The 56,103-nt window shown below is 58.4% G+C and carries 57 protein-coding genes and 1 pseudogene (1 of these 58 only partly in view); 12 read left to right on the top strand and 46 right to left on the bottom strand.

Annotated elements, in window-relative coordinates:
• The 28 genes from PSV26_RS00290 to PSV26_RS00155 all read right to left on the bottom strand — a co-directional run.
• Positions 1-436, bottom strand: partial view of a DUF411 domain-containing protein gene (locus tag PSV26_RS00290; RefSeq protein ID WP_300566330.1) — the 5' portion only. The gene continues 53 nt to the left of window position 1, outside the view; only the first 436 of its 489 coding nucleotides appear in the window; it begins with the start codon at positions 434-436; the stop codon falls past the left edge of the window.
• A 24-nt stretch (positions 437-460) separates the two neighbouring features.
• A complete protein-coding gene (locus tag PSV26_RS00285; protein WP_293595782.1) occupies positions 461-958 on the bottom strand; it encodes a cupredoxin family protein in 498 nt (165 codons plus the stop codon).
• 53 nt (positions 959-1,011) lie between these two features.
• Positions 1,012-2,424: a copper oxidase gene (locus PSV26_RS00280; protein ID WP_293595783.1), complete on the bottom strand. Its 1,413-nt coding sequence runs from the start codon at positions 2,422-2,424 to the stop codon at positions 1,012-1,014.
• A 27-nt stretch (positions 2,425-2,451) separates the two neighbouring features.
• On the bottom strand, positions 2,452-3,870 hold the full coding sequence (locus PSV26_RS00275; RefSeq protein WP_300566326.1) for a TolC family protein: 1,419 nt from the start codon (positions 3,868-3,870) through the stop codon (positions 2,452-2,454).
• Positions 3,871-3,881: 11 nt separating this feature from the next.
• Entirely contained in the window at positions 3,882-4,205 is a 324-nt protein-coding gene (locus PSV26_RS00270) for a hypothetical protein (protein WP_293595785.1), read from the bottom strand.
• Positions 4,206-4,326: 121 nt separating this feature from the next.
• The gene (locus PSV26_RS00265; protein WP_300566323.1) at positions 4,327-4,737 is read right to left on the bottom strand and encodes a hypothetical protein; all 411 of its coding nucleotides are present in this window, start codon (positions 4,735-4,737) and stop codon (positions 4,327-4,329) included.
• A 217-nt stretch (positions 4,738-4,954) separates the two neighbouring features.
• Positions 4,955-5,398, bottom strand: a complete 444-nt coding sequence (locus PSV26_RS00260; protein WP_300566320.1) for a hypothetical protein — start codon at positions 5,396-5,398, stop codon at positions 4,955-4,957.
• Between the two features lie 18 nt (positions 5,399-5,416).
• Positions 5,417-6,712, bottom strand: coding sequence for an MFS transporter (locus PSV26_RS00255; RefSeq protein WP_300566318.1), 1,296 nt, complete (start codon positions 6,710-6,712; stop codon positions 5,417-5,419).
• Positions 6,713-6,786: 74 nt separating this feature from the next.
• Positions 6,787-7,821 carry a cytochrome D1 domain-containing protein gene (locus PSV26_RS00250; RefSeq protein WP_366945947.1) on the bottom strand — a complete coding sequence of 345 codons (1,035 nt, stop codon included), beginning with the start codon at positions 7,819-7,821 and terminating at the stop codon, positions 6,787-6,789.
• A gap of 35 nt (positions 7,822-7,856) precedes the next feature.
• Complete coding sequence (locus PSV26_RS00245; protein ID WP_300566315.1) at positions 7,857-8,354, bottom strand: TPM domain-containing protein; 498 nt, start codon at positions 8,352-8,354, stop codon at positions 7,857-7,859.
• Between the two features lie 2 nt (positions 8,355-8,356).
• Positions 8,357-9,208, bottom strand: a complete 852-nt coding sequence (locus tag PSV26_RS00240) for a TPM domain-containing protein (protein ID WP_300566312.1) — start codon at positions 9,206-9,208, stop codon at positions 8,357-8,359.
• The gene (locus PSV26_RS00235) at positions 9,205-9,837 is read right to left on the bottom strand and encodes a LemA family protein (RefSeq protein WP_300566309.1); all 633 of its coding nucleotides are present in this window, start codon (positions 9,835-9,837) and stop codon (positions 9,205-9,207) included. Before PSV26_RS00235 ends, PSV26_RS00240 begins: the two co-directional genes overlap by 4 nt.
• Before the next feature lie 174 nt (positions 9,838-10,011).
• Entirely contained in the window at positions 10,012-10,722 is a 711-nt protein-coding gene (locus PSV26_RS00230; protein WP_300566306.1) for a DUF6629 family protein, read from the bottom strand.
• Positions 10,723-11,994: a cyclopropane-fatty-acyl-phospholipid synthase family protein gene (locus PSV26_RS00225; RefSeq protein ID WP_293595816.1), complete on the bottom strand. Its 1,272-nt coding sequence runs from the start codon at positions 11,992-11,994 to the stop codon at positions 10,723-10,725.
• 123 nt (positions 11,995-12,117) lie between these two features.
• A complete protein-coding gene (locus PSV26_RS00220) occupies positions 12,118-12,621 on the bottom strand; it encodes a hypothetical protein (RefSeq protein WP_300566304.1) in 504 nt (167 codons plus the stop codon).
• A complete protein-coding gene (locus tag PSV26_RS00215) occupies positions 12,618-13,505 on the bottom strand; it encodes a ribose-phosphate pyrophosphokinase (protein ID WP_300566301.1) in 888 nt (295 codons plus the stop codon). Before PSV26_RS00215 ends, PSV26_RS00220 begins: the two co-directional genes overlap by 4 nt.
• Positions 13,502-15,010: a thymidine phosphorylase family protein gene (locus PSV26_RS00210; RefSeq protein ID WP_300566298.1), complete on the bottom strand. Its 1,509-nt coding sequence runs from the start codon at positions 15,008-15,010 to the stop codon at positions 13,502-13,504. The genes PSV26_RS00215 and PSV26_RS00210 overlap by 4 nt, the downstream gene beginning before the upstream one ends.
• Positions 15,007-16,368 (bottom strand): MBL fold metallo-hydrolase, encoded by a 1,362-nt coding sequence (locus PSV26_RS00205; RefSeq protein ID WP_293595796.1) that lies wholly within the window; start codon positions 16,366-16,368, stop codon positions 15,007-15,009. The genes PSV26_RS00210 and PSV26_RS00205 overlap by 4 nt, the downstream gene beginning before the upstream one ends.
• A 107-nt stretch (positions 16,369-16,475) precedes the next feature.
• Positions 16,476-17,531, bottom strand: a complete 1,056-nt coding sequence (locus PSV26_RS00200; RefSeq protein ID WP_293595797.1) for a type II glyceraldehyde-3-phosphate dehydrogenase — start codon at positions 17,529-17,531, stop codon at positions 16,476-16,478.
• Positions 17,532-17,679: 148 nt separating this feature from the next.
• Positions 17,680-18,426 carry a lycopene cyclase domain-containing protein gene (locus PSV26_RS00195; protein WP_293595798.1) on the bottom strand — a complete coding sequence of 249 codons (747 nt, stop codon included), beginning with the start codon at positions 18,424-18,426 and terminating at the stop codon, positions 17,680-17,682.
• Between the two features lie 45 nt (positions 18,427-18,471).
• Complete coding sequence (locus tag PSV26_RS00190; protein WP_293595799.1) at positions 18,472-19,134, bottom strand: isoprenylcysteine carboxylmethyltransferase family protein; 663 nt, start codon at positions 19,132-19,134, stop codon at positions 18,472-18,474.
• Between the two features lie 21 nt (positions 19,135-19,155).
• On the bottom strand, positions 19,156-19,458 hold the full coding sequence (locus PSV26_RS00185; protein ID WP_293595800.1) for a DUF2933 domain-containing protein: 303 nt from the start codon (positions 19,456-19,458) through the stop codon (positions 19,156-19,158).
• A 176-nt stretch (positions 19,459-19,634) separates the two neighbouring features.
• Positions 19,635-21,464: a DUF3141 domain-containing protein gene (locus PSV26_RS00180; RefSeq protein WP_300566293.1), complete on the bottom strand. Its 1,830-nt coding sequence runs from the start codon at positions 21,462-21,464 to the stop codon at positions 19,635-19,637.
• A gap of 62 nt (positions 21,465-21,526) precedes the next feature.
• Positions 21,527-23,983, bottom strand: coding sequence for a cation-translocating P-type ATPase (locus PSV26_RS00175; protein ID WP_300566290.1), 2,457 nt, complete (start codon positions 23,981-23,983; stop codon positions 21,527-21,529).
• 146 nt (positions 23,984-24,129) lie between these two features.
• Entirely contained in the window at positions 24,130-24,360 is a 231-nt protein-coding gene (locus PSV26_RS00170) for a heavy metal-associated domain-containing protein (protein ID WP_293595803.1), read from the bottom strand.
• 51 nt (positions 24,361-24,411) lie between these two features.
• A complete protein-coding gene (locus tag PSV26_RS00165) occupies positions 24,412-26,022 on the bottom strand; it encodes a multicopper oxidase family protein (RefSeq protein WP_300566288.1) in 1,611 nt (536 codons plus the stop codon).
• A 98-nt stretch (positions 26,023-26,120) separates the two neighbouring features.
• Entirely contained in the window at positions 26,121-26,381 is a 261-nt protein-coding gene (locus tag PSV26_RS00160) for a DUF5676 family membrane protein (RefSeq protein WP_293595805.1), read from the bottom strand.
• An 11-nt stretch (positions 26,382-26,392) separates the two neighbouring features.
• The gene (locus PSV26_RS00155; RefSeq protein ID WP_293595806.1) at positions 26,393-26,815 is read right to left on the bottom strand and encodes a hypothetical protein; all 423 of its coding nucleotides are present in this window, start codon (positions 26,813-26,815) and stop codon (positions 26,393-26,395) included.
• A gap of 673 nt (positions 26,816-27,488) precedes the next feature.
• On the opposite strand from PSV26_RS00155, the gene PSV26_RS00150 reads away from it, so the two are divergent.
• Positions 27,489-28,907, top strand: coding sequence for an MgtC/SapB family protein (locus tag PSV26_RS00150; RefSeq protein ID WP_366945946.1), 1,419 nt, complete (start codon positions 27,489-27,491; stop codon positions 28,905-28,907).
• A gap of 61 nt (positions 28,908-28,968) precedes the next feature.
• On the opposite strand, the gene PSV26_RS00145 is transcribed toward PSV26_RS00150, so the two are convergent.
• Positions 28,969-29,409: a hypothetical protein gene (locus PSV26_RS00145; protein ID WP_300566285.1), complete on the bottom strand. Its 441-nt coding sequence runs from the start codon at positions 29,407-29,409 to the stop codon at positions 28,969-28,971.
• 244 nt (positions 29,410-29,653) lie between these two features.
• Positions 29,654-30,154 carry a cupredoxin family protein gene (locus PSV26_RS00140; RefSeq protein WP_300566282.1) on the bottom strand — a complete coding sequence of 167 codons (501 nt, stop codon included), beginning with the start codon at positions 30,152-30,154 and terminating at the stop codon, positions 29,654-29,656.
• A gap of 269 nt (positions 30,155-30,423) precedes the next feature.
• Between PSV26_RS00140 and PSV26_RS00135 the strand changes: the two genes are divergently transcribed.
• A complete protein-coding gene (locus PSV26_RS00135) occupies positions 30,424-31,113 on the top strand; it encodes a heavy metal response regulator transcription factor (protein WP_300566279.1) in 690 nt (229 codons plus the stop codon).
• Positions 31,114-31,118: 5 nt separating this feature from the next.
• The gene (locus PSV26_RS00130; protein ID WP_300566276.1) at positions 31,119-32,477 is read left to right on the top strand and encodes a heavy metal sensor histidine kinase; all 1,359 of its coding nucleotides are present in this window, start codon (positions 31,119-31,121) and stop codon (positions 32,475-32,477) included.
• A 10-nt stretch (positions 32,478-32,487) separates the two neighbouring features.
• On the opposite strand, the gene PSV26_RS00125 is transcribed toward PSV26_RS00130, so the two are convergent.
• Positions 32,488-32,817, bottom strand: a complete 330-nt coding sequence (locus PSV26_RS00125; protein WP_300566273.1) for a DUF4148 domain-containing protein — start codon at positions 32,815-32,817, stop codon at positions 32,488-32,490.
• Positions 32,818-33,084: 267 nt separating this feature from the next.
• Positions 33,085-34,131 (bottom strand): porin, encoded by a 1,047-nt coding sequence (locus tag PSV26_RS00120; protein WP_300566271.1) that lies wholly within the window; start codon positions 34,129-34,131, stop codon positions 33,085-33,087.
• Between the two features lie 359 nt (positions 34,132-34,490).
• Between PSV26_RS00120 and PSV26_RS00115 the strand changes: the two genes are divergently transcribed.
• The gene (locus tag PSV26_RS00115) at positions 34,491-36,038 is read left to right on the top strand and encodes a hypothetical protein (protein WP_300566268.1); all 1,548 of its coding nucleotides are present in this window, start codon (positions 34,491-34,493) and stop codon (positions 36,036-36,038) included.
• Between the two features lie 127 nt (positions 36,039-36,165).
• Positions 36,166-36,849 carry a heavy metal response regulator transcription factor gene (locus PSV26_RS00110; protein ID WP_300566264.1) on the top strand — a complete coding sequence of 228 codons (684 nt, stop codon included), beginning with the start codon at positions 36,166-36,168 and terminating at the stop codon, positions 36,847-36,849.
• A gap of 242 nt (positions 36,850-37,091) precedes the next feature.
• On the opposite strand, the gene PSV26_RS00105 is transcribed toward PSV26_RS00110, so the two are convergent.
• Genes PSV26_RS00105 through PSV26_RS00095 form a run of 3 tightly spaced genes read right to left on the bottom strand, consistent with a single transcriptional unit; the run spans position 37,092 to position 40,020 of the window.
• On the bottom strand, positions 37,092-38,597 hold the full coding sequence (locus tag PSV26_RS00105; RefSeq protein ID WP_300566261.1) for a glycosyltransferase family 39 protein: 1,506 nt from the start codon (positions 38,595-38,597) through the stop codon (positions 37,092-37,094).
• Positions 38,594-39,559: a glycosyltransferase family 2 protein gene (locus PSV26_RS00100; protein ID WP_300566258.1), complete on the bottom strand. Its 966-nt coding sequence runs from the start codon at positions 39,557-39,559 to the stop codon at positions 38,594-38,596. The genes PSV26_RS00105 and PSV26_RS00100 overlap by 4 nt, the downstream gene beginning before the upstream one ends.
• Positions 39,560-39,606: 47 nt before the next feature.
• Positions 39,607-40,020, bottom strand: a complete 414-nt coding sequence (locus PSV26_RS00095) for a GtrA family protein (protein ID WP_293595808.1) — start codon at positions 40,018-40,020, stop codon at positions 39,607-39,609.
• 407 nt (positions 40,021-40,427) lie between these two features.
• Here PSV26_RS00095 and PSV26_RS00090 point away from each other — a divergent pair, with 407 nt between their 5' ends.
• Together PSV26_RS00090 and petA are read left to right on the top strand one after the other, a co-directional pair.
• Complete coding sequence (locus PSV26_RS00090; RefSeq protein WP_293595809.1) at positions 40,428-41,450, top strand: porin; 1,023 nt, start codon at positions 40,428-40,430, stop codon at positions 41,448-41,450.
• A gap of 283 nt (positions 41,451-41,733) precedes the next feature.
• Positions 41,734-42,351 carry a ubiquinol-cytochrome c reductase iron-sulfur subunit gene (petA, locus tag PSV26_RS00085; protein ID WP_293595810.1) on the top strand — a complete coding sequence of 206 codons (618 nt, stop codon included), beginning with the start codon at positions 41,734-41,736 and terminating at the stop codon, positions 42,349-42,351.
• A gap of 369 nt (positions 42,352-42,720) precedes the next feature.
• Here the strand turns inward: petA and PSV26_RS00080 are convergent, their stop codons facing one another.
• The 5 genes from PSV26_RS00080 to PSV26_RS00060 all read right to left on the bottom strand — a co-directional run bounded on the left by PSV26_RS00080 (position 42,721) and on the right by PSV26_RS00060 (position 46,849).
• Positions 42,721-43,422 (bottom strand): copper resistance protein B, encoded by a 702-nt coding sequence (locus PSV26_RS00080; protein WP_293595811.1) that lies wholly within the window; start codon positions 43,420-43,422, stop codon positions 42,721-42,723.
• A gap of 11 nt (positions 43,423-43,433) precedes the next feature.
• On the bottom strand, positions 43,434-45,284 hold the full coding sequence (locus tag PSV26_RS00075; RefSeq protein WP_300566253.1) for a copper resistance system multicopper oxidase: 1,851 nt from the start codon (positions 45,282-45,284) through the stop codon (positions 43,434-43,436).
• A 78-nt stretch (positions 45,285-45,362) separates the two neighbouring features.
• Positions 45,363-45,773, bottom strand: a complete 411-nt coding sequence (locus tag PSV26_RS00070) for a copper-binding protein (RefSeq protein ID WP_300566250.1) — start codon at positions 45,771-45,773, stop codon at positions 45,363-45,365.
• Positions 45,774-45,880: 107 nt separating this feature from the next.
• Positions 45,881-46,414, bottom strand: coding sequence for a cupredoxin family protein (locus PSV26_RS00065; protein WP_293595813.1), 534 nt, complete (start codon positions 46,412-46,414; stop codon positions 45,881-45,883).
• A 72-nt stretch (positions 46,415-46,486) separates the two neighbouring features.
• Complete coding sequence (locus PSV26_RS00060; protein WP_300566359.1) at positions 46,487-46,849, bottom strand: DUF4148 domain-containing protein; 363 nt, start codon at positions 46,847-46,849, stop codon at positions 46,487-46,489.
• 311 nt (positions 46,850-47,160) lie between these two features.
• On the opposite strand from PSV26_RS00060, the gene PSV26_RS00055 reads away from it, so the two are divergent.
• A complete protein-coding gene (locus tag PSV26_RS00055) occupies positions 47,161-48,423 on the top strand; it encodes a type II restriction endonuclease (protein ID WP_300566247.1) in 1,263 nt (420 codons plus the stop codon).
• A 3-nt stretch (positions 48,424-48,426) separates the two neighbouring features.
• Here the strand turns inward: PSV26_RS00055 and PSV26_RS00050 are convergent, their stop codons facing one another.
• Together PSV26_RS00050 and PSV26_RS00045 are read right to left on the bottom strand one after the other, a co-directional pair.
• Positions 48,427-49,863 (bottom strand): heavy metal sensor histidine kinase, encoded by a 1,437-nt coding sequence (locus PSV26_RS00050; RefSeq protein WP_300566244.1) that lies wholly within the window; start codon positions 49,861-49,863, stop codon positions 48,427-48,429.
• A complete protein-coding gene (locus PSV26_RS00045) occupies positions 49,860-50,540 on the bottom strand; it encodes a heavy metal response regulator transcription factor (RefSeq protein WP_300566240.1) in 681 nt (226 codons plus the stop codon). Before PSV26_RS00045 ends, PSV26_RS00050 begins: the two co-directional genes overlap by 4 nt.
• A gap of 156 nt (positions 50,541-50,696) precedes the next feature.
• On the opposite strand from PSV26_RS00045, the gene PSV26_RS00040 reads away from it, so the two are divergent.
• A complete protein-coding gene (locus PSV26_RS00040) occupies positions 50,697-51,059 on the top strand; it encodes a DUF4148 domain-containing protein (protein ID WP_300566356.1) in 363 nt (120 codons plus the stop codon).
• A 68-nt stretch (positions 51,060-51,127) separates the two neighbouring features.
• A complete protein-coding gene (locus PSV26_RS00035; protein WP_300566237.1) occupies positions 51,128-51,475 on the top strand; it encodes a copper-binding protein in 348 nt (115 codons plus the stop codon).
• A gap of 176 nt (positions 51,476-51,651) precedes the next feature.
• Here PSV26_RS00035 and merA read toward each other — a convergent pair whose 3' ends face one another.
• The 4 genes and pseudogenes from merA to merT form a co-directional block, all read right to left on the bottom strand.
• Entirely contained in the window at positions 51,652-53,334 is a 1,683-nt protein-coding gene (merA, locus tag PSV26_RS00030; RefSeq protein ID WP_300566353.1) for a mercury(II) reductase, read from the bottom strand.
• Positions 53,335-53,372: 38 nt separating this feature from the next.
• Positions 53,373-53,778 (bottom strand): annotated as a pseudogene (merC, locus tag PSV26_RS00025) (organomercurial transporter MerC).
• 28 nt (positions 53,779-53,806) lie between these two features.
• Entirely contained in the window at positions 53,807-54,082 is a 276-nt protein-coding gene (merP, locus tag PSV26_RS00020) for a mercury resistance system periplasmic binding protein MerP (protein ID WP_293595125.1), read from the bottom strand.
• A 15-nt stretch (positions 54,083-54,097) separates the two neighbouring features.
• Complete coding sequence (gene merT / locus PSV26_RS00015; protein ID WP_293595124.1) at positions 54,098-54,448, bottom strand: mercuric ion transporter MerT; 351 nt, start codon at positions 54,446-54,448, stop codon at positions 54,098-54,100.
• Between the two features lie 71 nt (positions 54,449-54,519).
• Between merT and merR the strand changes: the two genes are divergently transcribed.
• Together merR and PSV26_RS00005 are read left to right on the top strand one after the other, a co-directional pair.
• Positions 54,520-54,975, top strand: coding sequence for an Hg(II)-responsive transcriptional regulator (merR, locus tag PSV26_RS00010; protein WP_300566232.1), 456 nt, complete (start codon positions 54,520-54,522; stop codon positions 54,973-54,975).
• A gap of 290 nt (positions 54,976-55,265) precedes the next feature.
• Complete coding sequence (locus PSV26_RS00005; RefSeq protein ID WP_300566229.1) at positions 55,266-55,997, top strand: L-2-amino-thiazoline-4-carboxylic acid hydrolase; 732 nt, start codon at positions 55,266-55,268, stop codon at positions 55,995-55,997.
• The last annotated feature ends 106 nt before the right edge of the window (positions 55,998-56,103 follow it).

The raw sequence follows: 56,103 nt of genomic DNA, 5'->3' as shown, positions 1-56,103 counted from the left end.
CATCGGCTTTGACCAGCAGCACGTCGTAAGCGTCTTTGCGCTTTCCATAGATGGGGCCGTCCATGCCCGGGGAGCCCACAGGCATGCCGGGCACGCCCAATCCGATCGCTTTCGGACGTTTCGCCAACAGGCTCTGAATGTCACGCGCCGGTACATGGCCTTCAACGGCATAGCCGCCGACCTCTGCGGTGTGGCATGAGCCCAACTTGGCAGGAATACCGAGCCGGGCCCTTGCCGCCGTGTTGCCGCTGTCGTGGACCCGCACATCAAAGCCGCTGTCCTCCAAGTGTTTCACCCAGTCTTTGCAGCAGCCGCACTCCGGGTCTTTCCAGACGTCGACGAGGGGACGGGCATTGGCGAACGCGCCGCTACCAAGACTGAGCTGCGCGCCGGCTACAAATACCGGGAGAATTTTGAGGAACGAGCGTTTTTTCATGAGGCCTCCGCAGGGCTCAGGTGTTTACTTGGAGGCCATCACAGTGACTTTGCCCACCATCCCGGCCTGATAGTGGCCAGCGATCAGGCAGGCATAGTCAAAAGTGCCTGGCTTGTTAAAGGTCCAGATGATCTCGCCTGTCTTGCCGGGGCCGACATGGGCCATGTAGGGCTCCTCGTGCTCCATGCCGGGAAACTTCATCATCAGTGCAGCATGCTCGTCCAGGTCTGTCTTGGTGCCGATCACCATTTCGTGCATGACTTTCCCGCCGTTTTTTATGATGAATTTGATCGTTTCGCCTTGTTTGACTTCCAGCTTGTCAGGGTTGAAGCGCATGTTATCGGTCATGGTGAAAGTCACCGTGCGGATAACGCTTTTGGCATCGCCCGCGATGCCCCACGCTTTTTGTTCCTTTTTGACGGGACCGGCTTTTTTGACGTGAGTTTCGTCGCCATGCGCCAGCGCCAGAGCGCCTGTGGTGGCAATCAGGGTACCCAAAACAATGGAGGTCAGTTTTTTCATGAAAATTCCTACTAATGGAAGGTTGAGGGAAAGTCGATGGAGGAAAAAAAGGATCAGTGCTTCATGTTGCCCATGGGTTTGCGCACCTGGACTTCAACTTCTTTGGCAGGCATGTTTTGGACCGGCATCGATTTGCCACCTTCTGCGGCGAAGCGCGCAGGGTTGGGCAGTGAGCCCGTCCACTCATAGGCGATCTCGCCGGCGGGATGCTTGTACCAGCCCGGATCTTTGTAATCACCTGCCTTCTGGTCCTTCCGTACCTTCACCATTGAAAACATGCCGCCCATTTCGACCGAGCCGAACGGGCCGGTGCCCGTCATCATGGGCGCGGTGTTGTCCGGCAATGGCATTTCCATCTCGGCCATGTCGGCCATGCCGCGCTCGCCCATCACCATGTAGTCGGGAACCAGGTTGGTGATTTGCTTGGCAATGCCGCGGTGCTCGACGCCGATCATGGTTGGGACGTCATGGCCCATGGCGTTCATGGTGTGGTGGCTTTTATGGCAATGGAACGCCCAGTCGCCCTCTTCGTCGGCCAGGAACTCGATCTGCCGCATCTGGCCTACAGCGACGTCGGTCGTGACCTCGTACCAGCGGGTGGATTTTGGGGTCGGCCCGCCGTCGGTACCAGTCACAAGGAACTCGTGCCCATGCAAGTGCATGGGGTGATTGGTCATCGTCAAATTACCGATGCGGATCCGGACCTTGTCGTTCTTGCGAACCACCAGCGGATCGATGCCAGGGAAGATACGGCTGTTCCAACTCCACAGGTTGAAGTCCAGCATGGTCATGATTTTCGGCGTGTAGGCACCAGGGTCGATATCGTAGGCATTGAGCAAAAATACGAAGTCCCGGTCCACGTCATCAATCAGTGGGTGCTTGGCCTTGGGATGAGTGATCCAGAATCCCATCATTCCCATGGCCATTTGCGTCATCTCGTCGGCATGCGGGTGGTACATGAACGTGCCCGGCCGTCTTGCCACAAACTCGTACACAAACGTCTTGCCCACCGGAATGGCCGGCTGGTTCAATCCGGCAACGCCGTCCATACCGTTTGGAAGGCGTTGACCATGCCAATGGATGCTGGTGTGTTCGGGCAGCTTGTTGGTGACAAAAATGCGGACACGGTCGCCTTCGACCACCTCGATGGTTGGCCCGGGGGACTGGCCGTTGTATCCCCAGAGATGGGCCTTGAAGCCCGGTGCCATTTCACGCACCACAGGTTCGGCCACCAGATGGAACTCCTTGACGCCGGCATTCATACGCCAGGGCAGCGTCCAACCATTCAAGGTCACAACGGGGTTGTACGGGCGGCCAGTGCTGGGCATCAACGGCGCCATGGTGTCGGGCTTGGTTTGCAGGACCGGCTCAGGCAGCGCAGCCATGGCGACCCTGCTGACGGCCGCGGCAGCGACTGCCGTAGTTATTGCCCCAGCGCCTGTCAGAAAATTTCTTCGATTTGTCATGTCAATTCCGTAAATAGTTGATCAGGTCTAGTGGCCGGCATCGGCGCCGCCGCTGGTGGCACCCCCTGCGGCCATGGCCATGGAGGTCGGCTTGCCCGTCATCGACGCGGCAAGCGCGGCATCGGCGAGCCAGAACTGCTGGTAGGCGTTGATCGCCGCAGTCACGCTGGAGATCTGGTCTCGCGTGTCGGCCAGCAATTCGAAGACGCCGATCAGCATGCCGTTGTAGCGAAGGATGTTTTCTTCAGCCATTGTTTTGCGAAGCGGAACGATTTCGTCGCGGTAGTGCTTGGCAACGTCATAAGCAGTCCTGTAGGCGGAGTAGCTTTCGCGAAGCTGTGATGACGCGCCGCGCACCGTGCTTTCGTAGCGGCTGGCGGCGGCCAGGGACTGGGCGTTCATGACACCACGTTGTGCGCTACCCCAGTCAAAGATCGGCAGCCGGATCCCCAGCTCGAACCCCCGCCTGGGCGTGCTGGTGCCGGCCGAATTGTCAAAAACGGTGTCCCTGCGAATGCCCAACTCCACATCCACCAGGCTGTTGAGCAGGTTCAGGCCTTGTGACTTGCCAGCGATATCGAGCTGGCTACGCGCCATCTGCACATCCAGGCGCTGCTGCATGGCATTGGCATTGACCACCTCGGGTTGACGCGGCGCTTTGGGCAGATCGGGCAGGCGCTCGGGGAGCTTCAGCTCTTTGGCCTGGGCGTCGGTCAAACCCAATTGACGGATCAACTCCTCCCGCGCAGCAGTCGCGGCGTGCTGGCTGGATGCCAGCTGCGCCGTGGCATCCGCGTAAAAGGCCTGCTGGCGCGTCCGCTGCAGCTTGGTGAAATTGCCCACCTGCTGCATGCGTTTGGCCAGCTCGGCGCTCGCTTGCGCGGTGCGATTGACCTGTTCAGCGTATTGCAGCGTCTGCTGAGCGGTGACTGCCCTGATCCAGCCCTGACGCACCTGTGTGACCTGCTCGACCACATTGGCACTGAGCTGGACTTTGGCCTGGTCGGTTTGCCCGCGCGCAATGATCCGGCGCTGCGGCAGCGTCAACAGGTCCAGCAAGCCGAACGATAGCAAGCGGCCCAGTTCCAGCTCATCCGCAAAGCGGATCCGTTCAAACGTAAAAACAGGGTTGCTGATCCGCCCTGCCTGGTTGGCCTGAGCCAGTTCGGACCAGCTTTGCGCCAGCAAGGTCTGCACAGCCGGACTGTTCGCCAGCGCCAGCTGGACGGCGTCGTCCATCGACAAAGGTTTGCCCAGCAGCTCGTTGGTCAGCTTGGTCCTGGCTTGCTGCTGTTGTGCGGTACGGCTGAGCTCAAGCTTGCCGCCAGTAAATGTGGTAGTCGAGTCGTTGGCGTCCTGAACAGCCTGATCAATGTTGACGGAAGCGCAGCCTGCCAGCACAAGGACGGCGGCGGTCAGTGCGCCCAGTCGAAAAATTCTTTTCATGGGTCGTCCTGTCACTGTTTGGAATGCCCGGCATGCGGGTCGGGTTTAGCTGAGGCGCCTGGGGCCGAGGGCTCTTGTGCTTCTTTGGCGTACACGCGCCATCCGCCGATGCTGCCAACGCGATCATTTGCCTCCTTCCAGGAGAGCGTTTTTTCGTCGGTGTACGGCTGATAGCCTTCGAATGCTGAGCGGTACTCCGGGGGCGTGGGTGATGATGCCGCCGCCGGATTGGCTGGCGCGGCTGATGGAGCACTTGCGGGAGCGGCTTGTGCTAATGCAAGCGCCGGCAAGGCGGATAGCAGGACCAGCGAACTGGTTAACAAAGATTTAAACATGAATTCCTCGCGTTTTCAAAGGGCGGCGAACACGAAGTCATCCCGCAAGGGATTCTTCGAGGGCGAGCAGATGAAAAGTGCCTGTGACTGCGGCGCGAACGGCCGCAGCTCTACAGGCGCGTCAGGCGCGAGGTGGTTTCTCGGGCTGGCGCGAGGGAACGGTATCGATCAGCACGAAAGGCTCGGCCAGATCAGCATGGGGGGAAGGCGAGATTGCGACCGTACGGGGCAAATCAGCGATGGCCACGACGCTGCAGCAAGAAGCGCATACGCCGCACTTGTGAGTGGCGTCCGGTAATTGCGATTGGACGTCGGATGCTTTGTCGACCTGTTGCACCAGCAGTGCAGCCTGCAGGTGCTCATGCTGCAAGGCCATGCCATCCGCGTGATGAGGCTCCACGGCGATCATTTGACTTTGCGCTGTCTCATGGCTTGGGCTCCAGCTGCAATAAAGCATGGATGCCGCAGCAAAGCCCTGGAGGGGCAAGGCCAGCATCAGCAAGCAAAGCAACAAGTGGCGAAAGCGCAACATAGTGATCAGATTCTACCCGGTGTTTTTAGTCCTACTGTGCCACAAGGGTAAAGATCAGTTTTGCGCTGACCACTGCCGCCAAGGCTTGGAATTCACGAACCTTTTGGGGTTTGAAAATGTTCTATTGCTCTACGCCAGGCACGGTATCTCCCACCGCCACGGAATAGCGATGAACGCAAACCTGGAGGCCCATATGAATGTGAATCGCCTCAACGGCTTAGTCACGCTGCTTCCGGTCAAGCCACCACGTCGAAAACTTGAATATGACGGGTGGCAATACCAGCATTTGCAGCACTGGCGAAAGGCCGACACCCAAGCCTGGTAAGCGTGGCATGCGCGCCGTGTAACTCCAGCGGTCTAAGACATACACAGCGCCCCATTCAATAGCCAGGGCAATAGCGAATCCGGTAAAGATCATCAGAGCGTAACCGCCGAGTCCCGGCTGGCTAAACCAGTCCGTCCGGCCCAGCACAATGACGCCGACGCCAAAGATAATCAGTACGATTAGGCCGTCCCCTAGGCTGGGGACGACGCAATGTACTGCAAACTCCAACAAGTCACCTTCCTCCACATATAGCGGCATCTGCGCCACCTCCCACAGAAAATTGAGCGGTACGCTAACCACGAATAAGGTTGCAGCTATTAGTAATAGTTTTGCCATGGTGTGTCCCATGATTACTCAGTCACGCGGTTCTGGCAAAGCCGGATGAATGGTCGGCGACGCGTAGACGGCCGACAACCATCGCGGGCACATCAGCAAGAGCACGAGCATCACCGCCAAAGGAAGAGCTAGCCATGCGAAGCTGTCACGGGCGAAAGCACCGAAGATCCATCCGCCGGCGGACGATCCGAGCGTCTGCCCGAAACTAGCCGCCGCGGCAAGCCCACCCATCGTAACGCTGAGCATCTGTCGCGAAACACTCGCGCCCAAGTAGGCGATGACTGGGAGAACCAAACCGGTTCCAGCGGCTGTAAGACTGATGCCCACATACATCCAAATATCTGATCGATGGCGAGCGAGCACCAGCAGCCCTGCCATCGCCAAAAGCAACCCTACGCCGATCAACCATCTGCTTTGAACTCTTTCAAGCATATTCGTGAAAAACAGCAGGGCGTTGACACCAAGCATCACAAGGCTGCACTCGGCGAACATCAATCCGATCTCGCGCGAAGAGACGCCAGGGTGTTGCTGTCCTTGCAGGAGTATCCCCAACTCAAAACCCGCGAGCACGAGCATGACAACTCCATTCAGCCACCACAACGCGAGATGGCGTCCTTCAGTGGAAGCACCCGGACTTATCTGCGCCGCTGCGTTGGCAGGCTGCGTCGTAGGCAGTGTCACGGTGAGTCCCGCCATCATGGTCGCACCGAGCACAGCGGAAAGAACAATAACAAGACGTGCGGAGAGCGAGGGGGAAACCACCCCTGAAATCAACAATGCGCCGATCCCGTCTGCTACGACTCCCATCCCAGGTCCGAAGAGAAATCCGAGTAGCGACATGGCACTGAGCCAAGCGAAGCGCCGCGCGCGCTGCTGCCTAGGAGTGTGTTCAGCAACCAGTGCGGCAACAACCGGAACCACCGCCGCCACGAAGAAGCCAGTTGCACCGCGTAGCACATACATTCCCCACAGGCTGCTCAATGTAGGAACCAGCAAAAGAAGCAGGCTAGCAACGTAGCCAACGAGTCCAACAACCAGTATCCGGCTCCGCCCGGCGCGGTCCGACATCACACCCCACAGAGGGGCGCCGACCAGTACGCCGCCAGCGTACGTGCCGCTTAGAAAGCCGACGTGGCGTGCAATTTCAGCCTCAGTCGCACCTGGCGTCAACTCAGACAGCCATCCCGGCAAGAGAGGCATGAGCGCCCCATAACCGGCCGACACAACAAACACCGCCGCAGCCAGCCACCCCAACTGCACAGGCTGCAATCTGGGGAGATCAGCCGCTGCAGTTAACGGAGAGACAGAAGTCATTGCAGTAATAAAATTTCAATGCTGAAAACCTTAGCTCGCCATTGCTGCCCTGTTGCCGCATAGCCCTACCATGGTCAAGGGGTCACGCTGACACCATTGGGCAGACGGCCGACAGGGATGGTGGCGATCACCTTGCGCTGCAAGATATCGACAACGGAGACTGTGTCCTCGTAAAGGTTAGTCACAAAGGCATGGAGTCCCTTGCGATCAATTGCCACGCCGTGAGCACCCTTTCCGGTCTTGATCGTCGATACGACCTTGAAGCTACGAAGATCAATGATGCTGACAGTGCTACCTGGGTTTTGCCGTGTTCCCTGATTCGCCACCAACAATAGCTGGCTGTCAGGTGTCGCGTACAACTGAATCGGAACTGTACCCACAGCTATCCTGCTGATAACCTTTCGACTCACAGGGTCAATCACGGCGACCCGGTTTTCCCCAGACAGCGACACGAACCCCAGCCGACCATCGGGCGTAAAACCCACCTGCGCGGGACCCCTGCCGACAGCGATTTGCAAAGTTTCCTTTCGTACCGCCGTGTCAATGACCGAGATGGTTCCGCCCTTGAGGTTGGCGACCCAGGCTTGTTTGCCGTCCGAACTGATCCGCATGCCGTGTGGGGATGCGCCGACCGGAATTGTGTCAACAACCCGTTTCGCAGAAATATCCACCACACTAACGGTGTTCTCGCCGCCGTTTGCGACGTAAGCAAAACGGCCATCGGGCGTCACGACCACGTGTGCGGGATGCATGCCGACTGGCACCTTAGCCGCCACCGCATCGGTGGTGGTGTCAATGGCCCAAATTTCTCCGCTGCCAGCCATTGCGCCACGCTCGGACTTGGGCATGTTGTGGACCGCCTTTGCCGGTTCACCGTTGTTGGTCACCCAGACCTGCCTGCCATCAGGCGCGACCTGGACGTTGTGCGGGCCTTGACCGACCGGGATGCTGCCGATCCTCTTGAAGGATGTCGCGTCGATGACGCTGACAGTGTTCCCCTCTTCATCCGCGACATAGACCTTCTCCGCCGCGGCGTAGGACGCCCCGGCAGCCAACAGCGCACTGATCTGCACAACTGAGACCAACCATTTCATTGAGCTTTTTCGCATAGTAATGACACTCCTAAGTTTGAAATCGACCAGCCTTAAAGGATTACCGGCTTGTCCGGCAGTTCATCAACACTGCGACCATTGGCGGGAAAATTCTCCACCAGATGCTGCGTCACAGCCTGCACGCCTTTGAGCGCACCGCTCTCATAGTTCGATTGTTTGAAGGCCGTTTCCATCTGGCGGCAAACCTTGCTCCATTCTTGTGATCCCACTTTTGCGTGAATCCCGCGGTCGGCAACAATTTCTACCGCCCGATCAGCGAGCAGCAAGTAAATCAGCAAACCACTGTTGTCTTCGGTATCCCAAACGCGGAGTTGCGAGAAAACTTCAACGGCCCGTTCTTTGGCCGTCTGCCCCTTAAACAGCGGCATGCCGTCTAGCCCGCCCTCCACGACAAATCGGATTTCTCCGACATGCGCGGTCTCGCTTGCTTTGATAGCTTTTTCGATAGCGCTCAAAGTACTGCGCGGAAAGGCTCGCCTGACCCGCCCTTCGGTGAGCAGTAAATGCGTCAAGATGCGTTTGATATTCATGATTACCATTTCCCCGACGCGCCGCCGCCACCGAAGCCACCGCCTCCTCCTCTGAAGCCACCGCCACCAAAGCCGCCTCGCCCGAATCCTCCGTAGTGCCCGCCGTGTCCATGCCCGCCCATGCCTCCACCTAACAACGTGATGAACAGCGCGATCACTCCAGCGAGCAACGCCACGGATAAGGCGCCAGCGATAAGCCAGGCAACTACTGCAACTGCCCCACCTGTGACCAGCGAGCCGGGTACTTTGCCCAACGTTGCCCGCAACACGCCGCCCACTGCGAGAGCGACAATGAAAAGGATAGGGGCGTACTGCCGGACGTCTCCGGTACTGGTGGCAGGTTGCCCGATGGGTGCCGGCAAGGGCTCACCGTCAACGACGCGGATGATCTGCTCGACCCCGGCCGTGATGCCACCGTAGAAGTCTTGCTGCCTGAAGCGAGGCAGAATGGTTTCGCTGATGATGCGTTTGCTGGTGGCGTCATTGAGCGGCCCTTCCAGGCCATATCCCACCTCAATACGTAGCGTGCGATCGTTTTTGGCAACAACCAGGATAGCACCGTCATCAACTTTCTTGCGTCCGAGCTTCCATTGCTCTGCAACCCGCAAGGAAAATTGCTCGATTTCTTCCGGCGCTGATGACGGGACTATCAGGACAGCAAGCTGACTGCCCTTCCTTGTCTCAAACGCTGTCAACGTTTTCTCCAGTGAGGCCTTCTGCTCTGCGGCAAGCGTGCCGGTTAGATCAATGACATGCCCAGACAAAGGCGGGACCGGTGCTTGCGCTATAGAGAATGCAGCCCAGCCAAGTGCGAATGCAAGGAATAAGGCCCTGCCTGCGCTTCTCGCAATCATTTGGCCACACCTGAAGCACCGACTTTGGGATTGGCAGGTGCGGAGTCAAAACCGACACTGGGCGGCTTGGAAATCTCCTTTTCGTTCTCGACGGTGAAGTTGGACTTTTGCTTGTAGCCGAGCACCATCGCCGTCAGATTGGTGGGAAAGGTCCGCACCGTCACGTTGTAGTCCTGCACCGACTTGATATAGCGATTGCGTGCAACCGTAATGCGATTCTCGGTCCCTTCCAGCTGCGCTTGCAGGTCCCGGAAACCCTGGTTGGCCCGTAAGTTCGGGTAGTTCTCTGAAACAGCCAACAGCCTCGACAATGCACCAGTCAGTTCACCTTGAGCCTGCTGAAATTTTTGAAATGCCACGGGGTCATTGACAAGCTCCGGGGTAGCCTGGATTGATGTAGCCTTTGAACGCGCATCAATCACCCTCGCCAGGGTGTCCTGCTCGAACTTTGCTTCGCCCTTCACGGTATTGACGAGATTGGGAACCAGATCCGCACGGCGCTGGTATTGGTTGACGACCTCCGACCAACTCGCCTTGACTTGCTCGTCATTTGTCTGAAATGTGTTGTACCCACAGCCCGTTAGGCTCAGCGCCAATGCTGCGGTCAGGACAGCCAATAGTTTTCGCATACTCTTTTCTCCAAAATGTTTAATTCAACTGTTGTCTCAAAGAGAAGGCCAGTCAGATTGACTACAACCCTCACAACCACGCAGCAGCAGTTCAAGCAGATTTCCCCAACCGCTTGACAGTGCAACGGTGCCCGACGACGATGCGGGTCTTCACCATGTCTAGTGTTTGTACTCCTATGAATAGTGATCAGGCGGGCTGCGTTCGGATAGTCGATCCAACGCCGGATGCCCGCACATACGCTTCGGCTTGTGATGTCCGTCTCTAAGCAAAAGAAAGTGAAGAGAAACGACAACGCTCAACAGCGCGGCAAAGAAGCACCATACCGAGATAAACCAGGTTGTATAGAACCAATAGGCCAAGCCAAAGGACAACAGCGCAAGGACTCCGTAGGCTTTCACCGTTCTATGCGTTGACAGCAAAAGACTGACGGTGGTTGACATCAGGTAAAGCGTCATGGCCACCGCAGCATAGAAATGCGGTGAAACGTACTCGATGTGCTGGCCGATGGGTCGCGAGACGATGGGGAATGCGACCAGGAAGTACAGCAGGTACGCTCCCACCGCGATGCCAGCGGCGGAAAAAACGACAAGCGCTTGCCGTCGGCGTCCGGGTGGTTCAATCAGCAACACGGCGACCGGCACGTAGACTGGCCACAACACATGTGAAAAGAAGGAATACACATGTGTCATCACCGTATTGAGCAAGGGCGCCTCGTGGCTAAACGTCAGCCAAATCACACCCTCGCTCAGCTGCTGGATTGCGAACAACAGCGGTATTGCGGCGAACGGTAATTCGCGTCGACACCGCGCCGATCGCAGCGTCAGCGTACCCAGGCCAAGCAGAAAAGCACCCGCGGTGAAACTGGCCGTGGCGGAAAAGCACATTCAATTCACTCCTGAATTTAGGCCACTGCAGTCTGCGTAGAGGTCGCGCCGCGATAGTGGAACCGGCCATTCGCCAAGGTTGCGCCTGGAGGCGAGAATTTGGTAAATCCCTGTTCCACCAGACTCGAACTCTAGCGCGCAGGCTGCCATGTACAAGCGCCACACACGATAGGTCGCCTCGCCAACTTCGCGCAGCGCAGCGTCGCGGTTGGCCTCCAGTCGTTGCACCCAATGGCGCAACGTCAGCGCGTAGTGCGGCCGCAGACCCTCAACATCGTGGATTTCGAATCCCGCGCGCTCCATCCCGAGTTGAATGTTGCTGACACAATCGAGTTCGCCATCCGGGAAGACATAGCGGTTGATGAACTCAGTGGCCACCGTCTTGTTCCAGCCCTCTTCGTCGTGCGTGATGCCGTGATTGAGGAACAGTCCGCCAGGACGCAGCAGGCGCATGACGGTCGACAGATAGGTCGGCAGGTTGCTCAAGCCGACATGCTCGAACATGCCGACGCTCGACACCTTGTCGTAGACGCGTTCGCCGGCCATGTCCCGATAGTCGCGCAGCTCCACAGTTACCAGTTCCTGCAACCCGTCTGCCTTGATACGCTGCTGGGCGTACTCGAACTGCTGCTGGCTAAGCGTGATGCCGTGGGCCCGCACGCCATGATGCCTGGCAGCCCAGCACACCAGGGCCCCCCAGCCGCAGCCGATGTCAAGCAGCCGCTCGCCGGGCTGAAGTCGAAGCTTGCGGCAGATATGCTCCAGCTTGTTGCGCTGCGCCTGATCCAGCGATTCGTCAAGGCTAGTGAAATAGGCGCATGAGTACACGCGCTCCGTGTCTAGCCACAAGCGATAAAACTCGTTGGAGACGTCGTAGTGAAACTGGATCGCGGCACGGTCACTGTCTTTCGAGTGGCGATGGGAGAAACGCCGGGCGATCCGGGAAGCCAAGGTATCACCCGGCTTGAGATTGGGATCCGTCATGGCGGGCAGGCGCCAGGCATCGCGCAGCAGGGCAAGCTTGTCGTGCCAAGTAAGGGATAGGCGCTCGAAATGCGTCTTTAGTGAGAGTGCGCTGTACAGGTCACCCTCGAAATCAATCACACCCCGGAAGTAGGCATCCGCCAATAACAGCGGACTACGCTCAAGAATCAGACGACGCAGGATGGCGGGATCGCGCAGCACCAGCGTGAAGGATGGCAACTGATCACCGGGCGCATGCAGGATGTTGTTCCACAGCCGCAGGGAAGCTGATCCAGCGTAGCCTCGCATCAAACGATCGAAGATTCTGACAGCCGTTAAGTCTGCAGTGGCTGCATCTGACGCGCTGGCTGGAGTGTTACTTGTCACTGTGGGCCTTTGAAGGTTGACCAACGGGTTCTTGGGCGGGATAGCTTATCGGACTTCGCGATGAGGCGACCAGGCCGACACAGCGAACTCGATCTCGGTGGCTCGGCTGGCCAGCTTGACCATGACGCGGAAGCGGTACGGCCCGCTCCTGGCGGTCGAGAACAACTGGCCGTAGGTCATTTGGCCGTTGACACTCATCGGCGTCAGGTACTTTGGCGGCGTATCGACAATCCCGGTTTCGCTGAGCTGGGCGCGCACCACGGCGTCCCCGATACGCGCGCCGCTACTTGTGAACAGGGCAACGACGAGGTGGTGGACTTGGCCACCGTCCTGCGGCACGACACCATGCATGTCTTCTAAAGCGTGTTTCTCTGACACGACTGCGGCGGGCACGAGACCCCAGTAGAGAACCACACCGTCGCGTTCGAGGCGCGCCTGTGCCAGAACGGCGGACGACCCAAGTGCGAGGATGAGCAGCACAAAATGTGCAGCCAGTTTTGACAACACGAACGACATGGCGGTCTCCCGGATAGTCTGGTTCAGATTCATGGAAGAAACTCGCGCATGCTGGCTGCAATGGCGGAGGCCAGTGCGATGCGATTGGACGGGTGAGAAATCGTGTCGCAGCTCACTATGTCAGCCGCGCCGGCCGCATGCAGATCCTCAAAAGCCGTTTGTGCGAACACAGCATGCACGGCCACGCACACGGGTGCGGCCAGACCGATACGGCGTAGATGGCCAACGGTTTCGATCATGGTCCGTGCGGTCGAAACGATGTCGTCCACCAGCACTGGCGTGTGCGAGCGCCAGCGATCAACCTCAGGGACGGACACTTCGACATCACGATCGCCTCGCCGGGTCTTTGCCAATATGATGAAAGGCACTTCCGCGCGCTGCGCCACATCCCTTACCCACTGGGCGCTTTCCTCGTCAGGCCCAATCAAAAGCGGTTGGCTTACATTCAGCCGTACCCAGCTTGCGACGCCGTCTGCCGCATGGGCCACCCGCGAAGGAATACTGTAAACCTGCGATAGCTCCGCAATCCGGTGCAAATGAGGATCTACAGTGACCAACCAGTCCACATGGCGTGAGATCCACGCCGCTATATGCTGAGCGCTGATCGTCTCACCCGCGTGAAACTGCCGATCCTGACGCATGTAGGCCAGGTATGGAGCCACCAAGCCGACCGATACCGCACCAGCTTCGCGGATGGCGCATGCCAGAAGCAGGAGCGGCACCAGTTTGTCATCCGGTCGGTCAAGCGTGCACACGATGAACACATGTCGCCCTTCGACCGAGGTTTCAGCCCTCACATGGGATTCTCCGTCGGGGAAACGGCGAACCGTTGCAAGTCCGCGATCGAAATCAAAACGAGCAGCCAGATCGTCGGTAAGACGTTCATTGCCAGGCATGGCGATCCCCACGGGCTTCATGATTTTGCCTCCTCGCCCAGTGTCAAAATCGGGTGCGTCGCGAGATAGCGCTTAGCGTAGGCCAGTTCTCCCGGTGCCTCCGCGTGCAATGTGAACAAGGGCTGACCAAGCTGCACAGGATCGCCCAACTTCACATGTAAAGAGAGCCCGGCAGTGGGAGCGCCAGGCGCACCGGCGAGTTTCGCAACCCGCGCGAGCCGTCGACTGTCGATGCCGGAGACATAGCCGGTACGTTCGGCTGTCACCGCTTCAAGCAAAGGGGCGACACCGGGCTCGCGCAACCCACCTTGCGCCTCGCAGATAGCCTGAAACTTGTCCCAGGCCGCGCCGCTGTCAAGTAGTCGCCAAGCCTCCGATTTGCCGGCGCCTGGAATGCTATGCCCGCAGAACTCCAAAAGATCTCCAGCCAGCACCAGCGACCGCATGCGAAGATCCACAGGGGCCGCAGCCGCACCGCGCAACACCGCCAGGACGTCATGCGCTTCCAGTGCGGGGCCAACGCCACGCCCAACGGGCTGTGCACCGTTCGTGCGGACAACCCGCAAGTGGATTCCATGTGCAGCAGCTACCTGTTCAAGCAGGACCTGAAGGCGATGCGCATCTTCATTGGTCCGAATCTTGGCGGTGGGACCAACGGGAATGTCGATCACCGCGTGCGTCGCCCCGGCGGCAATCTTCTTGGACAACACGGACGCGACCAGCTGGGCGTCGCTATCAAGGTCCAGTGGACGCTCAACACGGATCAGCAAGTCATCCGCCGGACTCAGGGTCAGCGCCCCTCCCCATACAAAACAACCGCCCTCGCGTTCGACGACACGGCGCATTGCAGGTAGATCCAGATCAACACGGGTCAACGTCTCCATCACATCGGCGGTCCCAGCCGGTGAAGTGATCGCGCGGGATGAAGTCTTTGGCATTGTCAGCCCAGCTGCAGCGACTATGGAAACTATGATGGGGGTTGTCCGGTTGCCAGGCAAACCTCCTATGCAGTGCTTGTCCGCAATGGGGGTTCGCCCCCAATCAATACGCTCCCCCACGTCAACCATTGCTCGCGTCAGATCGATTGTTTCCTGGAGGTCCATACGCCCACCCGCGCAGGCACTCAGGAAGGCGGCGATGTGCAAATCCGAATATCGGCCCGCAGCGACGTCCGTCACGATGGCCTTGAGCGCAGGGGCATCAAGCCGATGACCGTAGATCTTGGCACGCATGGCACTCAGAGAGTCGAGTGTCGGCGCATGCGCCACGCCGACGATGTCTCCCAAAATGGCATTCAACGCTTTCCAGGCGCTGGTTGAAAGACTGACCTCCCCCTCCGCCAGCAGATCTGAATCGACGACGTTGATTGTCGCTATGATGCGACGGTCGTGCAGGTCTACCTCGACGCGTGTTTGCGCTTCGAACCCTTCAGCGCGGCAGACGTGGCAATCACGCCGCATGTAGATCACGAATTCCTGGTGTGTGTCTATCCCCAGGGGACGCAGCCGCAATCCAACTCCGTTCATCGTGCAATCTCCAAGGTCTGGCCCAGCCGCGGGACGGTCACAGACCAGCCGAGTTCACGCTCTATGCGTTGCCGGAGCGCATCTGCCGGAGCCGGTTCGCCATGATTGAGGAAAACACCCCGAGGTGCCTTCGGAGAAGTTTTGAGCCAATCGACGATCTGGCGCGCGTCGGCGTGGGCGGACATGCCTGGCAAAGACACCACTTCGGCATTGACGGCGACATCCTCCCCGTGAATGCGAATGCTTTTCTCGCCGGCAACTATCCTGCCGCCGCGTGTGCCCCCAGCCTGGAATCCGGCGAACAAGATGGTGTTGCGTCTATCCGGCGCCAGCGCCTTCAGGTGATGCAGCACCCGCCCACCAGTGGCCATGCCACTAGCCGATACGATAACGGCCGGGTAATGTTGGGCGACCAGCGCACGCGACTCCTCTACTGTACGAACCATTTTCGCGACCTGACACATCCCGATGCACTCCTCCGGCGACAGCCGGTGCTCGGCGCGATAGCGGTGATAGATATCGGTCATGTCGATTGCCATCGGGCTGTTCAGGTATACGGGCATGTCAGGGATTTCCGAACGCTCTTTTAAGCGGTAAATCGAATACAAAAGCGATTGGGCTCGCCCGACTGCAAACGCGGGAATTACTACGACACCTCCCCGTGCGGCCGTGCGCCTGATCACCTCGCCCAGCAGAGTTTCGGCATCTGCCCCGTCATGAAGGCGGTCACCGTACGTCGATTCGGCGACGATATAGTCAGCCCGCTCGATAGGCGCAGGCGCCCGCATGACGAGATCGTCCGGGCGGCCCAGGTCGCCTGAGAACAAGATGGTGGTCTCGCCCGCCGTCACCTCGACCGAACCGGCGCCCAGAATATGCCCCGCTGGCCGTAGGCGGAGATGCATACCGGCGACGCCTCTGGCGGGGGCATCAAAAGGCAACGGCTCCAGACGACGCAAGGCCCGGAAAGCATCCTCTTCGGTGTACAGCGGCAGGGCTGGTGTGTGTTTAGACCGCTGGCGGCGGTTGGCATACTCCGCGTCTTCTTCCTGCAACCTTCCGCTGTCGGGCAGCAGAACTCCGCAGACTTCAATCGTGGATGGCGTGGCAAATACCGGACCACGAAAACCCTGCTTGACGAGCAATGGCAAGGCCCCGGAATGATCGAGGTGCGCATGCGTCAGGATGACGGCATCGAGTTGCTTCGGATCGAATGGGAATTCCTCCCAGTTCATCGAGCGTAAATTTTTGTAGCCTTGAAACAGACCACAATCGACGAGCAGCTGTTTCCCTTCATGGGTGACGAGTGTCTTGGAACCGGTGACAGTGCCCGCGGCACCGAGAAATGCGAGTTTCATGTGGGAACTTTCAGGAAAGTGATTGAAAATACGGTTTCGGATGACACAAACACTGGTTTAGCCATTGCAGTACGGCAACCACCGGTCGTATACGAAGAACCTCTCTCTCATGACGAAGGCCATTTTTTTGATGCGAACGGTGCGCCCACGCCTAAAGAGGCGTCTGTCATGGCAATGGATTCGCTTGCCGGCACACCCCTTATCCCCAGCGCACGGATGGCGTCTATCGTCTCTGGAATAACGATGGCCTGGTTGTCTACCATGTAGGCATAGAACAACTCCGCGCCTTCCACGTGCAGCATGTCGGACCAAAGTCCTACTTCGTACAGGCTGTCGTGCGGCCGGCCGCTGTCGGCCATCAACTCCTTGACCACGTTTGGGGCAGTGAGGCCGGTACTGCCTTTGATTAGGGCGATCCGGCTGGAGCGGGAAAAGGTCTCCAGAACTTCCTCTTTGCTCGCTGAACGGGTCATATCAACCGCCCAATAATGGACGTGCGCAATCGTCGTCGGAACAGCGACCGCCATCGTCACCACGTCGAGATCGGGGTCAACGCTGCGCGCATCGGGCCCCTGGTGGCTCGGAATCGAAGGTTCGGGAAGCACCGTGTTCATGATGCCGCCCAGATGACTTTCCCATGGGTCGGTGGCGCGCCGCAGCAGTGTGCCGCGCGCGCGTTTGAGCAAGCCGGCGCGTTTGAGGGCACCCAGGGTGCGAACGATCGATGTGGTATTGCAAGACACCACACGGGTCGCTCGGCGACCGACCGCCGAGGCGTAGTTCGCCTCAGCCACGAAGGAATGCCCAGTTACTTCATGTTTTTCGCCGCCGTGAAGAATAAATGCCTTTCCGGCGGCGCGATAGCGCTCCGCATTGCTGGCACCAACGCGCTTGGGCGTACAGTCCACGACGATGTCGCTGATGCCCAAGAGATCATCAAGCGACCCGCTGAGATGAAAACCCGCCTCTCGCATGCGCTGGCTTGCCGACGCGTCCGCGGCATAGAGGGGTATTTGTTGCGTCACGGCGCCCAGAATGCGCCAGTCTGCGGCAACATCGGCTACGCCCGCTAATGCCATATCCGGCTGATTTTTGATGGCTTCGGCAACACGCTTGCCGATCACCCCGTAGCCGACGATGCCTACCTGGATCATGTTGTTCATTCGTTCTCCTTTATCAATCGATACTGGGCTACCGCGAGATCTGGGGTGTCACGCCTCTGGACGCCTGTGAGGTCGGGCTCAGCGAGCCATATCGCTGCCGACGCGCCCTTCGCTTTCGTCCTTCCGGCACGGCCGCACGAGTCTCTTTTCACGTAACACCTCTTCCGGCACTTACGACTCGGCGAATCCGCGCCATGTCCCGCTGCCGCCAGGTGAGATGCTCATAAACACTGCTCCAGTACATGCCGAAAGCGAAGCCAAACAAGAGCTCCTCTATAGGCAAACCACCCGGACGCCAGGCAAGCAAAGCGCCCAGGTTCCAGACGGCCTCAACGTAACCGGGCCAAAACCACTTCAACCCGAGCAGAAAGACCGCATACAGCGCCAGAAAAACGCCTCCGCCGAAGAGTGTGTTTCGCCAGAGGTCCGGCCGGCAAAAGAGTGTTGCCATTGCCCCTGAAAACATCGCCAGAATTCCGGGATAAATTGGATTCCAACGCATCACCATCAGGCCACCGAAGACGAAAATTGGACTGGCTAGCGCCAACAGGTGCCAGCGATGCTGTGGCATCGATCTCGCTCGGTGATCCATGCTTCTGAGTGGTAATGAAGTTAGAGCGCGATAGCCGGCCACGCCTAGGCCACCGATCGCGAAACAGAAGATCAGGCTTTCAATATCAAAGCCTGTTCGTTGGGCCAGATCAAACAGACTGGGTGGATTCCAGTAGGCGGGCACGAAAAGCGGCTCTGTCAGACCGAAGGGTGTGGTCAGCGTGCTGGCCCAAAGCATGGGACGGCGCTGTTCGGGGCGGAAGTAGAACAGCAGTGCCCACGGCACCATAAATGCCGAGGCCCAGATTAACCATGCATAGCGGAAAGATGGATCGTCGGTCATGTCGTAGCGCCCCAAGTGAGATGATTTCCAATGCCCAGCGACGTGTTAAGTGGGGTGTTGCGTCGAAGGTGATCCGCCAAAGTTCGGAATAAATCGAGGTGTTCGGCTCGCGTAGCGATCCCATTCATCCCCAAAACGCTGTGCCGATTCGCGCTCCTCCGTATAGGAAAGCCGCACGTACATCACACACAAGACTGGGAACATCACCAGCGTCAGTACCGTTGGCCACTGCAGCAGGAAGCCGAACATGATCATCACAAACGCCACGTACTGGGGATGCCGAACCCTTGCATATGCGCCACTTTGAGCAAGTGTTCCTGCACGCTGGTTCGCGTACAACACCGACCAAGCTGCGGACAGCAGCCAAAAGCCGCCGCCGATGAATAAGGCGCTAAGCAGATGAAACGGACCGAAGTGGGGATTAGCACGCCAGCCGAACATCACTTCCAACAAATGACCGGCATCGTGCGAGAGGAAGTCCACACCCGGGAACTTGGTGCTCAACCATCCCGACATCAGGTAGATGGTTAGCGGGAAGCCATACATCTCGGCAAAAAGCGCCACCAGAAACCCGGAGAAGGCACTGAACGAGCGCCAGTCCCTTGGGCTCTGCGGCTTGGCGAAACTAAAAGCGAAAATAATGAACACCAGTGAATTGATGACTACCAGCGTCCACAGCCCATAGGCTGGTGCAGAAGATTGGTCCATGTCCTTGACTCCGAAATAGGTTCAGTGGTGGTGGGTGCCAGATGACGCTGATGCGCCCGGCTTCGGGGTAACCTCTCCGGGTGCTGCGTCTTGGTCGCGGCGGCCGGGCGTATCGTCAGATCGATGTTGACCGTGGCCCCCATGACCACCGTGGAACATATGCATCAACACGCAGCCCCCCAAGAGCAGGAAGGGCAGCCAGCCGAAAAGATGAGCGCGATGTTCTGTCAAAAGGAAGAACAGCGCGACCGCCGCAAAACCAGCGAATATCCAGGTCGAGACCTTGCCGCGTTGGCGGCGGCGTAAGGAAAGTAAGCGTTTCATGTGAAAGTCCTTTCGAGGATCGTGGTTGGAGAAAATACAGGGCTCAAGGGCCGTGTACGGAATGTCAAAATGCGCGGTTCTTCATTCATGGCTAAGTTCCTCAGAGACCGGTGCTATGGACACGGATGCGGTATGAGCTGTCATCATCGAATGGCGTCGATCGCGATAGGAGTACTTCATGATCTTCCGTATAAGGTTGTGAACAGATGCTCCTCTGCAGCATCGCGCTGTACACGCCACTGTTCCAGCGTGGCGGAAATAAATTTCCCCGCCTCCTCTTCCCGTAACCGCCACGGGTTATCTTTGGATGCAGCCTGTCGGTTCCGCCGGACCCACTCCGCGGCGAAGGTCACCCAAGCCATCGCTGGCGTCACCTGCGGCGAGAACAGGTAGCGCCGCAGACGCATCGGGTGGCCCCACTTTTGCGTGAATGCAGACACCGGGTTGGCACTCCACTTGATCCAGGGGCTGGCCCAGGTGCGATATGCCAACTCGTTCCACTGCGACACTACTGCCACTTTCTCGAAGGCCTTTCGTGGATAGTTGAACTGCAAGTCCTCGATACGCCGCTCCTCGAACCAGACTTTGTGCCTTGGCAATGACGTATCACCGCCAGCTGGTTTTTCAGCTCCGCGCACTGCCCGGCTTTTGACCGGCTCTCCGAGCTTCATCTCATACAGCCCGGGTGCCAGATTCTTGAAGGTTTCGATGTTTTCCAGAATGGCCCGGTGTTCATGTTGTGCAACGCTGGCTGACACGAAAATTCCCAGGTGCCCGACATGCGGATTGAGAAGGTACACGATGCGCTGTCCCGCGGCTTTGAGCGTGGCTGTGTCAGGGTAGATCGCGGGAAGCCAGGCCAGCGCCTGATGCGGTGGTGTGATGTTGTCGCCGCTGGAGGCGAAGATCACCATCGGATTGCGGATGCGCTTCAGGTCTACGACACAGGGATCGGCCATATCGCACGAGTCGAGTTGGACCTGGCCTTGCTCTAACCGGTTTCCGATGAACAGGTTCTCAACGGTGGCGAGGATTTCTTCGCGGCTGAGGAAAAAGTAGCTTGACCACCAGCGTTCGAATTCAAGGAAACGTTCGCGTTCGGTATCCACATGGGCGTAAAGGTTGTAGTTCTTCTCCCACCAGGTATTGGCCGGATTTAGACCCTCGAAGTTTTGCACCAGCCAGGCGCCATCGAGCCGCCCACCGCCAAGATCGGCCATCAGGTGCGTGAGCCACTCGCCGCCCAGCAGGCCGCCAGCAAGGCGCATCGGGTTCACTTTTTCGGCACCGGCCCAGTACGACAGCGGCGAACCATTGAGCACTGCCGGACCGTCGAGACCCTCACATTCGGCGGCCAGCAGCGCCACAGCCCAACCGCCCTGACAGTTGCCGTAAAGAGCCGGTGCCACGCCGTGGCGACGTACGATCTCTTCTACGAACGCGCGCAGTGCATGGATCACGTTACTGAGCGTCTGGCCCGGGCAAGGCTCGGAGAAGAAGCTGGCGAAATAGGTCGGGTGCCCCTCGTGCAGTGCCACGCCAACCTCGGAGTCGTGCTTGAAACCGCCGATACCTGGACCGTGACCGGCACGCGGATCAATCACCAGAACCGGCCTCAGGTCTTGCCGCTCGAAATCGCTGGCATGTGTGGGGCCACAGCGTGTGATGCGCAGCAGCGCGTAGTTGGCGGGTTTTGCGAAAGTGCGGGCATCCAGCACCAGTTCATGCTCAAAGTCGAGCAAAGGCGGCTGGCCAGCGCGCTCGTGGGCAAGCATGTTGTCGCCGCGTTCGCGTAGCACGTCGAAGAACAGCACGCCGCGCTGCACGGAATCGATGTAATAGCGCCACGCGGCATCCAACGCCCCCAAACTGTCTGTCGCGGCTTGCACCTTTGGCGCGGCAGACTCGCCGGGTGAGGCGTCTGAAACCGGCTTGGCTGAAGACCTGGCCTGTGTTGCGGTAACTCGCCCAGGTCTTCCCTTAGGACGATGTGTGCTCGTGCTCATGGTCTACCTTCTATGTTTCGAACAATCTGAGTCCATGTCGCTTGGAACCGAGTACCGCTTTATCATGATGAAACCCCTGCGGCCGTTGTCGTTGAAGCTTGCGGCTTCTGGTGTCTAATACCAGCGAGCTTGGTGCGTTTGAGTAGCAATGCATTGATTGCTACCAGGGCCGAGCTGCCGGACATCGACAGTGCTGCGACCTCGGGCGACAGGGTGAATGGGTAAAAGACGCCGGCCGCCAGAGGAAAGGCAATTACGTTGTAGCCGACAGCCCACCACAGGTTCTGGTGCATCTTGCGCAGCGTGGCGCGTGACAGCTCGATGGCACCGACCACGTCATAGGGATCGCTCTTCATCAAAATGACTTGGGCGCTCTCCATCGCCACGTCAGTGCCCGCGCCAATTGCGAAGCCCACATCAGCCTGTGTCAGGGCCGGAGCGTCGTTAATGCCGTCGCCGACCATGCCGACCTTATGGCCCTGGGCCTGCAGTTCTTTGATCTTGGAGGCCTTCTGGCCAGGCAACACATCGGCTAGAACGATGTCGATGCCGAGTTCTTTCCCAATCCGATCCGCTGTGGACTGATTGTCCCCGGTGATCATCGCGACCTTCACGCCACGCTCCTGCAGCTTGGCGATCGTCGCCATGGAGGTTGGCCGGACGGCATCGGCGATGGCAATCAGGCCTATCAGCTTGCCAGCCCGAGCGACATACACCACGGTGCGGCCGCCGCCCTGAAGACGGGAGGCTTGCGACGAGAGCTCCTCCAAGGCGACGTTTTCAGATTCCATCAGCTGACGATTGCCGAGCAAGACGTTTTCACCGTTGATAGCTGCGCGAGCGCCCTGCCCATCAATATTGGTAAAACCCGTCGCGACCTCAGTCGGCGTGGTGCCGGCTCGCTTGAGTATTGCAAGCGCCAAAGGATGCTCGGAGAACTTCTCCACAGCCGCTGCCGTGGCCAGCAGCTGCGCGTCGTTGACACCTGGCGCGGTGACCATTTCCACGACGTCTGGCTGCCCGAGCGTGAGCGTGCCCGTCTTGTCGAAGACGATGACTGTCAACTTGGTGGCGTTTTCCAGCGCGGCAGCGTTCTTGAAGAGGATGCCGTTCATGGCCCCAAGTCCGGTCCCGACCATGATGGCCATCGGGGTGGCCAGCCCCAGGGCGTCGGGGCAGGCAATCACGAATACCGTGATCGTTAAAGTCAGGGCGAACAGCAAAGGCTGGCCCAAGACCCAGAACCAGACGCTGAAGGTGAGCAGCCCGATAACAATGGCAGCCAGCACCAGCCACTGCGAGGCCCTATCCGCCAGCAACTGGCCCGGGGCCTTTGAGTTCTGCGCTTCCTGGACTAACTTGACAATCTGCGCGAGCGCGGTGTCTGCGCCGACTTTGGTAGCCTTGTAGCGGAAGCTGCCGCTTTTGTTGATCGTAGCGCCGATGACCGCATCGCCAACGACCTTTTTTACTGGCATGGACTCGCCGGTCAGCATGGATTCATCGACCTGCGAACCGCCCTCAAAAATTTCGCCATCCACCGGAATCTTGTCTCCCGGTTTGATGACAACTGTCTCCCCGACCAATACCTCGGCAGTAGGGACCTTGACCTCGACGCCACCACGCAGCACTGTGGCCATGGGTGGGGCCAGATCCATCAAGGAGCGGATCGCGTCCGAAGCTCCGGCGCGCGCGCGCATCTCCAACCAATGCCCCAACAAGATGAAGACCAGCAACACGGCTGCCGCTTCGTAAAACACCTCACCTTCATAAAGGAAAGTGGCGCCGACACTGAAGACGTACCCCGTGCCTACCGACAGGACGACCAGGGTCGCCATGTTCGCAACCTTGTTGCGCGCAGCACGCCAAGCAGCGATGAAGAAGGGCCAGCCCGGATAGGCAATGGCACCTGTCGCGACGACGAACAGAAACAGCTTGCGGTCGATGCCAAACGGAGTAGCAAAGTCGCCAAACATCTGCCCCATCGGTGAATACAGAAACACTGGAATTGCGAACAACAGTGCTACAAGGAAGCGGTTGCGCATGTCCTTGGCCATGTCCTCCATCGACATACCCGGTGCGTGCCCCATGTCATGCATCATGTCGGCCTTCCCGTTAGCGGAAGGGTCGCCGTGACCACCGTGAGAACCATGGTCGCCACGCGCCGCTGGCGCAGCTTTCACCGCGGCTCGCAGCTCAGTCCCCGAATCGCCGCCAGGCATGGTGTGCCCGGCATGTCCGGCATGTCCGGCATGTGCATCTCCTGCCGTCTTATGCTGCTCCGGAGCGCAAACATGGGCTGGGAGGAGTTGGCCGCGGCAGTGATAGCCGCAGTCGATCACGCGTTGCCGGATAGTTTCAAGCTCGATCCGCGATTCATCATAGTGCACGGTCGCGCTGCCGGCGACGTAGTTCACGTCTACGTGATGGACACCCGGAAGCGTAGAGAGCTGCTTCTCAACGCCTGTGGCGCTCAGTGTGGAGACCAGATCGCCAACCTCGATGGTTTTTGTTTTCATGCATTTACCAATACAAATAATTCAGCGGGCCCGCAGCCTGGCGTCGCTTGGAGTAGAGACATCCGAGTCGCGACCATGGTCACGGGGAGTGCCGTGTGGCCATCTCTGCTGGGCTTGTTTGCGGCTCTTCCTGCTCATGGCCGGGCCTATTGACCTTGATCTGCCGGGCGCGCCTTAGCCGGGTAGCCAAGGCTGGTGATCGCCAATTCAATTTGCGCGGGCGACACCCGGGCGGGATCAGTCACAACGGTAGCGACGCCCGGATTCAAAGTCACTTCGGCGTGACTGACTCCGTCAATTTTTTTCAGAGTTCGCTGCACGCTACCCGTGCAACCGCCGCAAGTCATTCCGCTGATATCAAATTTAAGTGTGTTCATGGTAAGTTTTCCTGTGAGTTGAATTGCCTAAGCCCGTGTATAGATTCGCCTTCACGCCTTGACGCGAAAATTGATCATCATCCCGCCGTCTTCGTGTTCCAGGTTGTGGCAATGGAATACATAGGTCTGGTCGCCGGGGTAATCGTGGGCGAAGTCGATTGCCACCCGCACCGTTTCACCGGGCCAAACCAGCACGGTGTCTTTCCAGCCGAGGTCGCTTACGGTGCGGCCCTGACCGAACCGCGCCATGGCCGCTATCTGAGGCGGGCTGCCAATGCGTTCGAGCACCTGGAACGAAAAGCCGTGGATGTGCATCGGATGCGGCATGCCCAGCGCCGGGTTGCTGATGCTCCAGATCTCCACTGCACCGCGTTTAACGTCGAATGCGATTTCGTCCATCCGAAAGGTGTATCCGTTGATCAGGAAGCGCATTTGCCCCATCGACAGTTCGATCTTGCGCTGCGTCGCGCCCTCGGTGGGAATCGGCTTGACCTGAGACAGCGTGGCCGGCAGTTTGGCGACGACGCGCTCGCCGGCCGTGACAGACAGTTTCAAGATATTGAACTCCAGGCCCAGCGGCAATCGTGACGAGGACATGCTGGCCATCATCTGGCCCATGCCCATGCCGCTCATGCCCGGCATGCCGCCCGGGCCGGCAGCAGGTCCTTCGTTTTCCATCGCGTCGAAGGTCAGACTTCTGAGGAAGATGTCCTCACCGGGCCGCGCCTGGCCTGCGTCGAACAGCACGTCAAGGCGTTCGCCCGGCGCGAGAAAGGCTTCGCTCACCGTTTCCGGCCGTTCGATCAGGCCGCCGTCGGTGCCGATGACGGTGAAGTCAAGCGCCTTGTTTCCCCTGACGAAGGCGAGCCGGTAAATGCGCGCGTTCGACCCGTTGAGCAGCCGCAGGCGGTAGGTGCGCGGTGTGACGGCCTGCACCGCATTGGGTGTCAGGTTGGCGAGCATGATGTCGCCCAGCCAGCCCATCATGGCTTCATGGGCACCAGGCTTGTACAACAGCTTGCCCTGCGCGTCGAACTGCTTGTCCTGAATGACCAGGGGCAAATCGGTGACGCCGAGCTGCAGATCAAGTGCCTTGCTGACTCTGCGCTGGTCATCGTCGTCCACCAGGAAGAAACTCGCCAGGCCGTGATAGGCCTGTTCGGCGGTCAATTCATGCGCGTGCGTGTGGTACCAATAGGTGCCGCCGCGGTTGTTCACCTTGAAGTCATACGCATAGCGCCCGCCCGGACCGATGGTGCTGGCCGGGTGGCCGTCCATGGCGGCGGGTGTGTGCAGCCCGTGCCAGTGGATGATCGTCGGCTCCTGGAGCGCGTTGTCCAGGCTGGCCGTGAAACGCGCGCCGCTCTCAATGCGCAAAATAGGGTTCTGGTAGGCCTTGCCCGCCTGCTCGGTCTGGTACAGCAAGAAGGGGGATTCGCGGCCGGGCAGCAACGGGAAGCTCGCCGCCGTAGCGCGGATTTTGAGCGGCCCGGCGACATCGAGTACCCCGAACGGCCCGCTGCCGACAGGAATGAACAGCTTCTGCTGGAAATTATCTGCGGCCACCGGATCGAAGGGATAGTGGCGAAACGGCCCGCCCGCCAACGCCTCGGAACGAGGCGATCCGTAATACATCCAGGCGGCGCCCCCGGCGGCGGCCACGGCCGCCACACCGGCAAACTGAAACAGCTGTCTTCTCTTCAACATATAACTTACCTTTACAAGCTTTAACTACCCCGCCAGCGCGCTAGAGCCGGCAATCAACGCGTCATTCGATTGAGCAGCCAGGCGAAAAAAGCCCCTGCCAATAGCGCCCAGGTGCTCAGTACGAGCAGCGCCGTCAAGAAACCTTGCCACCCGAATGGCCGAGGCTGAACCATGCTGTTGAAGTTCATGCCATGGAAGAGGTTATTCATGAAACCCAAAAAAGGCCCTGGGGCAAGAGCCCAGACCAGCGCGCACAGGGCATAAAACACCCCGACGGTGACAGCCAGAGCAATACCTGTACGAAACGGTGTCATGACCACACCCCTTACTTCGCCGGCGTGGCAGGCATCCGGTCCATCATCATTTTCATCATGGTCTGCATCATTTCCATGCGCTTTTCCATCATCTGATGGCGCGCGCCCATATCGCCCGTCATGCCTTGCATGCCTTTCATATCACCCATACCGGCGCCGGACATGCCGCCCATCATGGCCATGCCGTCCTGCATGGTTTTCATGTGCTCGGCCATCAGCTTGCTGCGCTCTTCCGGGGTTTTGGCGCTCATCATCTTTTCGTGCATGCCCTGCATGGTCTTCATCTGCGCGTCCATCTTGGCCATATGGTCGGGTGGGGCCATGCTGCCCGCAGTTGCCGAGCCCATGGGCATCGTTGGAGCGGTAGTGCAAGCAGCTAACGTGAGAGTGGCAGCAAGAGCAATGACAAGGGAAATTGAACGGAGATGGGTCATGACAGACTCCTGGTTAGTTGACGGAAGGGAAATACAGTGTGTATGCGCGCACGCGCAGGTACCGGCGTGATGTCCGACTTTGCCCGCTATACCAAGAGGACCAAGAGCCAAAATCGGCGGAAAAATGTGGAAGCGGCGAAGATCACAGAGCGCGAGGCTCTGGAACACGCGGCAGCAGACGGCTAGAGTGCTAGTCGCGAGTAGCGAACCCGAAGGGGTCGCTCAGATGTCGTGGGCCGCATTTCGTCGATTCGACTAAACGGGAAAACGACAGGAACAGTTGCGGTCCAGAGAACCGCGACCAAGGGCGCCGCAGCAAGATCGATCTGGACAGACCGCAATTTCTGCGGGGACACAGAGGACTCGCCATCGGCGCAAGCCTTAAGGCACGGTGCCTTGGAAGCACGGGAGTCATCGCCGTGGTCGGCAATGACCCCAGCATGACCAGTTGATATGGCGGGTGCATGCGTTGCATCGGCCAATCCGGCTGCTACGTGGAGATGGGTTCCGCGAGCCTCCAGAAGACAAGCATTAGCGACGCCTGAAGCCAAGGCAAACACCCAAAACAGCAGCGCTACGAATGCGATGCTGCGTTTTGAGCGGATGTTGGAAAAGAGCTTCATGCTGGTACAGATTTATGCTTTTAATGTTATCTCGCCAACGCGATAGCTGATTGACATACATCAAGTGGAAGTTAAGCCAGATCACAAAACCGGTCAGTCTGCCGCCTGCATTGACAAAGAAGACGAGGCATTTGCTCGATCTCCTTGAAGATAATATGGGCTCTGATTTGAAAATTGGAGATCTTTTCCTGAACCTCTTATCCGCCTCCATCACGTCCACGGTGTCTGCTCTTGCCGCAGCACTTGCCGTCGGCATTTTGATCGGCCTCGAACGCGGGTGGCGTGAACGCGAGGGCGCTGATGGGAGCCGGGTCGCGGGATTGCGGACGTTTGCATTGTTCGGCTTGTTGGGCGGCGTGCTCGGCGTCCTAAGCCAGACACTGGGGCCTTGGCCACTGGCTGCAGGGCTTGCCGGCTTGTCCTTGCTCGCCACAGTGTCTTATCGGGAAAGTGTGCGTGCCCATGGCAGCCTGAGTGCAACTACCGCTGTCGCTGCACTGCTGACGTACGCCCTGGGCGCACTGGCGGGCATCGGCCATGCTGCCGTTGCTATCGGCGCATCTGTCGTCGTCGCAATGTTGCTGGACCTCAAACCCACCCTGCACCGCTGGCTACGGCTGGTGGAGCACCGCGAACTCAGCGCTGCGCTGCAGCTGCTAGTCTTGTCGCTGGTCATCCTGCCCTTGCTGCCGGATGCCGGCTACGGCCCCTACAAGGCATTGAATCCTTATCGTCTTTGGTGGGCGGTCGTCCTGATCGCCGGCCTGTCTCTGTGCGGCCATATCGCAATACGCTTCACCGGACCCCAGCGGGGCATTTTCTGGACCGGTCTGCTGGGAGGGCTCGCCTCTTCGACCGCCGCCACATTGACGCTCGCCAGACGTGCTCGAGCTGAACCGGGGCTGGCCAATGCCGCGGCAGCCGGTACTTTGGCCGCCTGCGGAATGATGTTCCTGCGCATGGCGGTGATCGTCGTCTCACTTCAGCCTGCGCTAGGCAGGCCGCTAGGAGTTCCAATGGTCGCTGCGGGTATCGCGCTACTCGGCCTGGGCGCATTGCAGTGGAAGCGACACTCATCAGTCGACATCGCACCCGAGGGAGATCCCGTCGCGCCGTTCGATCTGAGTACTGCGCTGGGCTTCGGCGCGTTTCTCGCCGTGATGATGGTACTGACTCAGGCCGGCAGAGAGTGGCTGGGTAATCCGGGCCTGTATGTGGTGGCGACACTCTCCGGGCTGGCAGATGTCGATGCAATCATGGTCACCGTGCTTCAAATGCAGGCTGCAGGCAGCTTGACGGTGACCCCCACCGCGACGGCTGTTGGCATCGCAGTAGCGGCCAACATGGTAATGAAGGCGTTGATAGCCGCGGTGATCGGCGGTCGATCCCTAGGCCGCCGTGTCGCAGCCGGCTACGGTGTTTCAATCGCTGTCGGTACGGCGGCTGCAACCATCATGATGCTTGTCTAAAAGTTCCGTCAGCGCATTTCAAGGCATCCAGGTCGCTGCACGCTGTCAGGCGTCAAATTTGTCAAAACTTCCAGCGAAAGACGCGTGATTCTGCCTCGCCCGGACGCTCCAGCCTGAGCTCAACGGCACTGGGCGGAGGTGCGGTCATGACAAACTCAAGCACGCCTTCGCGATGGTGCCCGCCCGGCGCGGCACCCGTCCACGCAACCGGTTTGATCTCGCGACCATCGGCAGTCATCAGCGTTGCGGTCTTGAGCAGATCATCGCTGAGGTCGCTGCTGTGGGTGTCAAACACGACGGCAAATTGCCAGCGCAAAATGCTGGCACCGACCGCCTTGGGTGTCACCTTCACCGTGACCCCTTGCTGGACCGATACTTGGGGTGAAGCCTGCGCGCCATCCTGCGCCTGCACGCCGAAAGTCGCGACCGTCAAAGGCAGAAAAAGCGATAGGGCAACCAGAACCTTCTTGGGTGCGCCGCGAAACGCCATGGAAATTGGCATACTGAACTCCTTGTTTGTAAAGGATCTGATCCTAGAAAATTTGAGCACCGATGCGATTGAGATGCATCAACTGTAGCCCATGCCAAAGAAAGCTTAGGTGCCGCGGTTACTACTCGGCCAATTGCAGACCTCAAGAGCAAACCGAACGCTCAAAAATCGCTGTTTTCGCGGATTTCCATTCCGGCCTAATCCATGGACATACCGAACTCGCCAACCTGACTATCGCCAGTTGCATCCGTAAATGTCAGTGTTTGTGATCGTTATGGCCGTCACTCTTTGGCGGTAGTTTGTCGGCTGCCACATTCACTAGCCCTATCATACCGGCGTCAAAGTGGCCCGGCTGCAGGCAGGCGAAGTCAACCCTGCCCGCCCTCGTGAACTGCCAGATGATCTCGCCGCTTTTACCCGGTGCTACGGTGACCATATTGTCGTCGGCGTGTTCCATCTCCGGGTTTTTCTTCATCACCTCATAGTGGTCCTTGAGATCCTTTTCGGTACCCAATACCATTTCGTGCTTGACCTTACCGGAATTCTTGGCGACGAAGCGAATGGTTTCACCTTGTTTGACGTTGAAATTTGAAGAGTGGAAGCGCATATCGTCTTTCATGTCGACGGTGACTGTGCGCGTCACTTTGGAAGCGACGCCAGGCTTGCCGATCGCGCTATCGTCGTGATTCCCTGCCGCCATCGCGGACAAAGAAAGCAAGGCGAAAGGCAGCGCGAGCAGGATGTTTCGTGATTTCATGGAATACCTTTCAAGAGTGGGGGTTGGAAGAAATAATCAGTCCTGCATATTGCCCATGGGCATGTACTAAATGGAATCGAGTTTGCTGACCACCTCGACGAAGGTGCGTCATCCGTTTCGAATGCTGAAAAATCGCATCCATAAAGTTGAAAGACCATCACATTACGAACAGAAGTTTAAATATCCATCCCCGACGCCAGACCCACTGGAAGATTACAAATCTGTAATCTCCCCGAGCGCACAATCGGCTGGCAAAAAAAGGAAATTTCATGCGCCTTCTGGTGGTCGAAGACGAACTCAAGCTGGCCGAATACCTGCGCCAGGGTCTCAGCGAAAACGGTTATGTTGTAGACGTCGCGCACAACGGCATCGATGGGAGGCATCTCGCACTCAGCGGCGACTACGACCTGATTCTTCTGGACGTGATGCTTCCTGGCATGGATGGCTTTGGGGTGCTTGAAGCGATCCGAAAAAACAAGGCGGTACCCGTGTTGATACTCACCGCTCGAGACCAGGTGGAAGACCGAGTTCGCGGCTTGCATGACGGTGCCGATGATTACTTGGTTAAACCCTTCGCGTTTTCAGAGCTGCTGGCCCGCGTCCTGGCGCTACTGCGTCGCGGCATGGGCCATGCCTTGGCAGAGGCTGCAGTTTTGACGTTGGCGGATCTGCAACTCGACCTGGTCAAGCGCAAGGCGATGCGCGCCGGCGAACGACTTAACCTGACCGCTAAGGAATTCAATCTGCTGACGCTCTTGCTTCGCCGGCAGGGGCAAGTTCTTTCCCGGACCACCCTGGCGGAGCAGGTCTGGGACATGAACTTCGACAGCGACACCAACGTGGTGGAGGTCGCCGTTCGACGCCTTCGAGCCAAGCTCGACGATCCCTTCCCTGCCAAGCTGTTGCATACGGTCCGCGGCATGGGCTATGTGTTGGAAACGCGCGATCTGATCGCCTGAATCTGATGAGGCCCCAGTTATCTTCGATCACGGCAAGTCTGGCGCTGTCGCTTGCAGGAGTTACAGCCGTGACGTTTCTTGCAGCCGGGATCGCCATTTATTGGGGAGTGGCATACACCCTGGAGCAAACCGCTCGCGAAGAGATGACCGGTAAATTACGCATCGTGCAGCATTTTGTTGATGAAGTAGTTCAGGACGGCAATCTAGAAACCTTGCGTCATCACATCGACGATGTGATGACGGGGCACGGCGAATTGACGGTTTGGCTTCTGAATGACAGGGATGAGGTCGTTCACGGAGGTTTCGGATTACCGGTAAGGCATCTGCGCGAAAGTGACTTTGCAGTGCAGACGGTTTCAGGAAAAAAAATGGCCTTCACGCGTACATCCCTGGAGAATACGGGTTCCCTGCAGCTTCGCACGGTTGTTATCGCACTGGACATGGCCCCGCGCGACAGACTCCTGCGTGCGCTGCTTTACCTGATGTTAACGGCCGGCTCACTCGCCATGCTGCTTACGTTTACGCTGAGTTTGCAAGCAACCCGGTACGGGTTGCGACCCATAGGCCGCCTGTCCCGGCAGGCTGCGACGATCGCACCGAGCTCACTCGCACTGCGCTTGAATATCAGTGGAACCGCTCGTGAGCTGGAGGAATTGGCTCAAGCATTCAACGGTGTCCTCGACCGGCTGGAGTCGGCCTACCAGCAAATGAGATCATTTAACGCAGATGTCGCGCATGAGTTGCGCACGCCGTTAGCTACCCTGATCAGCGGAACCCAGTTGGCGTTATCGGCCAATCGGCCGCTGACGCATTTGCGAGCAACTCTTGAATCCAATCTGGAGGAACTGGAAGGCCTCAAATCGCTAGTGAACGACATGATGTTTTTGGCGCACGCCGATCATGGCACTGTTGTTCAGGACCTGGTCGATACCAACCTGAGGCCCGAGGTTCAGAAGGTGTGTGAGTTCTATGATGCACTCCTTGAAGATTCCGGGCTGAAGGCTGTCATTGAAGGTCGAGCTACCGCACGCTGCTCACCCGCACTGATGCGCCGGGCGATTTCGAACCTTTTATCGAATGCTATCAAGTTTACGGCACCGGGTGAATCCATCAAGCTGTCATTGACCGAGCACGACCGCATCGCCGAGATAGCGGTTGCCAATCCGGGGCCACCCATTCCGACCGAGACGCAGGAAAGGATGTTTTCCCGTTTCTACCAAGCCGATCCGGCGCGCGTTCGCTCTGGCGACAGTCATGGCCTGGGTCTTGCCATAGTCAGCGCTATTGCCATGATGCACGGAGGTCGAGCATTCTGTGAAAGCGCTGACGGCATGACACGCGTAGGCATTCGCATCCCGCAGTAGTCTGGAAGGTTCAGAAGGAGAACTCGCCGCGCGGAATCAGGCCTGTCCGATTGGCCGCTATCGCTTCATTGCGCACTTGGTCGCGAGACTTGCCCGGTCCGGTCGAGGGTGCCGGCATCGGCGCTCCCAGGCGTGCCCAAAAATCCCATCGGGGGGATTTCATGGCGGCTTCCAGCTCTGTCCGAACCTCTGCGCGGGACTTCTTTGGCTTGGCATGATCGGGGTGAGAGATGTAACCCATCTCCGTGTCCGCAGGGTGAATGATTTCTGCGGATACGGCTAATGGTGCGCCAGACAAGACCGCAAAAGCGGCGATAAGCGCAAGTTTTTTAGTAGACATGATGATTTCCTTTCGAGGCACAGGCACCGCGCGGGGGACCATCCTTTGCGTCGGCGTGCTGGCATATCCGCCAGCATGTAGACAACTCTAGGGACAGCATCCCTACAAAACTCTGGCCTCCAAATTACATGTTTGTCATTTCGGAATCAGGGCAAAAAAAAATGCCCCGCACAGGCGAGGCATTTCAGATCTAGTCGTGTAGTGGGTCCCCGCGCAACCGGGACCTTGCGGCGGATGCCACCCCTGAGGGGTGAGCGCTAGCCACCATCAAAAGCTGTGGCGCAAGCCCAACTCGTAGCCAGAAGACTTACCGCCTGCCGTGATTCCCGGATTGCCGCCCGAGATGGCAAAGGTTGCTCCACCCTTGTTCGAGATACGTGAGGCGGTGCCGTACATCGCGGTGCGCTTGGACAGGTTGTGCACGTAGCCCAAAGCCAGCTGGTTTGCATCGCTTGCGTTGTACGCAGCGGTGCCACCAGTCGCGTCCGAGCGAACGTAGGACGCACGGATCTCATGAGCACCGAGTGGAACGGACACACCGAGCAGGAAGCGATTTTCCTTCAGCGCCAGCAACCTGTCGCTGTAGTAGTGGCTCATCAGCTTGGCTACGCCAAAGTTGTATGAACCGCCGATGCCCGTTGTTTTGAACTTTCCACCGGTGGCATCTACCTCTGTAGAGCCGTAGGAGACGGCGACATCAATGGGGCCGTTCGCGTAGCCAAGGCGTCCACCAGCGTACTTGCGAGCAAACCGATCCACTCCCGTCCCCGGTAGAGAAGGATTCACACCTTCACCGAGCGCGACCATCGCTTGGCCGTAAACACCACCCATGTTGGGCAGGAAGTAGCTGATCGCGTTGTCAGCGCGAAAAAATGTGGCTTGACCGCTGTAGCGTGCAATGTTCGCGGAGCCGCCGACACCAATCACACCGAAAGGATCAAATGTATAGGTGAACGCGCCCGACGGTGTGAGGTCGCGGCCGAGTCGGAACTCGCCAAAGTTTCCCATCAAACTCACCGTTGAACGGCGGGCGAAGAGTTTCCCGTTGCCGTTTGTGGTGCCGTTGTCTGGATTGATATCCGACTCAAGCCAGAAACCAGCCTTCAGGCCGCCGCCCAGGTCTTCCACACCGCGGAAGCCAAAGCGGCTGCTGGAAAGGCCATTATTGTTCAGCGTGGAGTTGCTGCCAACACCACTGTTGCTCACGTTGCGTAGGTTGACATCGACGATGCCAAAGAGCGTCACTGAAGATTGTGCGCTGGCCGTACCCGCCGCTAGGGCAAGCAATGCCGCCGCTGTTGCGATGTGCTTCATAGTGTTCCTGATCCTTTGATTGGTTGAAGTTAGTAGTGCCTCAATGTGAGCGCACCACGAAAGTCACTTTATGAAATACGGTGCTGATGGGCACTCTCGGTTTCGCAAAGGAATGACCAACGCATGCACACCCCCCAATAAATGGATCACGTCTGTTTCGCGATTGCAACAAGGGAGTGAAAGACGGCAGAACGGACGGCAACAGCGGCTGAAACATTGCAGCTCTGCAATGTTTCAGCAATCTTCTTGTTGGTGTTGAATTTTTATTCTTCATGCAGCAAGTGCGGCCCCGGCGCGCAAGGAAAACGGGGGAAACGGCCCGCTACTCGTTTCATCCGCAATACAACAAGGAGACAGGCATGCGAAGGCAAGATATTCAATTGAGAGCTCTCGCCAGAAACGGCGACATTGGTGCGCGTCTGGAGGTCGGCCGTCGCTATTTGCTGGGCATCGAGGGTTTTTCTCAGCATTCATCAACGGGCATTGACTATCTCACCCACCCTAGTGTTTGCGACTTGCCTGGCGCACGCATTCTTATTGCGGAGTGCCTGCCCCTGGATGAGTTGCTGCTTTTGGGTCAGCAAGAGTCCCTTCGCAAGGCGGCACTTTCGGGCAGTGCGTTGGCACAGCTGAAGTTCGGCACCTACCTGTTAACCCACACCGGGAGGGAGACGGAAGCTGCAGCGTATTACGCGCACGCGGCGGCAGGCGAGGCGTGTGCGGCCCGCGCGCTCGCCATCTGCGAGTCCGTCAGCGACAGTGAGCGTCTACCGAAAATCCTGCGCTTGCTGACGGACGACAAGAAGGAGAACGGCTGTGCCATTGCAGAGTTCGCAGCACGGGAAGCACAGACGGAGGGGGACCTGCCTCGCATGCGGCTGTGTGTACATGCTGCGATTGGGCTGCTGCCAAAACCTACAAGTGCGATATCCAAACTCGTCGTTGCGATGGTTCGAATGGCAGAACGCACCGGTGAATCACTGCAAGACATGCCGGTTGAATTCGTTCAGGCAAGCCTGGAGATGCAAAACGGACAGGGAAACCCGGATGCGACCTACACGCTTGGGCGCGCGCTGTCCGGGATCGCCTGTGGGTGTCTTCAGCCTTCGAGCCTCGCCGAGAGTCCGAACCTTCGCAAGGGAACGGCATTGCTGCTACGGGCAGCCGACGCCGGCCGGGACGAAGCATGGCTGCATTTGTACAAGCTGAACTCAGACCACCGGTGCTCTGTCGCCAATCCCCAAATGGCCAGGTTCTTCCTTGAAAAGGCCGCAGAACGCGGGCAAGCGGAGGCGCAACGCAAACTTGGCGCCTTGATGCTGCGCGAAGCCGGATCGATCACGGAGTCCGAACAAGCAATTTGTTGGCTCTACCGCGCGGCACGCGAGGGTGACTTGCACGCAAAGCAGCTGTTGAACTCCCTAGTGTTGCCTGTATCAGGCAGCGATCAGGAGGCCAAGGTCGCTGTGGAGGAGCTGGATCGTTCCGATCCCTGGTTGGCCACGCGGCTGCGGTTGGCCAGGCATTTCGGTCTAACCAAGCTCGAGGCCTTGGCGGTAGACCCTGCAGAGGGGAAAAGGCCATGGGGCCTGGTCGTGGGACCCAATCCCTTCATCGTGCAAATTCGTTTGGCTGCTCCACGCGCCATTCCGGCACTGAGCGACGAAGCCCTGGCCGACCTCGAACGCGCTGTCACGCTCTTCGGGCGATCGCAGCGAAGTGGCGGCGACTCAGAAGGTGACTTGCGACGCCGATCGCTTAACCAGCGAAGAGCGTTTGAACGTCATAACTTGCAGGAGTCCATGTTCTTCGCGACGGCCAAGTCGACCGTGCTCGATTCCTTTCGGGTGGGTCCAAAGTGGGCCTTCCGCGCGAGGCATACCCTTCATCTTGCACTCGCCGCATGAAATCCGCGCCGACGGTCAATAGGTTGCGTAGGCAAACGTCAGTCATCGCTCCCGGTTTCTGCTCAGTGCTTCATGTGGATGAACGACCGGCCTGCAGCACAAGTTGCAAACCAGAATATTGCAAGAAATGAGAATTCTGACGGTTGAAGATGAACCAAAATTTGCGGAACATGTTATGCAAGCTCTGGTCGAAATTGGGTTTGTCGTTGACCTTGCGCGCGACGGAATCGTTGGGAAACATATGGCACTAGAGGGTAGCTATGACCTCATGTTGCTGGATGTCATGCTGCCGGGCATTGATGGCTTCGGTGTTCTGCAAGCGGTGCGTGAAAAGAAAGATTTTCCGATTATTTTGTTAACGGCACGCGATACGGTGGAGGACCGGGTCAAAGGGCTCCAGATGGGCGCAGACGACTACGTGGTCAAACCGTTCGCTCTGCCGGAACTGCTGGCGCGCGTTCAGGCCTTGCTGCGAAGGGGGCACGTTCAAGACCTGACCGTCATGCAGTTGGGCGACCTGCAGCTGGACCTGGTCCGGCACAGAGCCACCCGTTCAGGGAGACGATTGGATTTGTCCGCGCAAGACTTCAAGCTTCTTGCCCTTTTTCTTCATCGGCAAGGACAAGTTCTTTCTCGCACCATTTTGGCGGAGCAGGTATGGGATATCAATTTCGACTGTGACTCCAATGTGGTTGATGTCGCAGTCAGGCGGTTGCGGCAAAAGATTGACGACCCGTTTCCAGTGAAGCTGCTGCACACGGTTCGAGGCGCGGGCTATGTCATGGAGACGCGGATAATAGACTCCGGGTGAGCGAGGAGACTTACTCTACGCGATCCGACGCCGCACCCCAGAGGGCACCCTCACGTGGGTGTGCGCTGCTCGGTGTTGTCCAACCGCAGGACTCAGCGAACAACGCGCAAGCGCCACAAATTGCACGCAAACCGGGATTGCCCCAAAGTCAACTCCGCTTCCGAGGTCGAGCTGTTAGGCATCGGGAAGCCCATGGAGTACCAGCTGGAGCTGCGCGGATTACCATCCGCGTCAATATGGGGTCAACGAACCTTCTCGACTTCATGGCCCGACCGCTTGGTTTCCATGCTGCTTCCTACCGGGTCGATTTTTACGAGCCAATACCGATCATACCGAGCTAGAGTAGGCAGATCCTGCTTGAGGTTCTGGCGAAGCCGAGCGAGAACCTCTTCTTCCGCCACAAGAAAGACGGGCTTGGAGCCGAAGTATTGCGTCAGCTGGAACAGCTCTTTAACTTCTTGTGCAGCGCCCCCGCTGTAGAACGTCAGCGAGTAAGACTTAAATCCGTATGTGAGCAGGGGACTACGGTCGCCCCGAATTGCTTGGTATTCTTGAACGAGCGCTTTGGCGGAATTCAGCTGAAAGCGCTCTCCGATCTGACCATAAGCGACATATGCTGCGAATGTGATCGGCGCTGCCGTAGCCATTGCCAGTGTCCACGTGTGCATTCTCAGGCGTTTTGGCAGACGAGGCACGACATACCTAGCGGCCCAAATTGCAAGGGCTGGCAATCCGGGTAGAACGTAGGTCCAGAGAATATTGCCGGCCAGCGTGAAAAAGAGGCAAGGCGTCACAGCCCACCATAGAAGATACCGTCGCCAACGCCGCTCTCGCACGTTCTCGTGATCGCTACTGCGCCGCGCAATCCACGACTGGTAGGCAACTACCGGGGCCAGTAAGGACCACGGCAGACTTGCCACAACAGCGTACCACCAGATGGTGCCCCACGGGCTGATGTGTGCGGTGCCATATCGGTCGCCCTGCCAACCGGGGGTGACAAACCGCTGCCAATGCTCGCCGAGCAGGAAATAGCGCAGAAAGCCGGGTGTGGCTGTTTCAGCGAGGTAATACCAGGGTGCAGCGATCCCGAGGGCCAACAACATTCCGCCGGCCCAAGGCAGGGTCGTCCAAACATGCCGGACATGGCCGGTATGCAGTGTCCAGAGCAGCACTGGCGCGAAGATCAGTACCGCCGCGATCGGGCCCTTGGCCAAGAGCCCAATGCCGACAGCCAAAAAGAACAACCAGCGTTGCCACTGCTTTTCCGCGTCGTTGCCCGAAACGCAGATCCAAAAGGAGCGCATGGCAAGGGTCGTGGCGACTGCCAAGGTCATATCGGTCATGACGGCTCCAGCAGCAACGAAAAACAGGGTGGAACTCGCCAGCAGCACCGCACTGACCAAGGCTTCGTATTCGCTGCGTCGCCGGGCCAGTCTCCATGTCAACCATCCTACCGTCAAGGCGGCCAATAGGTGGGGAAGACGCGCGGCCCATTCGTTGATGCCGAATATGTGGAAGCTGACTGCGGTAAGCCAGAATGACAGCGGCGGCTTGCCCCAAAACGGCTTATTGGGCTCATACCAAGGCGTGATCCAATCGCCCTTTTCGACCATCTTGCGCGCAATTTCGGCATAACGTGCCTCTGTCGTGTCCATCAAGGGATAAAGGCCCAGGCTCGCGAGGCGCCAAAGAACAATTCCCAGCAGCAACGCCCACAAGACCCGACTGTGCGGTTCGAGCCATTTCATCGGGCCACGCTCGCTGGCGATGGCAAAGTTGTGGAAGCAATGGCTGGGGCAGGCGTGTACACGTCAATCAGATACAGTGGGCGGGCCTTGGCCTCGACGAAGAGTCGCCCGAGGTATTCTCCGAGCACGCCGATAGCCATTAACTGCAATCCACCCAAAAGCAGGATGCAAACAATCAAGGTTGGAAAGCCTTGGGCAGAATCACCCAAGAGGAGAGTCTTGACGAGGAAGTAGACAGCGTAAGCAAATGACAAGGCTGCGCTTAGCAGCCCCACATAGGTCGCTACCTTCAGTGGAGCGGTAGAAAATGAGGTGATTCCTTCAATCGCAAAATTAAAAAGGCGCCAGTACCGCCATTTGCTAGATCCCGCTGCGCGCGGCGCCCGATCGTAGTCGAGCGTCACTTGCCGAAAGCCCACCCAAGCAAACAAGCCCTTCATGAATCGCCCTCTTTCCGACAACAGGTTCAGTGCGGCAACCACTCGCCTGTCCAAAAGTCTGAAGTCGCCCACATCGGGAGGCACGGGTACTTCGCTCAACATGTTCATTACGCGATAGAAGGCGTAGGCTGTTGCCATCTTGAACCAGGATTCACCAGCGCGTGAGCGACGCCTCATATTGACAATGTCAGCACCGTCGCGCCACGCCACGACCATTGAAGCAATCAGCTCGGGCGGGTCCTGCAGATCGACATCGATCAAAATGACAGCATCGCCTTGAGCCAAACGCAGACCGGCGCTCATGGCCTGCTCTTTCCCGAAATTGCGGCTCAGTCGAACAACACTGACTTGTTTTTCCAGCGCCTGCAGGTTCTGTAGTATCAGGAATGTTCCGTCAGAGCTTCCGTCGTCGACGTAGAGCACCTCTACTTTTTCGTCCAATTTTGCGAGGACCTCTTTAAGACGTTGATGGAAGGCCGCAAGCACCGCTTCTTCGTTAAAGACTGGAACAACCACACTCATGGAGCAAAGTGAAGCGGTGGGGGTATCAAACCCCAGTGGATATCGAATCATTTGAAAGACCAATTGCGATTGATGGGATATGCGATGCACAGAAAAAAAACTGTCGCGACCAGTTGAGCGACAAGGTAGTGCGTGGCGAGCAGGTGCACGCCGACCCACACGATGCCCCCATTGCCAATGGCCGAAAGCATCGCGATCATTGCGTATCGCGGCAGCACGACGCAGTGCAGGTTCGGGGTCTGAAAGGTAAACATCCGGTTGCCCACGTACGCGATCATGAATCCGGTAACTGCACCGATGAAAGCTGAGAATGCTGGGGGAACACCGGCCACCTTTGAAAAAAAAATCAATACCAGGTAATGGACTGCGGTAGCACATCCGCCAACAAAGCCATACCGGGCAATTCGTCGCGCTTGGGGCCTGTGACTGGGTATTTGCGGCTGGATCTCGAGCACAGGCATAGGTGAGCCTGTACGTGTTTTGTTGGTGAGGGAATTTGGTAATGCCACATGCAAGGAGTGTTAGTTGCGACCGATCAACGACCGGCACCGAAGACGACTTTATGGCTGAGAAGTGTATGCAGCAGTGGCACGTCGGGCAATGACTACCAGATTACTTTTTAGTAATCTTGGTCAACGGAGCTGCGCGCGTAATTATTGATAGCAAGCTCGCAGAAGACCATATCGTATTTGCCATCGCAGTCCAGCCAGTTGTTGGTTTGTAAGCACATTTTTAGCAAAACAAGTAGGACTTGCGCGCCAGGGTTCGCTGGTTTTCGCTTTCCGCGCGGCCTCTTGGTGCTTCCTTGTTAAACCGATATTTCAGCCCGTCGGGTTGATGAAATATCTGGCAACACAAAAGAGGACCTATGAGAAACATTCTTATCGCAGCGGCATTGGCTGCCTGCACCATAAGTGGTGCGTATGCTCAGAGCACGGCGCAACTCGCCGGTGCTGTGGACGTCTACGCGGGAAGGATGCAGATGGCCGGCGATGCCCAGCGCACCAGTGTTGTCAACAGTGGCGGCTTGACCACCTCATGGTTCGGTGTCAAGGGTTCGGAAGACCTGGGCGGCGGCCTGAAGGCGAATTTCGCGTTGTCTTCATTTTTTCGAGCTGATACGGGTGTGCAGGGGCGCTTTACCGGTGATACCTTCTTCTCGCGCGAGGCCTCTGTTGGCTTGTTTGGCGGTTTCGGCAGCTTGACACTCGGGCGCGGGCTGGCGCCCAACTTCCTGCCGACGGTCGTCCTGAATCCCTTTGGCGACTCCTTCACGTTCTCGCCGCTCATGCTTCACAAGAATGTGCCCCTGTTCAATGGGACCGGATGGGCCGCTACCACGCCTTCCGACACGGGGTGGAGCAACCAGGCGACCTACAGCACGCCGGACATCGGCGGCTTGCGTGCTAACCTGCACTATCAGTTCGGGGAGATCGCTGGGCAATCCGGCAAGAAGAATGTTGGCGTTAACGCGCTGTATTTCAGCGGCCCCATGGCACTGGGCGCCTACTACGAGAGAAATCAGGTGACCAATCCCGTGCCGGTCGCCTTCGCGTTGGGTGACACAAGGACGGACTGGATGCTGGGCGGCTCATACGACTTCACGGCCGTCAAAACGTTCGCAACGTACGGACAGAGCAAGGCGGCTATTTCCACGACGCGAGCCAAGTCCTATTCGCTGGGCTTGTCCAGCCCGCTTGGCAGCGGCAAGATTCTGGCTGGCTTGGCCGGGACACGAGTGGTCGCAGGCAATACGCGCAACACCCTTTCGTTGGGCTACGACTACAACCTGTCCAAGAGAACCGATGTCTACGTGATTGCCATGCTTGATCGCATCACGACATTTAATAGCGGCTCCAGCTTGGCCACGGGCATTCGACACAGGTTCTGATTCTGATTTTTCGAGCTCGCGGGGCCGGACAGCCACAGAGCTTGCGATCGGTGCTCACCTTGCCCATGGCTGCATGACAGCGCGGGTTGAGAAGTTCGCGATCCCGGAAACTATCGATGCGATTCAGGCTCTAACCGCTTGGTCGGTGTCCGCAGGGGATCCGATCAAACCTGCCGACCTTGCTCTGGGTATCAGTTTGCCACTCACATGGTCTGGCCTATTGGGACCCTCATGACCTGAGGCCGCGGCGTCGAGATCAGAAGCCCTGCTGAAAGGATTTCCCATGACTGACGCCTTGAAAGCCTGCACGTGTGCGCCCGATGCGTATCGCCGTCAACTCACCTTCGCCACAGTGGGTGTCGGCGGCGCCGGCATCGTCGCCGCTGCGGTTCCCTTCGTGTCGTCCTTTGCCCCCAGCGAGCGCGCCAAGGCGCTTGGCGCGGCGGTGACGGTGTCGATCGAGGATTTGCCGGAAGAGCGGCTCATGACCGTCGAATGGCGTGGCAAACCCGTCTGGATTTTGCGGCGCAGCGCGGCTCAGCAGCAGCGCTTGCAGTCGCCCGATCTGCTAAGCGCCTTGGCGGATCCGGCTTCGCTGCGACGCGAGCAGCAACCCGACTACGCCAAAAATTCGCAGCGCTCGATCCGACCCGAGATCGGCGTGTTTGTCGCGTTGTGCACGCACCTCGGTTGTATACCGGCGTATCGCCCCGATGCCGGTGCGACCGACTTGCGTGCCGGGTGGCCGGGTGGCTTTTTTTGTCCCTGCCATGGGTCGGCTTTCGACCTGGCAGGTCGTGTGTTCCGCAACGTTCCGGCGCCCAGCAACCTTGAAGTGCCGCCGCATCGCTATGTCTCTGACTCCCTCATAGAGGTTGGCACTGACAAAAACGCCAACTGAAGTCCTGCCTGTGAACTAGATTTTCAGGTGTCGCGGGCACTGCCACAGGCTCCAAGCCGCACGTCATGCAGGACTTCAGCGCAGTTTTGACCGATCAGCATCAGCTATCCCGCCGCGCTCCAGCATCTTCGCCTCTACGGCGTCCGGCATCGGTTGATTGCGCTCGTCAAGCGCTGCGCACTGCTTGCCCTCGTGGTCCAGTCAGTTGTTGTTTTGCAAGCACGACAAGGTGGGCCTGCAAGCATGTCTACGTCATCGCCATGCGTGATCGCATCACGACATTCATAGCGGCTCCAGCCTGGCCACGGGCATTCGACACAGGTTCTGATGCGCGTAAGTCGTGTATTGGGTCCCGGTTGTTATTTTCCGCTAGAAGATAACGCGCAAACCAGCACGGACCAGTGTTGAAGGCTGCTGCCCACCCGGTTGAGTAAGAGGGTAAAAAGTTCTCGACAGATCCACATAAGGCGCGAAACGCCGGTTGAATTCGTAACGTGCCTGAATGCCAATGTCGACTTGGTAAGGTCCCGAGCGAACCGTGGAATCGAGGTTCGAAGCGGACCACTCCACATTGGCGTAGGGACGCAGGATGAAGCGGTTGGTCAGCAGGAAATCGTTTTCGAACCGGGTGCGGGCGGATACCTTGCCGTCGTCTCGAATGAATAGCTTTAGATCGACGTCAAAAGAGTACGGTGCGAGGCCACGAACTCCCAAAGCGAGGTAGTCACGTCGACCTGGTCGCTCGTCATGTCGCAGGCCAATCTGTGCGTCCCAGAATGGAGCAACGTAACGCCCGTAAAGCAGCTGCATCTCAGCGGCCTCCGTTCGTCCTTTGCTACGCTCAGCATCAAACTGGTACCAAAGCCTATTGACGTCACCGCCAACCCAGCCATCGACACTGAGTGACTGGCTTGAGCCGGCCTGGCCGCGTATCTTGCCGGTTCCGGCTTCGACCTTGGTGTAGGAATAAATCGACTCGTCTTCCACCGCCTGCGCAGACAGGGCAGACAGGCCGAGGACGGCAGCAGCGAGCCAACGCACCGATGCTATAGGGTTGAGATTGTTGTTCATTATGGTTAGGTTCAAGCTACTTCGACAAGGCGAAACATGCCGGTCACTGCGTGGTAAAAAAGATGGCAGTGGAAGGCCCAGGTACCTTCGTCTTCGTAGGTAACATCTAGCTCCACTGTTTGCGCCGGTGGCACGATGATGGTGTGTTTGCGCGGGGCGAATATGCCATTGCCATTGACCAGCTCCATGAATACGCCGTGCAGGTGCATGGGGTGCTCCATCATGGTTTCGTTGACCATCTTGATGCGTACCCGCTCCCCAAGCCCTATTTTGAAGGGCTTGGCGTTGGAAAGTTTCTTGTCGTTGATCGACCAGAAATAACGCGTCATGTCGCCGGTCAACCGTACCAAAAGTTCTCTTTCCGGCGCACGGTTGTCGGCGTTGCGGGTGGCAGCGCGCAGCAGCCCGTATTTCAGCCGGCGCAAGCCGTCCGCATCCACCGGGGCGGCAATCGGGGCGGCCGCCGTCTGGTCCGACATTCCGGGCATACCCGCCATCGAATCCGCCGGCTTTGCTGCAGGCACTGGCTTGCCCGACGCTGACATGCCGGGCATGTCGGCCATGGCCTTGTCGGCAGGCGTGGAAGGCATGGCCATAGACGCGCCTGGCGAAGTGGCCGCCGGTTTGCCCATATTCATACCTGCCATGCTCGCGCCTGCAGCGGGTTTGGTATCCATGCCGGGCATTCCGGCCATGCCTGAAGCATCTGCCGCGCCCGAGGTATCGGCTGAGCCGCTCATGTCCATGCCCGCCATACCCATGTCGGCCATCGTCCGCACGGGCTTCGGTCCCATGTCCGGCACGGGGGCACTCATGCCAAGTTCCGGTGCCAATGTTCCCAGTGCGTAGCCGATGCGTGCGATGGTGGGCACGAAAATACTATAGGCCTTGGCTTCCTTCGGATGCACGATCACGTCGTAGGTTTCGCCGTTGCCGATGCGGAATTCATCGACTTCGACAGGGCTCACGTTCTGACCGTCGGCCTGCACCACAGTCATCGGAAGGCCTGGAATCCGGACATCGAACATATTCATCGGCGAGGCGTTGATGAAGCGCAAGCGCACGCGTTCGCCGGGCTTGAAAAGCGCGGTCCAGTTCTCGGCTGGCTTTTTGCCCGCCATCAGGAAAGTCCATTCGTCGCCGCCGTCGCTGAAGTCGGTCGGGTCCATGCGCATCTTGGCCCATTCCATGCGATCGTTCCAGACCGCATCGCGCGCCTTCTTGTCGGGTGCATTGCGCAGTTGAGCGAGAAACTGGGGCGTCGTGATGCGCCGGTAGTTGTAGTAGCCTTCAACCTTCTTGAGGTTCGCCAGCACCTGGGGTGGTGGCGTGTCGTTCCAGTCCGACAGCATCACGATGTACTCGCGGTCGTATTTGAAGGGGTCGGGCTTGATCGGGTCGATGACGATGGGGGCGAAATACCCGGCCGCTTCCTGCAGCCCCGCATGGCTGTGGTACCAGTACGTGCCTGACTGGCGCAGCTTGAAGCGGTAGGTAAAGGTTTCGCCCGGCTGAATGCCCGGAAAGGTAACGCCTGGCACGCCGTCCTGATTGTTGGGCACCAGCAGTCCATGCCAGTGAATGCCGGTGATCTCGCGGAGCTGATTCGTCACGCGAATTACGACCTCTTCGCCCTCCCGAAAACGCAGCACAGGCCCCGGCATGGTGCCGTTGATGGTGATGCCCATGGCAGGCTTGCCAGTGATATTGAGCGCCGTCTCGGCGATCGTCAGGTCGTAGGCGCGGTTGACGGGTACCGCGCCAATCTCAACAGCGCGCAGCTGTGCCCAACCGGGTGGAAGCGCTCCCAAGGCGCCCAGGCCAAGCAGCGACTGCAGCGATCTGCGTTTCAGTTCATCCATGGTGATCTCATTTTCTTTTGTGCAAAAGTGACACGGTAAAGGCCGTGCCGACTGGGTCGGCGTTTCTCTGCCCCCTGCTTACTGGGCAAGTTCAATGCTGGTCACGGCTATCGCGCCGTCCGATTTTTCGGCCTTGAACTTGACTTTGCTGCCCACCTGGACCCTGTCCAGCATGGCCGCGTCCTTGACCTTGAATACCATCGTCATACCGGGCATATCGAGGTTTTTGATGTCGCCATGCTTCAGGGTGATCTTCTGGTTCTCCTTGTCGATCTTGCGGACCTCGCCGTCGGTTTTTGCTGAGTTTGCCGCTGTGTCCAGCGTCATGCCGGGCATACTGCTTTTATCGGTCTTGTCCATCTTCATTCCGGACATGTCCATACCGGACATGCTGTCCTTGCTCATGGTGGTCTGGGCATAGACGTTGGCGGCGAAAGACGCCGCCAGAGCGAGGGCGCCAAAAGCGGCGAGAGATTTAGGGGTTTTCATAATGTATTGATTTCCGGGGAAGTTGAAAAAGTTAAAAGTTATATAAAAAAGTATCGCTCAGGGATGCGAGAACCCGGCAAAAAACGCTGTCGGGCTATTCGGATCGATCAATGCTTGTGACTTGCGTTGTGGCCTGCGGGAGTGTCGGCGTTAGGCGCCGCACCAGCGGTTCCTGCGACGGTGACCAGGCCCTTCATGCCGGCGTCGTAGTGGCCGGGTTGCAGACAGGCGAAATCAACTTTGCCTGACTTGGAGAATTGCCAGACGACTTCGCCCGTTTGACCCGGTGCGACCGTGATCATGTTCGCGTCGGCGTGCTCCATTTCGGGCATTTTCATCATCATGGCGTAGTGCTCCTTGAGTTCTTTCGGCGTGCCGAGAACCATTTCGTGCTTGATCTTGCCGGAATTGGTAACCAAAAAGCGGATGGTTTCACCCTGCTTGACAGCGATGTCGGCCGAGGTGAAACGCATGTTGTCGGTCATGTCGACTTTGATCGTGCGGCTCACGTTGGCTGCCTGCCCCGGCTGACCAATGGTGGCCTCACCGTGACCACCTGCATGGGAGCCAGCGGCGAAGGTAACAACCGAAGCAGCGGAAAGAGCAAGCGCCAAGGTAGCTGTGCGAAGATGATATTTCATGAAAATGTCCTTAAGGGGTAGGGGTAGGAGAAGGGCCGGGCGGTGTTCACCCTGCCCGGCTTGGTGCGGGGGTCAGTTGGCGTACTGTTCCTGAAACAGGGTCCGCTCCGCGTCTGTCATGGCGAGGCTTGGCTTCGGGGTGTTGTGTGCAATGCTGTCGGTGTGGACAAGCCTGCCGTCCTGGAACGCATAGCTATGCTGTGGGGGGATATAGCCGACCTCGCCACCGACCAGCGTGCCGCCTTCAGCAGTCGTAGGTTTTTTGCGGAAAGCGTCCAACTCCTTTTCCACGTCTGCGCGGCTCTTGGTGCTTTGCACGGTGTGGGTCTCAAAGCCCTGTTCGCCGCCAACCCAGGTGCCGCCGCTGTTGGCAAAAGCTGCGGGAATGGCTGCACCGGCAAGGGCCAGGGCAAATACGGTTTTACGAAACAACATGATCAAACTCCTTTAATATCGATTGCAAGGTATCGCCCCAAACACTTGGGACAACTGCGATGCAAGCTCTGCATCACGGTTCTTAATGTAGAGACCCAGGTGCGACACCGCCCTGACCCGCAGATTACAAATACGTTATGTTCAACCGAGGCTTGTTTTGAAAAAGCCGCCCCGTCTTTACGATCCATCAACGCGAGGTGCGACGATCTGAAGCTATTTTTCTACCACACCGGGGGCTTCAGATTCCCTGCGCCGATGATCCAACTTCAACCTCAGATACAGTCACTCAACCAGAAACTCAGGGGAAACCCATGCACAACACAGTTGCTTTGCTGATTGACCATTGGAAGGCGAACCCCCACAGCACTTACAACACCTGGTTCCGGTGGGAGGAGCGTCTGAAAAACTTCCGTTCCATTCGTCGTGGCATCTGTCAGGTGGTGCGCGATATCGAAGCCGGAACCTTCGGCAACACGTACCGAGGCTCATCGTTGCAAACGGTGGTTGAGGCGGTGGCAGAGCAGCGCCAAATATTCAAAGGCGCCGATCATGCGTTTTTGTGGAAGCCCAAGCTGCGCATACCTGACATCTATGAGAGTGCGGAGAACCAGCATGCTTTTGCCAGGTTGCTCAATGCGTGCGACTGCTGCGATACGGCCGAAGCCGTCATCGAGGCGATTCGCAAGATTGATGCGCTGGCCATCAAGGGTTTGGGGCCGGCCGTGGCCAACCTGCTGTACTTCATCCACCCGACACTGGTTTGTCCGTTCAACACGGCGATCGTTAAGGGTTTTAACGCAGTGACCGGTGGAAAAGTCAAACTCGGGCGATGGGATCATTACCTGTCAATGCGCGAAGGATTGATTCGCCTGAATGAGCAGCACCGACAAAAGCTTTCCAATGACTTGGGCGCCGTCGCCGGGCTGATGTTTGATGTGGGGAGCGGCCGTTATGAGGCGCCACCCCGAATGGACGATCCCGTTGTAGTCGCACGGTGGGAGGCTGACCTGCAGCGGGTGCGCGAGGAGTCAGCTGCCGCGCAGAAACAGTGGGCATTGGCTCAAGAAAGCGACGCCACGCATACGCAGATTCAGGGCTGGCTACGCGATTTGGGAAAGTCACTCGGTTTCGATGTTTGGATCGCGTCAAATGATCGCAGCCGTGAATACGGAAACAGCTTCCTGGCTGATGGATGCCTGGAGCAATTTCCTGTAGATGCCGCCAGAGGCCTGGAGTCGGTTCGCTTGATAGATGTCGTCTGGCTTGCGCGGGACAGCGCGCAGGTAGCCGCGGCATTCGAAGTCGAGCACTCCACCTCCATTTACTCCGGGATCGTTCGGATGCTGGATTTGGCCCTGGGCACGAAAGTCGGTGCCGGGAGCACGCTGTTCCTGGTTGCCCCGGACAACCGGCGCGATGAGGTGGCGCAGCAACTCAGACGCCCAGCGTTTTCAAGGGTGTCAGAACTGGATATCCGCTACCTGCCTTACAGCCAGCTCAAGGACCACCGGGATGCGATCAGCCGCTTCGGCTCGGGCATTAAGCCGTTAATGGAGATATCTCAGCTGATCTAGGGTTCAAGATAATCCTGACGGACTAACACCAGCCGCTGGAAATATCAGCATGAAAGTCACCTCACCACCCGACCGGCTTTGCGCCATCGCCTGCCCGCCATGGGCCAGCATGATGGAGCGCACAATCGCCAGGCCCAGCCCCGTGCCGCCGTCCAGCCTGGCACGTGCGGAATCGATCCGGTAAAAGCGGTCAAAAATCCGCTCCAGATGTTCCGGAGCAATGGCATCGCCGTGGTTGGTCACCGCCAGCGTGACACTGTTGTCTCCTGCGCTGATCGCCACACGTATCTTCGATTCAGCCACTGCATGACGTATCGCATTGGACACGAGGTTGGTGATCGCGCGCTCCACCAGCAAACGATCAGCCATGACGGTGGCTTTGCCCGTAACCTCCACGGCCAAGCCGCGTTCCTCGGCGATCAAAGACAGGTAGTCGGCAACCCGTTGTGCCTCCTGGGCAAGTTCTACCCGTTCTTGATTCAACGGGTCTTCATTGTGGTCGGCGCGCGCGATGAAAAGCATGTCGGAGATCAGACGAGACAGGCGCTCGAGTTCCTCAACGTTGCCTTCCAGGACCTCCTGAAACTCCGCGCTTGTGCGGGGGTGGGATAGCGCCACCTGAGTTCTTCCCATAAGCGTCGCAACCGGCGTGCGCATTTCGTGAGCGAGCTCACCTGAGAAATCCTGCAGCCGCTGGTACCCCGCGTCTATACGCTCCAGCATGCGGTTGAACTCTTCTGCGAGTTCGTAGAGTTCCGGTGGCAGACCGGAGGAAGATATTCGCCGACCGAGCGACTTTGCGCCGATGGATGCCGCCAGGCGATGGAAGCGCCGCAGCGGCGCCAGACTGGTGCGCGCGTTGAGCCAGGCACCCAGCGCGACGACGAGCAGCAACAGCGGCCAGCCCACCAGGGTTGTCTTGATGAATCCCCCCAATAGACGGCGGTCGTGCCGTCGGTCCAGCGACAGGGCGTACTGCACGGTCATCCCGTTGGCAACCGGACTGCTTCCGCGAAGCGTACTCAGCCGCTCGCCGGTTGTCGCCGTCCAGGACTGGATGGACGTTGAGCTGACCGGGAAGGCATCCGGCGCGGACGCGGACTGTGTCGCAATCGGTGAAAAACTGGTCAGGATTTTGCCGCTGACGGGGTCCGCCAGCGCGAGATGCAGGTCGTCGTGACCTATCAGTAAATCGCCGAAGCGGTGTTTGTTCGGGTCGACGGCTTCGAGTGACGGAATCTCGGACAACACATGCATTAGAAGATCACGTTTGCCCAGCAGTTCTGCGGCTGAACGTGCATCAAGCTGGTGTGACAGTGCATAAAATCCGGCAACAATCGCGCCGCCAGTCATCAGAAAGCCAAAAAAGGCGCTGGCCAGCGCGATGCGCGTGGCCAGTGAGTTTCTGGACCAATAGCTGAAACGCCAGCCCCGTGTCACAACGCGTCCCGGCGCTCAAGGACGTAACCCACGCCGCGCACGGTATGAATCAGTTTTACGTCGAAGGGGTCGTCAATTTTCGCGCGCAGCCGCCGGATCGCCACTTCCACCACGTTGGTGTCCGAGTCGAAGTGAATATCCCAGACCAAAGAGGCAATTTGTGTTCTCGACAGAACCTCTCCGGCTTTCTGGGCCAGAAGGGACAACAAAGCAAACTCCTTGGCCGAAAGGTCAATGCGCTGACCGGCGCGGGTGGCGCGGTGGCGTACCGAATCGATCTCCAGGTCGGCCGTGCGGAGCACCTGCTCCACAGCCGCAGGCTGGCCGCGTTTAAGCAGAGCTTTCACCCGGGCGAGCAACTCCGGAAACTGAAACGGTTTGACCAAGTAATCATCGGCCCCGAGATCGAAGCCGCGCACCTTGTCGTCGGTATTGCCGCGGGCGGTTAGCATCAGCACGGGCATCTCCCTGAATGTGCGCAACGCTGAAAGAACGGCAAACCCATCAATTCCCGGCAGCATGACATCCAGGACCACCAGGTCATGGTCGCCGTTGGCAGCCGCATGCAGCCCATCTGTGCCGTTGTGGGCCACTTCAACCGCATAACCGTTTTCCGTCAAACCTTTGCGCAGGTAGTCGGCAGCCTTGGGTTCATCTTCAATCACCAGAATTTTCAAAACAAGCCTCGATCGTACATAACGGATTCGTAATCTCCGGGTCAGGGTGGTGTCGCAGCTGGGTTTCTACATTAACAACTGTGATGCAGAGTTTGCATCGCAGTGGCTCCAAGTGTTGGAACCACACCTTGCAATCGATATTAAAGGAGTTTGATCATGTTGTTTCGTAAAACCGTATTTGCCCTGGCCCTTGCCGGTGCAGCCATTCCCGCAGCTTTTGCCAACAGCGGCGGCACCTGGGTTGGCGGCGAACAGGGCTTTGAGACCCACACCGTGCAAAGCACCAAGAGCCGCGCAGACGTGGAAAAGGAGTTGGACGCTTTCCGCAAAAAACCTACGACTGCTGAAGGCGGCACGCTGGTCGGTGGCGAGGTCGGCTATATCCCCCCACAGCATAGCTATGCGTTCCAGGACGGCAGGCTTGTCCACACCGACAGCATTGCACACAACACCCCGAAGCCAAGCCTCGCCATGACAGACGCGGAGCGCCGCCTGTTCCGGGAGCAATCCGTCAACTGATACGGAGCGAGGAACCGAGCCGGGTGCAGGCCATCCGGACGATCCGTTCATATCCTTAGGAGTTTTCCATGAAATCGAAGATTAATGTTTTTTTTGCGTCGGCCTTGCTTTCCATGAGCGCTACTGGATTTGCCATTGCTGCGATTGACGCTCCAGCCGGCGCCCAGAACACGGGCACGGTGACTGCCACAACGAGGCTGACAGCCGGTGAAGTGCGCAAGGTGGACCTTGAACAGAGCAAACTGACCATCAAACATGAGGCACTCGAGAACCTGGGCATGCCTGGCATGACAATGGTGTTCAAGGTTCCGGAAGCCACACTGCTCCAGGGCCTCAAGCATGGCGACAAAATCCTGTTCCGAGCTGAAAAAGGCGAAGCAGGCTTCACAGTCGTGGCGCTTGAGCAAGCCAAGTAAGGCAATGGGTCCGGGGAGACAACGATTGGCCATCGACTCAAGCGTACTTCGATCTAGCCTGATCCAAAGGTGGAGAACGGCCACCCGCGGTATGTCTTGAGCGCAGGCTGCGCATCCCCTTCCTGTTGCACTGATTCAACCTGTCCGATCCGGCTATTGATGATGCAGGTGCAACTTCACCCCGCGCAGCAGGACAGCTGGTTCACATCTTTGTTGAAGGTCTGCGCGCAGAGCTTTAAGCCCTCGACCATCGTCAAGTATGGGAACAACTGGTTGGCCAGATCCTGCACGGTCATGCGTGAGTGAATGGCCAGCACGGCCGTCTGGATCAGTTCGCTCGCATCCGGCGCGACCGCCTGCACGCCGATCAACCGCCCCGAGCCAATTTCAGCCACCAGCTTGATGAAGCCGCGGGTGTCGAAGTTGGCCAGCGCGCGCGGCACGTTGTCCAGGCTCAGCGTACGGCTGTCGGTCTCGATGCCCTGCTGGCGGGCCTCGGCCTCGCTCAAACCCACCGTGGCCACTTGCGGGTCGGTGAAGACGACCGCAGGCATAGCGCTCAGGTCGAGCGCGGCGTCGCCACCGGTCATGTTGATGGCGGCACGGGTGCCAGCCGCTGCCGCGACATAGACAAATTGCGGTTGGTCAGTGCAATCTCCGGCAGCGTAGATCAGCGGACTGTTCGTGTGCATGCCTTTGTCGATGACGATGGACCCCTGTGCATTGACGGCGACACCCGCCGTTTCCAAGGCCAGGCTGCGCGTATTGGGTGTCCGGCCGGTAGCGACCAGTAGCTTGTCGGCACGCACTTCGCCCTGCCCCGTGGTCAGCACGAATTCGCCGCTCACATGGGCGACCTGGCGGGCTTGCGTGTGTTCCCGCACCTCGATGCCCTCGGCACGAAACGCGGCTGTAACGGCCTCGCCGATGGCCGGGTCCTCGCGGAAGAACAAGGTGTTGCGCGCCAGGATCGTGACCTGGCTACCCAGCCGGGCGAAGGCCTGCGTCAGTTCCAGCGCCACCACCGACGATCCGATCACGGTCAGGCGCTGGGGAATGGTGTCGCTGACCAAGGCTTCGGTCGAAGTCCAGTAGGGTGACTCTTTCAAGCCTGGAATCGGCGGCACGGCCGGGCTGGCACCGGTGGCGACCAGGCAGCGGTCGAACGCCACCACGCGCTCGCCGCCATCCTTCAAACGGACGACAAGGCTTTGGTTGTCCTTGAAACGCGCATCACCGTGCAGAACGGTGATGGCCGGGTTGCTGTCCAGAATGCCCTCGTATTTGGCGTGGCGCAACTCATCGACTCGGGACTTCTGCTGGGCCAGCAGAAGGCCGCGGTCAATCGCAGGCGCGGTCGCTGCGATGCCACCGTCGAATGGGCTTTCTCGGCGCAAATGGGCGATGTGGGCGGCGCGGATCATGATCTTGGACGGCACGCAGCCGACATTGACGCAGGTGCCGCCGATGATGCCGCGCTCGATGAGGGTCACATGCGCGCCTTGCTCGACGGCTTTCAGCGCCGCCGCCATCGCGGCCCCGCCGCTACCGATGACGGCGATATGCAGTCCACCCCCATCACCGCCAGCCTTGTCGCCGCCGCCCAGCCATCCCAGCGACTTGCCAATCAATCCGCCCTGCACTGAAGTGGATGGGGCATCGGCGAGTGTGGCCTTGTAGCCGAGGCCTGCCACGGCAGCGGTGAGCGCCTCTGGCGAGGTGCCGGGATCGGTGGCGAGTTGCGCAGAGCTGTTCGGGTAGGACACGAGCGACGACAGCACGCCCGGCACTTTCTCCAGGGCTTCCTTGACATGTGTCGCGCACGAGTTGCAGGTCATTCCGGTGATACTCAAATACATTGCATCGTTCCTTTTCGTTTCGGCAACTGCCAATGCAGTTAGCCGTGTTTGGGTGGTAGTTCGCAGCGGCGGTTGGCCGGTGAGAGCAGATCCCAGATCGACACCCCGACCATCAAGGCCAGACCGACATAGAGGAGGTTCGCCGTCCACCAATTGCCAAAAAACAAGAGCATGGCCGCCAGCACGATAGCTGGGCCGACCATCCCGAGCAGGCTCCGGTGCCATTGCCTGTGACTCAGCCAACCTAGCGCATATGCCAGCAAAGCCGGAGCGGCAAACAAGGCATAGCCGGGTGATGAACAGGCCCTCGTACTCGCTCAAAAAGCCCAGCCCTATGGCCGTGCCGAAGCTGGCGAGAGCCGGAAAGCAGGCCCCGCAGCCCATGGCGGACACGACGGAGCCCAGCCCGCCGGCCTTGTTGCCTATGGAGTCGAGAAGGTTTATGGTGATTCTCCAGAGTTGACGGGGTGGCTCAGCGCTTGACGCTGGATGGGTAGCCGGCGTCCTCGGTCGCCTTGGTGAGCTTCTGCACACTGGTCCTGCCATCGTCGAAGCTGACAACGGCTACCCGTTTCTCGTAGCTCACTTCAACCTTTTGCACGCCATCAACCTTGGAAATTGCCTTCTTGACGGTGATCGGGCAAGCGGCGCAAGTCATGCCCGGTACGGACAGAGTGACGGTCTGGGTAGCAGCCCACACGGGCGCAATGACGGCAACCAGGGCAAGGGCGGAAAACAACTTCTTCATGATGGGCTCCTGTGGTCAATAAAAAAGTGGTGCGATGTACGGGAATCCGAGCGCGACCATAACCAGTGCGGCCACGACCCAGAAAAGGAACTTGTAGATCGCTCGTATCTGAGGAATCGCGCACACGTCTCCCGGTTTACAGGCTTGCGCCGGACGGAAGATGCGCCGCCAGGCGAAAAACATGGCCACCAGTGCCACGCCAATGAAAACGGGACTGTAGGGTTCCAGCGTCGTCAGGTTGCCGATCCATGCTCCGCTAAATCCCAGGGTGATCAGCACCAGCGGCCCAAGGCAGCAGGTGGACGCGAGGATGGCGGCCAGCCCTCCAGTGAAGAGCGCCCCGCGCCCATTTTGCGGTTCAGCCATGTGCGTTTCCTTTCGAATCTGAATGGGATGGCGTAAGCTTACTTCCGTAGTCATGTACGGAGTCAAGCGATATGAAAAGCGAGTTGGAGAATCTGACCATCGGCGTTTTTGCCAAGGCGGCCGGGGTCAACGTGGAGACCATCCGGTTCTATCAGCGCAAGGGGTTGTTGCCAGAGCCGGACAAGCCTTATGGCAGCATCCGCCGCTATGGCGAGGCGGATGTCACACGGGTGCGGTTCGTGAAATCAGCCCAGCGGCTGGGTTTCAGTCTGGATGAAATTGCCGAACTACTGCGATTGGAAGATGGTGCGCATTGCTCGGAAGCCAGTAGCCTGGCCGAGCGCAAGCTCACGGATGTGCGCGCGAGAATGACCGACTTGGCGCGCATGGAGACCGTGCTGTCTGAGTTGGTGTGTGCCTGCCATGCGCGCAAGGGGAACGTTTCCTGCCCTCTGATCGCGTCGCTGCAAGACGGAACGAAGCTCGCTGAGTCGGCGCGGGGAAGTCACGGGTTGGCTACGCCTTAGTGTGCTTTATTTTCGGTTTTCTGAGACGCCCCATATTTACTCTTTTAAATCAATAGCTTAGGTTAATTTTTTCGAATCTTTCAGAAATCACGGCCACTCCTCGGATGTGCGTAGCGACAATTGGAGCCACAAAGGCAGAACGACATCATGCAACGAGAAGAACAGCATCTGGCTGGCGTGGGTATGAACCACGACCAAAACGCGGGGCACGGCCACCAGGGCAGGCCCATCAATTCAATGAAACTGCTGAGCCCGTTCGTACTGCGGAGCAAAACGAGTACACCTACCCAATGCACCCGCAGGTCCATCAGATCGGGACGCGGATTGAAACAGAGTTCGTCATGCGCCGAAAAATGAAAACAGACGCCCATCTGGATCCCGCCCTTGACGCCCGGCGTCGCTTGGGCACCCTCCTGTTCACGGTACCCAAGCTGTTGAACCGACACTTGCAGCCGGTACTCGGCTGGCGACGCTTTGTCCTCATTCCGAAACTCTTCGCTCTCGCAGGAACTTACAAGAAGCAATTCTCGAAGCCAGGCGACGACGCGCAACTGCGGCGGGTGAAAGACACTTTCCTGCTGGTTGGCGTCCTGTATAACGAACTGGTGAAGGCTCAGGGCGCCGAGCGGGCACTCTCCACAACCCAGTCCTTTCTGCACGACCTGGGATGTGCCGTCCAGCGGAAGGCGTACTTCCCGCCTGGCGGAAAGGCTCGAACTTGGGATTTCTTCCACGATGCGCACGAAACGCAGATGCGGGAAGGTTTCATCAGTACCAACGAGAACGACGGCATCCAACGCTCGGACTCCCGGGTCACGCTCGACGTCGTCCGGTGTCGGTTCCACGAATGTTTCAGGGACATGGGCAATCCGGCGATCACCCTGGCATTCTGCCGTTCAGACGAAACGGTTTTCAACGAGTATTCGCCGATCATGCGCTTCCATCGCGGCAACTCCCCAGTCAACACGATTGCGAGAGGCGCGCCGCGGTGTACGTTTATCTACGAACGGGTGTCGACCTGAAGCCGACGGGCTCGGACTATTTCAGCGCCAGTGTGAGTCTGATTTGCGGTAAGTCAATTGGCCGTCTGCTGAAGGCGTAGAAAATCTGGAAAAGATGAATGTGCCT

Origin of the sequence: Polaromonas sp., from assembly GCF_029945685.1 — a bacterium.
Lineage (GTDB): Bacteria > Pseudomonadota > Gammaproteobacteria > Burkholderiales > Burkholderiaceae_C > Polaromonas.
The sequence above is the reverse complement of the archived record's forward strand: the minus strand, read 5'-3'. Positions and strand labels throughout refer to the sequence as shown.

Coding starts and splice junctions, on each gene's coding strand:
- PSV26_RS00285 (WP_293595782.1), bottom strand. CDS start 958: ATGAAAAAACTGACCTCCATTGTTTTGGGTACCCTGATTGCCACCACA.
- PSV26_RS00280 (WP_293595783.1), bottom strand. CDS start 2,424: ATGACAAATCGAAGAAATTTTCTGACAGGCGCTGGGGCAATAACTACG.
- PSV26_RS00275 (WP_300566326.1), bottom strand. CDS start 3,870: ATGAAAAGAATTTTTCGACTGGGCGCACTGACCGCCGCCGTCCTTGTG.
- PSV26_RS00270 (WP_293595785.1), bottom strand. CDS start 4,205: ATGTTTAAATCTTTGTTAACCAGTTCGCTGGTCCTGCTATCCGCCTTG.
- PSV26_RS00265 (WP_300566323.1), bottom strand. CDS start 4,737: ATGTTGCGCTTTCGCCACTTGTTGCTTTGCTTGCTGATGCTGGCCTTG.
- PSV26_RS00260 (WP_300566320.1), bottom strand. CDS start 5,398: ATGGCAAAACTATTACTAATAGCTGCAACCTTATTCGTGGTTAGCGTA.
- PSV26_RS00255 (WP_300566318.1), bottom strand. CDS start 6,712: ATGACTTCTGTCTCTCCGTTAACTGCAGCGGCTGATCTCCCCAGATTG.
- PSV26_RS00250 (WP_366945947.1), bottom strand. CDS start 7,821: ATGCGAAAAAGCTCAATGAAATGGTTGGTCTCAGTTGTGCAGATCAGT.
- PSV26_RS00245 (WP_300566315.1), bottom strand. CDS start 8,354: ATGAATATCAAACGCATCTTGACGCATTTACTGCTCACCGAAGGGCGG.
- PSV26_RS00240 (WP_300566312.1), bottom strand. CDS start 9,208: ATGATTGCGAGAAGCGCAGGCAGGGCCTTATTCCTTGCATTCGCACTT.
- PSV26_RS00235 (WP_300566309.1), bottom strand. CDS start 9,837: ATGCGAAAACTATTGGCTGTCCTGACCGCAGCATTGGCGCTGAGCCTA.
- PSV26_RS00230 (WP_300566306.1), bottom strand. CDS start 10,722: ATGTGCTTTTCCGCCACGGCCAGTTTCACCGCGGGTGCTTTTCTGCTT.
- PSV26_RS00225 (WP_293595816.1), bottom strand. CDS start 11,994: ATGCGAGGCTACGCTGGATCAGCTTCCCTGCGGCTGTGGAACAACATC.
- PSV26_RS00220 (WP_300566304.1), bottom strand. CDS start 12,621: ATGAATCTGAACCAGACTATCCGGGAGACCGCCATGTCGTTCGTGTTG.
- PSV26_RS00215 (WP_300566301.1), bottom strand. CDS start 13,505: ATGAAGCCCGTGGGGATCGCCATGCCTGGCAATGAACGTCTTACCGAC.
- PSV26_RS00210 (WP_300566298.1), bottom strand. CDS start 15,010: ATGAACGGAGTTGGATTGCGGCTGCGTCCCCTGGGGATAGACACACAC.
- PSV26_RS00205 (WP_293595796.1), bottom strand. CDS start 16,368: ATGAAACTCGCATTTCTCGGTGCCGCGGGCACTGTCACCGGTTCCAAG.
- PSV26_RS00200 (WP_293595797.1), bottom strand. CDS start 17,531: ATGAACAACATGATCCAGGTAGGCATCGTCGGCTACGGGGTGATCGGC.
- PSV26_RS00195 (WP_293595798.1), bottom strand. CDS start 18,426: ATGACCGACGATCCATCTTTCCGCTATGCATGGTTAATCTGGGCCTCG.
- PSV26_RS00190 (WP_293595799.1), bottom strand. CDS start 19,134: ATGGACCAATCTTCTGCACCAGCCTATGGGCTGTGGACGCTGGTAGTC.
- PSV26_RS00185 (WP_293595800.1), bottom strand. CDS start 19,458: ATGAAACGCTTACTTTCCTTACGCCGCCGCCAACGCGGCAAGGTCTCG.
- PSV26_RS00180 (WP_300566293.1), bottom strand. CDS start 21,464: ATGAGCACGAGCACACATCGTCCTAAGGGAAGACCTGGGCGAGTTACC.
- PSV26_RS00175 (WP_300566290.1), bottom strand. CDS start 23,983: ATGAAAACAAAAACCATCGAGGTTGGCGATCTGGTCTCCACACTGAGC.
- PSV26_RS00170 (WP_293595803.1), bottom strand. CDS start 24,360: ATGAACACACTTAAATTTGATATCAGCGGAATGACTTGCGGCGGTTGC.
- PSV26_RS00160 (WP_293595805.1), bottom strand. CDS start 26,381: ATGACACCGTTTCGTACAGGTATTGCTCTGGCTGTCACCGTCGGGGTG.
- PSV26_RS00155 (WP_293595806.1), bottom strand. CDS start 26,815: ATGACCCATCTCCGTTCAATTTCCCTTGTCATTGCTCTTGCTGCCACT.
- PSV26_RS00145 (WP_300566285.1), bottom strand. CDS start 29,409: ATGCCAATTTCCATGGCGTTTCGCGGCGCACCCAAGAAGGTTCTGGTT.
- PSV26_RS00140 (WP_300566282.1), bottom strand. CDS start 30,154: ATGAAATCACGAAACATCCTGCTCGCGCTGCCTTTCGCCTTGCTTTCT.
- PSV26_RS00135 (WP_300566279.1), top strand. CDS start 30,424: ATGCGCCTTCTGGTGGTCGAAGACGAACTCAAGCTGGCCGAATACCTG.
- PSV26_RS00130 (WP_300566276.1), top strand. CDS start 31,119: ATGAGGCCCCAGTTATCTTCGATCACGGCAAGTCTGGCGCTGTCGCTT.
- PSV26_RS00125 (WP_300566273.1), bottom strand. CDS start 32,817: ATGTCTACTAAAAAACTTGCGCTTATCGCCGCTTTTGCGGTCTTGTCT.
- PSV26_RS00120 (WP_300566271.1), bottom strand. CDS start 34,131: ATGAAGCACATCGCAACAGCGGCGGCATTGCTTGCCCTAGCGGCGGGT.
- PSV26_RS00115 (WP_300566268.1), top strand. CDS start 34,491: ATGCGAAGGCAAGATATTCAATTGAGAGCTCTCGCCAGAAACGGCGAC.
- PSV26_RS00110 (WP_300566264.1), top strand. CDS start 36,166: ATGAGAATTCTGACGGTTGAAGATGAACCAAAATTTGCGGAACATGTT.
- PSV26_RS00105 (WP_300566261.1), bottom strand. CDS start 38,597: ATGAAATGGCTCGAACCGCACAGTCGGGTCTTGTGGGCGTTGCTGCTG.
- PSV26_RS00100 (WP_300566258.1), bottom strand. CDS start 39,559: ATGAGTGTGGTTGTTCCAGTCTTTAACGAAGAAGCGGTGCTTGCGGCC.
- PSV26_RS00095 (WP_293595808.1), bottom strand. CDS start 40,020: ATGCCTGTGCTCGAGATCCAGCCGCAAATACCCAGTCACAGGCCCCAA.
- PSV26_RS00090 (WP_293595809.1), top strand. CDS start 40,428: ATGAGAAACATTCTTATCGCAGCGGCATTGGCTGCCTGCACCATAAGT.
- petA (WP_293595810.1), top strand. CDS start 41,734: ATGACTGACGCCTTGAAAGCCTGCACGTGTGCGCCCGATGCGTATCGC.
- PSV26_RS00080 (WP_293595811.1), bottom strand. CDS start 43,422: ATGAACAACAATCTCAACCCTATAGCATCGGTGCGTTGGCTCGCTGCT.
- PSV26_RS00075 (WP_300566253.1), bottom strand. CDS start 45,284: ATGGATGAACTGAAACGCAGATCGCTGCAGTCGCTGCTTGGCCTGGGC.
- PSV26_RS00070 (WP_300566250.1), bottom strand. CDS start 45,773: ATGAAAACCCCTAAATCTCTCGCCGCTTTTGGCGCCCTCGCTCTGGCG.
- PSV26_RS00065 (WP_293595813.1), bottom strand. CDS start 46,414: ATGAAATATCATCTTCGCACAGCTACCTTGGCGCTTGCTCTTTCCGCT.
- PSV26_RS00060 (WP_300566359.1), bottom strand. CDS start 46,849: ATGTTGTTTCGTAAAACCGTATTTGCCCTGGCCCTTGCCGGTGCAGCC.
- PSV26_RS00055 (WP_300566247.1), top strand. CDS start 47,161: ATGCACAACACAGTTGCTTTGCTGATTGACCATTGGAAGGCGAACCCC.
- PSV26_RS00040 (WP_300566356.1), top strand. CDS start 50,697: ATGTTGTTTCGTAAAACCGTATTTGCCCTGGCCCTTGCCGGTGCAGCC.
- PSV26_RS00035 (WP_300566237.1), top strand. CDS start 51,128: ATGAAATCGAAGATTAATGTTTTTTTTGCGTCGGCCTTGCTTTCCATG.
- merA (WP_300566353.1), bottom strand. CDS start 53,334: ATGTATTTGAGTATCACCGGAATGACCTGCAACTCGTGCGCGACACAT.
- merP (WP_293595125.1), bottom strand. CDS start 54,082: ATGAAGAAGTTGTTTTCCGCCCTTGCCCTGGTTGCCGTCATTGCGCCC.
- merT (WP_293595124.1), bottom strand. CDS start 54,448: ATGGCTGAACCGCAAAATGGGCGCGGGGCGCTCTTCACTGGAGGGCTG.
- merR (WP_300566232.1), top strand. CDS start 54,520: ATGAAAAGCGAGTTGGAGAATCTGACCATCGGCGTTTTTGCCAAGGCG.
- PSV26_RS00005 (WP_300566229.1), top strand. CDS start 55,266: ATGCACCCGCAGGTCCATCAGATCGGGACGCGGATTGAAACAGAGTTC.